37 protein-coding genes and 2 pseudogenes are annotated in these 44,883 nt (G+C 40.4%); 20 read left to right on the top strand and 19 right to left on the bottom strand.

Annotation, left to right across the window (positions count from 1 at the left end):
* Positions 1-58: 58 nt before the first annotated feature.
* Positions 59-337, bottom strand: a complete 279-nt coding sequence (purS, locus tag F8R90_RS14320; RefSeq protein WP_190894877.1) for a phosphoribosylformylglycinamidine synthase subunit PurS — start codon at positions 335-337, stop codon at positions 59-61.
* A gap of 144 nt (positions 338-481) precedes the next feature.
* On the opposite strand from purS, the gene F8R90_RS14325 reads away from it, so the two are divergent.
* A complete protein-coding gene (locus F8R90_RS14325) occupies positions 482-886 on the top strand; it encodes a Fur family transcriptional regulator (protein WP_196511314.1) in 405 nt (134 codons plus the stop codon).
* Positions 887-996: 110 nt separating this feature from the next.
* Here F8R90_RS14325 and F8R90_RS32890 read toward each other — a convergent pair whose 3' ends face one another.
* From F8R90_RS32890 to F8R90_RS32900, 3 genes are read right to left on the bottom strand one after another with little or no spacing between them, the layout of a single operon-like run.
* Entirely contained in the window at positions 997-1,251 is a 255-nt protein-coding gene (locus F8R90_RS32890) for a hypothetical protein (protein ID WP_230966317.1), read from the bottom strand.
* Complete coding sequence (locus F8R90_RS32895) at positions 1,211-1,531, bottom strand: hypothetical protein (RefSeq protein WP_230966318.1); 321 nt, start codon at positions 1,529-1,531, stop codon at positions 1,211-1,213. The genes F8R90_RS32890 and F8R90_RS32895 overlap by 41 nt, the downstream gene beginning before the upstream one ends.
* Positions 1,525-1,962 (bottom strand): NB-ARC domain-containing protein, encoded by a 438-nt coding sequence (locus F8R90_RS32900; RefSeq protein WP_230966319.1) that lies wholly within the window; start codon positions 1,960-1,962, stop codon positions 1,525-1,527. The genes F8R90_RS32895 and F8R90_RS32900 overlap by 7 nt, the downstream gene beginning before the upstream one ends.
* A 255-nt stretch (positions 1,963-2,217) precedes the next feature.
* Between F8R90_RS32900 and F8R90_RS14335 the strand changes: the two genes are divergently transcribed.
* Entirely contained in the window at positions 2,218-2,886 is a 669-nt protein-coding gene (locus tag F8R90_RS14335; RefSeq protein WP_196511315.1) for a peptidoglycan-binding protein, read from the top strand.
* Between the two features lie 187 nt (positions 2,887-3,073).
* On the opposite strand, the gene wecB is transcribed toward F8R90_RS14335, so the two are convergent.
* Both wecB and F8R90_RS14345 read right to left on the bottom strand, forming a co-directional pair.
* Complete coding sequence (gene wecB / locus F8R90_RS14340) at positions 3,074-4,204, bottom strand: non-hydrolyzing UDP-N-acetylglucosamine 2-epimerase (RefSeq protein ID WP_196511316.1); 1,131 nt, start codon at positions 4,202-4,204, stop codon at positions 3,074-3,076.
* A gap of 246 nt (positions 4,205-4,450) precedes the next feature.
* Entirely contained in the window at positions 4,451-4,825 is a 375-nt protein-coding gene (locus tag F8R90_RS14345) for a hypothetical protein (RefSeq protein WP_190894869.1), read from the bottom strand.
* A gap of 736 nt (positions 4,826-5,561) precedes the next feature.
* Here F8R90_RS14345 and F8R90_RS14350 point away from each other — a divergent pair.
* The 5 genes from F8R90_RS14350 to F8R90_RS14370 all read left to right on the top strand — a co-directional run bounded on the left by F8R90_RS14350 (position 5,562) and on the right by F8R90_RS14370 (position 10,443).
* The gene (locus F8R90_RS14350; RefSeq protein ID WP_190894868.1) at positions 5,562-6,836 is read left to right on the top strand and encodes a type IV pilus twitching motility protein PilT; all 1,275 of its coding nucleotides are present in this window, start codon (positions 5,562-5,564) and stop codon (positions 6,834-6,836) included.
* Between the two features lie 44 nt (positions 6,837-6,880).
* Complete coding sequence (locus F8R90_RS14355; RefSeq protein ID WP_230966320.1) at positions 6,881-7,102, top strand: hypothetical protein; 222 nt, start codon at positions 6,881-6,883, stop codon at positions 7,100-7,102.
* A 6-nt stretch (positions 7,103-7,108) separates the two neighbouring features.
* A complete protein-coding gene (locus F8R90_RS14360) occupies positions 7,109-7,855 on the top strand; it encodes a transposase (RefSeq protein ID WP_331000639.1) in 747 nt (248 codons plus the stop codon).
* Between the two features lie 246 nt (positions 7,856-8,101).
* On the top strand, positions 8,102-8,860 hold the full coding sequence (locus F8R90_RS14365) for a circadian clock KaiB family protein (protein WP_230966241.1): 759 nt from the start codon (positions 8,102-8,104) through the stop codon (positions 8,858-8,860).
* Positions 8,861-9,837: 977 nt separating this feature from the next.
* The gene (locus F8R90_RS14370; protein WP_196510737.1) at positions 9,838-10,443 is read left to right on the top strand and encodes a DUF4360 domain-containing protein; all 606 of its coding nucleotides are present in this window, start codon (positions 9,838-9,840) and stop codon (positions 10,441-10,443) included.
* A gap of 430 nt (positions 10,444-10,873) precedes the next feature.
* On the opposite strand, the gene F8R90_RS14375 is transcribed toward F8R90_RS14370, so the two are convergent.
* Positions 10,874-11,500 carry a CPP1-like family protein gene (locus tag F8R90_RS14375; RefSeq protein WP_190894865.1) on the bottom strand — a complete coding sequence of 209 codons (627 nt, stop codon included), beginning with the start codon at positions 11,498-11,500 and terminating at the stop codon, positions 10,874-10,876.
* A 576-nt stretch (positions 11,501-12,076) separates the two neighbouring features.
* On the opposite strand from F8R90_RS14375, the gene F8R90_RS14380 reads away from it, so the two are divergent.
* On the top strand, positions 12,077-12,796 hold the full coding sequence (locus F8R90_RS14380; protein WP_196510736.1) for a response regulator transcription factor: 720 nt from the start codon (positions 12,077-12,079) through the stop codon (positions 12,794-12,796).
* 638 nt (positions 12,797-13,434) lie between these two features.
* Here F8R90_RS14380 and F8R90_RS33450 read toward each other — a convergent pair.
* Together F8R90_RS33450 and F8R90_RS14385 are read right to left on the bottom strand one after the other, a co-directional pair.
* A complete protein-coding gene (locus tag F8R90_RS33450; protein WP_269141753.1) occupies positions 13,435-13,557 on the bottom strand; it encodes a hypothetical protein in 123 nt (40 codons plus the stop codon).
* A gap of 71 nt (positions 13,558-13,628) precedes the next feature.
* Positions 13,629-13,820 (bottom strand): annotated as a pseudogene (locus tag F8R90_RS14385) (DUF2811 domain-containing protein); the annotation flags it as partial.
* A 472-nt stretch (positions 13,821-14,292) separates the two neighbouring features.
* On the opposite strand from F8R90_RS14385, the gene F8R90_RS14390 reads away from it, so the two are divergent.
* Positions 14,293-15,564, top strand: a complete 1,272-nt coding sequence (locus tag F8R90_RS14390; RefSeq protein ID WP_196510734.1) for an MFS transporter — start codon at positions 14,293-14,295, stop codon at positions 15,562-15,564.
* 163 nt (positions 15,565-15,727) lie between these two features.
* Positions 15,728-16,063 carry a hypothetical protein gene (locus F8R90_RS14395; protein WP_196510733.1) on the top strand — a complete coding sequence of 112 codons (336 nt, stop codon included), beginning with the start codon at positions 15,728-15,730 and terminating at the stop codon, positions 16,061-16,063.
* A 106-nt stretch (positions 16,064-16,169) separates the two neighbouring features.
* On the opposite strand, the gene hisIE is transcribed toward F8R90_RS14395, so the two are convergent.
* Positions 16,170-16,820 carry a bifunctional phosphoribosyl-AMP cyclohydrolase/phosphoribosyl-ATP diphosphatase HisIE gene (gene hisIE / locus F8R90_RS14400; RefSeq protein WP_196510732.1) on the bottom strand — a complete coding sequence of 217 codons (651 nt, stop codon included), beginning with the start codon at positions 16,818-16,820 and terminating at the stop codon, positions 16,170-16,172.
* A gap of 93 nt (positions 16,821-16,913) precedes the next feature.
* A complete protein-coding gene (locus F8R90_RS14405) occupies positions 16,914-17,108 on the bottom strand; it encodes a ChaB family protein (protein WP_196510731.1) in 195 nt (64 codons plus the stop codon).
* A gap of 105 nt (positions 17,109-17,213) precedes the next feature.
* Here F8R90_RS14405 and hemL point away from each other — a divergent pair, with 105 nt between their 5' ends.
* A complete protein-coding gene (gene hemL / locus F8R90_RS14410; RefSeq protein WP_190894858.1) occupies positions 17,214-18,512 on the top strand; it encodes a glutamate-1-semialdehyde 2,1-aminomutase in 1,299 nt (432 codons plus the stop codon).
* A gap of 355 nt (positions 18,513-18,867) precedes the next feature.
* On the opposite strand, the gene F8R90_RS14415 is transcribed toward hemL, so the two are convergent.
* Positions 18,868-19,674: a fasciclin domain-containing protein gene (locus F8R90_RS14415; protein WP_190894857.1), complete on the bottom strand. Its 807-nt coding sequence runs from the start codon at positions 19,672-19,674 to the stop codon at positions 18,868-18,870.
* Positions 19,675-20,402: 728 nt separating this feature from the next.
* Between F8R90_RS14415 and F8R90_RS14420 the strand changes: the two genes are divergently transcribed.
* The 4 genes from F8R90_RS14420 (at position 20,403) to F8R90_RS14435 (ending at position 25,819) form a co-directional block, all read left to right on the top strand.
* A complete protein-coding gene (locus tag F8R90_RS14420) occupies positions 20,403-21,197 on the top strand; it encodes a glutathione S-transferase (RefSeq protein WP_196510730.1) in 795 nt (264 codons plus the stop codon).
* A gap of 67 nt (positions 21,198-21,264) precedes the next feature.
* Positions 21,265-22,995 carry a helicase HerA domain-containing protein gene (locus F8R90_RS14425; protein WP_196510751.1) on the top strand — a complete coding sequence of 577 codons (1,731 nt, stop codon included), beginning with the start codon at positions 21,265-21,267 and terminating at the stop codon, positions 22,993-22,995.
* Between the two features lie 682 nt (positions 22,996-23,677).
* A complete protein-coding gene (locus F8R90_RS14430) occupies positions 23,678-24,661 on the top strand; it encodes an RNA polymerase sigma factor, RpoD/SigA family (RefSeq protein WP_196510729.1) in 984 nt (327 codons plus the stop codon).
* Positions 24,662-25,117: 456 nt separating this feature from the next.
* On the top strand, positions 25,118-25,819 hold the full coding sequence (locus F8R90_RS14435; RefSeq protein WP_196510728.1) for a hypothetical protein: 702 nt from the start codon (positions 25,118-25,120) through the stop codon (positions 25,817-25,819).
* Between the two features lie 8 nt (positions 25,820-25,827).
* Here F8R90_RS14435 and cobO read toward each other — a convergent pair whose 3' ends face one another.
* Together cobO and F8R90_RS14445 are read right to left on the bottom strand one after the other, a co-directional pair.
* On the bottom strand, positions 25,828-26,505 hold the full coding sequence (gene cobO, locus F8R90_RS14440; RefSeq protein ID WP_196510727.1) for a cob(I)yrinic acid a,c-diamide adenosyltransferase: 678 nt from the start codon (positions 26,503-26,505) through the stop codon (positions 25,828-25,830).
* 387 nt (positions 26,506-26,892) lie between these two features.
* The gene (locus F8R90_RS14445) at positions 26,893-28,164 is read right to left on the bottom strand and encodes an IS1096 element passenger TnpR family protein (RefSeq protein WP_196510726.1); all 1,272 of its coding nucleotides are present in this window, start codon (positions 28,162-28,164) and stop codon (positions 26,893-26,895) included.
* 194 nt (positions 28,165-28,358) lie between these two features.
* Here F8R90_RS14445 and F8R90_RS14450 point away from each other — a divergent pair, with 194 nt between their 5' ends.
* The 3 genes from F8R90_RS14450 (at position 28,359) to F8R90_RS14460 (ending at position 35,598) form a co-directional block, all read left to right on the top strand.
* Complete coding sequence (locus F8R90_RS14450; RefSeq protein ID WP_196510725.1) at positions 28,359-28,895, top strand: nucleotidyltransferase family protein; 537 nt, start codon at positions 28,359-28,361, stop codon at positions 28,893-28,895.
* A 173-nt stretch (positions 28,896-29,068) separates the two neighbouring features.
* Positions 29,069-34,492 carry a trifunctional serine/threonine-protein kinase/ATP-binding protein/sensor histidine kinase gene (locus F8R90_RS14455; RefSeq protein ID WP_196510724.1) on the top strand — a complete coding sequence of 1,808 codons (5,424 nt, stop codon included), beginning with the start codon at positions 29,069-29,071 and terminating at the stop codon, positions 34,490-34,492.
* A 446-nt stretch (positions 34,493-34,938) separates the two neighbouring features.
* The gene (locus tag F8R90_RS14460; protein ID WP_196510723.1) at positions 34,939-35,598 is read left to right on the top strand and encodes a nuclear transport factor 2 family protein; all 660 of its coding nucleotides are present in this window, start codon (positions 34,939-34,941) and stop codon (positions 35,596-35,598) included.
* A 194-nt stretch (positions 35,599-35,792) separates the two neighbouring features.
* On the opposite strand, the gene F8R90_RS14465 is transcribed toward F8R90_RS14460, so the two are convergent.
* Positions 35,793-36,233, bottom strand: coding sequence for a (2Fe-2S) ferredoxin domain-containing protein (locus F8R90_RS14465; protein ID WP_196510722.1), 441 nt, complete (start codon positions 36,231-36,233; stop codon positions 35,793-35,795).
* Between the two features lie 199 nt (positions 36,234-36,432).
* Entirely contained in the window at positions 36,433-37,113 is a 681-nt protein-coding gene (locus tag F8R90_RS14470) for a GntR family transcriptional regulator (protein ID WP_196510721.1), read from the bottom strand.
* A 95-nt stretch (positions 37,114-37,208) separates the two neighbouring features.
* Between F8R90_RS14470 and F8R90_RS14475 the strand changes: the two genes are divergently transcribed.
* Positions 37,209-38,831: a 2-isopropylmalate synthase gene (locus F8R90_RS14475; RefSeq protein ID WP_196510750.1), complete on the top strand. Its 1,623-nt coding sequence runs from the start codon at positions 37,209-37,211 to the stop codon at positions 38,829-38,831.
* A gap of 18 nt (positions 38,832-38,849) precedes the next feature.
* On the opposite strand, the gene F8R90_RS14480 is transcribed toward F8R90_RS14475, so the two are convergent.
* On the bottom strand, positions 38,850-39,989 hold the full coding sequence (locus F8R90_RS14480; RefSeq protein ID WP_196510720.1) for a glycosyltransferase family 4 protein: 1,140 nt from the start codon (positions 39,987-39,989) through the stop codon (positions 38,850-38,852).
* A 209-nt stretch (positions 39,990-40,198) separates the two neighbouring features.
* Positions 40,199-41,368: a glycosyltransferase family 4 protein gene (locus F8R90_RS14485; protein ID WP_196510719.1), complete on the bottom strand. Its 1,170-nt coding sequence runs from the start codon at positions 41,366-41,368 to the stop codon at positions 40,199-40,201.
* Positions 41,369-41,887: 519 nt separating this feature from the next.
* On the opposite strand from F8R90_RS14485, the gene F8R90_RS14490 reads away from it, so the two are divergent.
* Positions 41,888-44,260: a hypothetical protein gene (locus tag F8R90_RS14490; RefSeq protein WP_196510718.1), complete on the top strand. Its 2,373-nt coding sequence runs from the start codon at positions 41,888-41,890 to the stop codon at positions 44,258-44,260.
* Between the two features lie 401 nt (positions 44,261-44,661).
* Here F8R90_RS14490 and F8R90_RS14495 read toward each other — a convergent pair.
* Positions 44,662-44,883 (bottom strand): annotated as a pseudogene (locus tag F8R90_RS14495) (NF041680 family putative transposase); the annotation flags it as partial.

The following is a 44,883-nucleotide window of genomic DNA, read 5'->3' on the forward strand; positions in this document are numbered from 1 at the left end:
GGGGCAGGGGGCAGGAGTTCTTAATCTTCCTCTGCCTTCTCTGCCCCATGACCAGTCCTTAAAAGACTCCCGTTTGGGTTTCGACCTCAATCAAATCAAAGCGGTAATTTTCAATTACAGGATTTGCTAACATTTGGTCACAAATGCGATCGAGGTCTTGACGCGCTTTCTTCTCATCAGACGAGGTAATGGTGAGTTCAATGTACTTGCCAATCCGCACCTGGTCAACGTTCTCGTATCCCAGTTGCTTAAGACCGGATTGTACAGCCACACCAGCGGGGTCTAAGACTGAAGGACGAAGGGTCACGAAAATTTTGGCTAGATACTTGGTTTGCACGGGCTTTTTCTAAATGCTGCGATCGCTATACTATAACTTTCTGTTCCAACTGAGTGAAAATAAGATTACGAAGCGGTTAAAGTTAATTGATCAATTAGCCCATCTAACAGCTTCAACTACAGTGGCATATTTAAATAATTGTCTATGAGAGCCATACGCACCCGCAGTCAAGAGCGTATTTTCAACCTACTGAAAACCATTAAAAAAGGCATTTCCGCCCAGGATATTTACGTAGAACTACGTAACTCTAATCAGAGCATGGGTTTAGCGACAGTTTACCGCTCCTTAGATGCCTTAAAACTCGAAGGCATAGTACAAGTGCGGAATTTGGCTAACGGTGAAGCCCTCTACAGCCTAGCACAGCAAGACAAACACCACCTTACTTGCTTGCAATGCGGTGTCTCAATTCCAATTAATCAATGCCCCGTTCATGACTTAGAAGACCAGTTAGAATCCAGCCATAAGTTTAAAGTTTTTTACCACACCCTAGAGTTTTTTGGGTTGTGCAGTCAATGCCAAGTAAATCAAGCTACTGGAATTAGTCAATAATTATACCAATTTTATGAGAGGAATAAAGCGTATTTTACTTCTGAATTCTGTTAGCGCAGCGGGGCGCAGCCCATTCCGACTCCTGAATTCTGCTGTAATAAATGCTTGATTCAAATAAAACTCAACCACCTAAATACGTCTGCAACTGTTAATTGCCAATTTTCCAAAACACTCAATACGGGTAAAATATCTTGTTTTTCTTTTAATTCTGGTAATTTATTGGGTTCAAAAATCATGATTGACTCATCAACAAAATCGAGCAACCAACCTAGCTTTGCTCCATTTTGAATAAATCCTGGGTAGCCGCTGCCACCATCTTTAGTGCTAGGGGATTGCCGCCATAGTGGTGGACGAGGTTTTGCCATTCGGTCTCTGACCCCATACAATACATATCCCTCTTTGCCGAAAGATACCCCGTCCATCATCTTGAGTCAGTCCACTTAAGGGCAATGATCGCACCATGCTCCGTTCGCCTTCCAGTATTGCTATTTCCTGTGGATTCTCGCGACTGGTCAGCAAGCAACAGCTTTGATGAGGCATTTCGCCCATCATTCTGAGCCATTGCCCATAGGCTTCATAGCCCGATCGCCACTGACCGGGTTGCTTACTGTGTAAAATGGTTTCAGCGTTATCTAAAATCAACAAACATCGCTGCGATCGCAAATACTCATCAATAAGATCAGCTTTTCATCCAGGGTGGCAGGAATGACGGGATCTTCTCCCTGAATGGGCATGAGAAATTTCAGCAGGTTCGACAGGAGTTCTTCTAACGGTGGCGCATTGGAGAGACTTCGCCACATGACAATCTCAAATTCCGCCTGCATTCCAAGTGCAGACTTTACAGCGATCGTACTTTTGCCAATTCCCCCGATGCCCAATAACCCGACAACGCGACATCCCTCAGCCATGATCCACTGCCATAGTTGCGCTAGTCCTGTCTCGCGTCCATAGAATACCGATGTATCAACAGCATTATCCCAGAGGACAATTCCTCTAACCCGTCCATGAGTAGAGCGTTCGCCTTTGGCATTGCGCTTTGTGCGATCGCGCTTGGGTTTCGTTGCATTAGAATCCATTGGCAACTATCAGGGTTATGGAGGGCAAAACAGATTTTTTCTCATGGGTACTGCACTATTTTCAAACTAATTAGTTAATTTACCCCATTATCCTGAAGAATATTTTTGGAAGTCCCTAATTTTATTTTTTCTTACTTCCGCTACCAGTAAAAACCTTTTTAAAGCACAGTGATATAAAATATACTAAGAATAAATACAGAGAAAATTGAAGTAATTCTCTGTGAGTACTCATTTTTTCATATAAAGGGGTGCATTATGGAATATCTTGCTTATTCTCACATGTTTATTGCTCAAGAAGAGGCATCGGGAAACACGAAATATAATCCGTCTAAATCTCAATTAAATGAGAAAAAACATCTGAAAATTTCTGACATAGTTATTACTAAAGAAGACACATCTGGAATAAGCAAACCTAAATTCAATTGGAAAAAACTTCTTAAATCTTCGGCTTGGTTAGCTTTAGCTGGTGTTGGTGTATTACTTATTGCTGCTGCTCAAATTCAAATGAGTTCGGCTGCATTTGTCAGGACTAACGGCAGTTGTTTGCGTATCCGTACAGGCCCAAGCACTAACTATTCGTATGTGGATTGTGTACCAAATGGCGCAACACTTCCAGCGATTGAAAGGTATGAAAACGGTTTTGCTAGGCTTTCTACGGGTAGATATGTTTTTGCCCGATGGGTTGGTGATAGACCTAACTACCCTCCTGTGACTAGACCAGGTGGCGTTGGTGGTTCAGTTATTCTTACCCCTGGTTCTAGAGGTCAGCTTGTAAGAGACGTTCAAACAGCTTTAGGTAATCTTAGAGTTGATGGAATTTATGGTCAAGAAACTGTTAACAGAGTCCGAAGCTTTCAAGCAAGTAAAGGTCTACTTGTAGATGGTGTGGTAGGGCCCGAAACTAGAGTAGCTCTGGGTATTTAGCCAAAAGCCACCCTTTGAAAATCTCGTTTCTAAGTTCTAGCTGTTTTCTTGTGGGATGGGGAGAAATCTAGGCAAAATGTCTATCCCACAAGATTATGAGAAAAGCTAAAAAAAGAAAAATCGGCAGAAAAGCCGATTTTATGCACCCTGAAAAAGAGAAATTTTGCATTTTGTTTAATCTAAGTTCCTAAGTTGATGTTTCTGATGAAAGACCCAGGTAATTTTGTACAATCTGCAAAATGCGTTCTGCTGCATGACCATCCCCAAAGGGATTAATTGCATTTGCCATTGCTTCATAAGCATCTGGATTACTCAGTAACTCAGCAGCATTTGCAAAAATGTTCTCACTCGTAGTGCCTACAAGTTTGGCTGTACCGGCTGCAACAGCCTCTGGTCTTTCGGTAGTATCTCTCAAAACCAGTACTGGTTTTCCCAAGCTGGGGGCTTCTTCTTGCAAACCACCAGAGTCAGTGAGCAAAAGATGCGATCGCCCAATTGCTCCCACCAATTCCCCATAATCTAGAGGATCTGTCAAGAAAATTCGGGGGTGATTCCCTAAAAGTTCCTGCAATGGAACTCGCACTGTCGGATTGCGGTGTAATGGTAGCAGCAAAGCTGTATCAGGAAACTTGTCTAATATCTGTAAAAAGCCTTGAGCGATCGCTAAGAGCGGTTCTCCCCAATTCTCCCGACGATGAACTGTTGCTAACATAACCCGATATGATTTCCAGTCTAAGCCTGGTATATCACAAACTGCTTCGGTTGCAGCTATATTCAACAGCGCATCAATTACGGTGTTACCCGTCATATGAATTTCACCCAAAACACCAGAACGGTGCAAGTTCTCCACAGCCCAAGGAGTCGGCGCAAAGTGCAACTGAGTAATTTGAGAAATCAACCGCCGATTAGCTTCTTCTGGGTAAGGATTGAAGATATCATCAGTTCTTAACCCCGCTTCTACATGACCAATAGGGATTTTTTGATAAAAAGCTGCCAAAGCTGCGGCAAAAGCGGTAGTAGTGTCTCCCTGCACCACAACTAAATCTGGCTTTTTCTCCTTGAATAATGCTTCTAACCCTTGTAGACTACGGCAGGTAATATCATTTAAAGATTGTTGAACCTGCATAATTTCCAAGTCATAATCTGCCTTGATGTTGAACAGGTGCATAACTTGCTCAACCATCTCCCGATGCTGTCCAGTTAGAATTACTTGCAACTCAAAACTTGAAGACTTTTGGAAGACCTGAATCACGGGAGCTAGTTTAATTGCTTCCGGACGAGTACCCAAGATAATGCAAACCCGTTTTTGATTAGTCATTTGTCATTAGTCATCTGTCATTTGCCAATGGTTATAGTCAATGGTCTATGGACAATAGTCAATAGTTGTCGATCAATCATCACACAAATCATAAATATTAAAGGATGAATCATACAAAAAGCATGAAAAAACCCGGCTTAACCGGGCAGACACACTGTTTGTCGTATTTACCTGCAATGACTAATAGCATGAAAAAACCCGGCTTAACCGGGCAGACGCACTGTTTGTCGTATTTACCTGTAATGACTACATTTTAATCTCACAAGTTAAAGGGCAAGCAGCGTAAACAGTAGACTGCATTTGGTCTGCCTCTCCATGAAGCCAGCTTAACCATTTGATTTCACTGGGATGAACTCCTTTAAGAGTTAGTACACCCGCAGCCAATACAACTGCCATGACATTAAACATTATTAAAGCGCCTGCTACTAGCAAAACAGCACTAACAGGCATTACAGATTGCAAAATAATCGACAACAGACATCCGACCGTAGCCATCAAGACAACTAGTGGAAAACCCACAACCAACAAGCATACTGCCAATGTAAAAGTCCATATTAAAAAGCTTTTAATCATCAACAAGGAGTAGGTCTTTCCTAGATTAGAGCTTTGAGCAGAAACCATGACTTTTCCTCCCAAAAATACACAGCAAATTTTAATTTTTCAGTCATATCTCGCTTTTGGCGAGTAAACTGAAATTTGTTTCTCAGTGAAATTCAGTATATAAAAACTAATTGGGAAAATGAGCATTTGTTTACTAAACTTTACAGTTAATTTTTTGTAATTGTGAATGTAAAGTCAAGTTTCTATCTATTAAAAAAACTTGGTTCCTACATCTATCTTCAGGCATATAACCTAAAAGATATCAGCTTTTAACCTTGATCCCCAGGACATTACTCCTATTCTACTTAACATTTCTTATAAAAATTAATAGTAGTTCTCATAATTTATAGATGGGCTGAATAAATGCTCTGCTAGCGTTTGTGCTGTTAATTGCTGGCAACTCATGTCCATGCCTGGGATAAATTTCTCATCTAAGGGCTTAAAATATTATATTTTATTATTTTGTAACATATAATACTGAATAAGCTATGTATTATTTCTGAGGTGTTTTGAGTCCTTGCGTGTGTTAAACCAGTTTAGATAGGTTAAATAATTTATCTAAATCTTCTGAGTAATGGAATCTTAGAGAAAAAAGATACAAACTGATGTGGATGAAATGGATTGACCGTGGTTCTAGAGTTTCAATCGCCTCCCATCACCGCTAGGGCTTGCACGCAAGCATTCTCCAAAAGTCATCGAAGCAAGTGACTTGACTTCTCGTTAATTCAACTTTATTAACTGCCAAATGTGAAGATATATGACAGAATCACAGTCTCCATTAAATTCTAACTCTGCTGCTGGACGTAACCTGCCACCAATGCCGCCACCACCGCCAACCTTTAGTACACAGCGGCAGATGACACAAACATTGGATATGTCAATGGATAGGAGCACTAACGCGCCTGTTGCAGGTCATCGTCCGGGTAGTCCACCGCCAATCCCTAGTTCAGTTCGCCCTCAAAACAGCAGTCCAGAACTCACTTTAGCGAAGTTAATTCGAGAAGCTTACGATCAGGGATATTCTGACTTGCACTTAGGTGTGGGTGAAGTACCCCGCTTCCGCAGTCGAGGAGAAATTCAATCAACGGATTATCCAGAAACAGATAAAGAAGCTTTTATGAATTGGTTGCGGGAGGTGATGAGTGAGGGGGAAATTCAGCGCTTTGAAGAACACTTAGAATTTGACGGAGCAACTCAATACGACTTTGCTCGCGTGCGGATTAATGTTTTTGGCTCCCTCAAAGGGGCTGCAATGGTGTTGCGGTTGATTCCGCTGAAAATTTTAACTATGGAACAGTTAAACTTACCCCCAGTTTTTCGGGATATTTGTCATCATCACAAAGGTTTAATTTTGGTGACTGGGCCCACTGGTTCTGGTAAGTCCACCACAATGGCAGCGATGGTTGACTACATCAATAAGGAGATGGCCAAGCATATCATCACCATTGAAGATCCAATAGAATTTGTCCATCAAAGCCGCAAGTCTTTAGTCAAACAGCGGGAAGTGGGAATGCATACACGGAAATTTGACAACGCTTTGAAAGCAGCTTTGCGGGAAGACCCAGATTTGATTCTGGTCGGTGAAATGCGGGATAAGGAAACAGTCAACACCGCTTTAAAAGCTGCTCAGACTGGTCACTTGGTCATGGGAACCCTGCACACCAATAGTGCTGTCAAAACCATTGAGCGGATTCTCAATCTCTACTCTGGTGACGAACAAGATGCAATGCGGGTAGCAGTTTCTGAGTCTTTAGTGGCAGTAATTGCCCAAGGTTTGTGTCGCACAACTGATGGGAAGCGGGCTGCTTTCCACGATGTGCTAATTAATACCGAGGCAATTAAAGAATGGATCAAAGACGGCAAGTATGATGAAATTGGCGAGTTGATGAAACAAGCTAGCTTTGACGGCATGATTACGATGAATCAGTCGTTGCTCAATCTCTATCAAGACGGTCGCATTACTGAAGAAACTGCTTTAGAAATGTCACCAACTCCTAACGAAATGGCGCAGTTTCTCCGAGGTAGAGTTTAAGATTGGGGATTAAGGATTGTCTCATTCCCAGTCTGAGACTATTGGTGACAACTAAAGAAAAAGGTAATGTTGTCAAGAGGTGCATTTCTAGGAAAAAAGTGATGTGGAAGGCACGGGTAGGAAATCCAGACCACAAGCGATCGCGAAATATGCCCGCAGTAGAAAACGAAGTGCTGGCAGCGCAGATGGAAGAGCTATTAACATTGAGAGTTTACAAGAAAAAAGCTGTTTACTCGCCGGAAAAATCTACGCCATTGTGGATTTAACAACCCATTTACCAGTACAAATTCGATTCGAGGAAAATCCATATTGTTCGGATGCTCCCGATGTGGGGTTGGTTACGCAGTCGTACACCAACAGCAACTTTATTGATCTTTGATAGAGGTTTTTATGATTTTACTGAGTTTGCGGCACTTGTTACTCAAGGTGTTGCTTGGATAACTCGACTAAAAAAAGCCAGCTACCGCGTCCAAAAAACCTTAAGTCATACGCCAAAACTTGTTGACCAAATCATTGAATTGGGGCACAAACGGGGACGGGCAAAGCCAATAGTTGTGCGTTTGATAGAAATCAAGTGCGGTAATACTTGGTATAAGTACATTACCAGTGTTACTTGCCCAATGGAGTTACCTCCCGATGTAATTGCTGACCTCTATAGTCGAAGATGGCAGATTGAAACTGCATTTTGTCTGGTGAAGCGGTTATTAGGACTTGCCTATTTGTGGACAGGTTCTCTTAATGGCATCAAGCTTCAAATCTGGGCTACTTGGTTGTTTTATGCTGTTTTACTTGATGTCGCTGATGCTGTAGCTGATGAACTTGCTATTGAAACTGACAAAATTTCCCTGGAAATGTTATTTCGCTCTTTTTACCACTTTCACTATGCTTACAATCACGGGCTTGCTACTGATCTGATTGCTTACCTTGTTTCTCCCAAAAATCGAGATTTGGGAATTGTTAAATATCAACCCAAATCCCGACAGCAACCCACTTTGAACTTATCTCCGCACCCCACTTGACATTTTGACGCTCACTTTAAGTTGTCACCAATAGTCTCAGACTGGGAATGCGAATTCAGAGGCTCCGCCTCCAATTTTAGCGGTAGCCGCCCAATTAAGATTGTTTCTAGTCAGAGACTAGAAACGAGATTTACATGTTTTTTAATAGGTTCGCAATTTTCTAGCTGATCCTGGTTGCGGTTATAGCTAAGGTAAAAGGTAAAAGAGAGAACTTTTACTTTTAGCTTCCTAGCCTCTGTGAATATCTTGACGACAAACAAACTATCTACACCCCAGTTGTTTAAAGGCATTGCGCTATTTACACCTGGAGGAGATTTAATTTATTGCATCGACCCTAGCAAGCAAGGTCGATGGCACTTGCATTTGTGCTCGGCTTTGCAAGAAATCCTAGATTTGCCAGAGCCGCCGCATTTTTTAGTGCCTTGTTATACTGCTACTATTGACAACTGGTTAGATCCACGCACTCAACAAGTGCGAACTTTTGCTGAAGCTTATCCAGCTGTAATTAGACATCAAGCTTTGCTTAATGCCATTTTTGGCACAGGGGAATTAGTATGGCAAGCTGCTCCCTGGCAAGAGGGGTTGTGCGATCGCATGGTGTTAACAACTTATCGTTCCTCATTTTCGCAGCTTTGGGAGGATCATGACTTAATTGTTCGTCTAGACCTTTCTGATCCTGTGCCAAAATACCACCAGCCAGTAATAGTACAAAAAAAGGAAGTAATCACTCAAGGCTATGTTCTGCGCTTGTTTGTTGCAGGACATAGCAGTACCACCGAACGCATTCTGCAAAATTTACACGAATTGTTGGAGCGATCGCTCGGACATCCTTATACTCTGAAAGTGATTGATGTTTTAACTCATCCAGAACAAGCAGAACTCAATCAGGTTTCTGCAACTCCCACCCTTGTCAAAGTTTGGCCGCACCCAATTCGGCGAATCGTTGGAGAGTTGGATCATGTAGAAAAGATTTTACAGATGTTAGCTGCTAAGGAAAAATTTTAAGTTTTATAACGATATCATCATAGAAAGTGCGTAGATGTCGCCCAACCCAGGCATCGCTTTAAGGTCAGCTAGGTACAGTTTGGTGCATCGTGGCAAATTTAGGGTTAAAAGTGAAACGCAGAGGTTTGAGGGGTGGCAATTGTTTTCGCTAGGAATAAAAGAAAGTCTGTAGTTGAGCTTAAGGACTTGACGGCTGTATAATCTTTCAAATATCCGCGCAGCTTATGTAGAATGGCTTTCAGATATTTTCGTCTAGCACAATTGCCACTCTTTATGTTAGAATTTTGCACCCCGCGCTATTAAACCTTAAAAACCAAATAAGGCAGGGTTTTCAGAGAGAAGCGATCGCAATCAACTAGAATCCTTATTAGAGATTGAAACTGGTGGCTCAAGTGATTCATCGTAAAAAATAGAAAATCGCAATCAACTAAAATCCCTATTAGGGATAACGATCGCATATCAGTTGTTCGGGTATGTCCACCGCGTTTAGCTGGTGGAATCAAAAGAGCTAAAATTGCTCATTCTGAGTCACTAAGGTCTGTAGAATAAGGCTTTCGCATTATTTACTATGTAGATATACTGCATAAACAGTATAGTATCGTTGCGTTTTTACCTGATGACCCTCCTTTAGATTTACTTTATAAATAGCCTCTTAGCAATACCTGGATTTCTCGCAAGTGGAAAATCCAGGCATAGTAAGTCATGTAAAAAGTTAAAGGTGAATTTCACCTGACGAGGGTAACTTAGTTTACTGGAGTTCGAAAATGATTAATAACCAAGAAATACCAAGTAGAGTTCAAAAATACTGAATGCAAGACATTATTACTCAGTAAATATACTTTGTATTTGAATCTTACAGTTATTCTTCTACAGGATTGTTTCCCCTTTATCTTTTATGAATAGCCTCAGAGATTTCCGAAATTGGTCGCATCCAATTTGGATTTAATACTATTGAAAATACTCAAGACAGGTGAGTGATGAATAATCAAAACTTCAAGAAAACATCTAACAACTTTATAAAAGCTTTTCTGGCTGCGGCTACACTGATGACGGCTTCTATCGGCCCTGCTTTTGCTAACGACAAAGTTGAAATTTTAGGTGCAGAATATGGTGGTAACGGTTGCCCTGAAGGATCTGCTAGTGTGGGTGTGAGTCCCGATGGCCAAGAGCTAAGTATTCTATTTGATAAGTTTATAGCTCTGGGGAATAAGACAGCAGAAAGACGCAAAAGCTGTAACTTGAGCATTCCGATTCAAGTACCTCAAGGCTTTCAAATTTCCCTCTACGATGCTGATTATCGGGGCTATGTTGCTCCCGCCACAATTGGCAGACTAAGAGCAGAGTACTTTTTTGCTGGTCAACGTGGCCCTGTTTTTTCTAGGACATTTAACGGCGAAAGAGACTACAACGTTCGAGATCAATTAGTGACTGTGGCTGATGTCTGGTCACGCTGTGGCGACAGTGTAAATATGCGGGTGAATGCTGCGATGACCGCCAATGGTCAAGGGATGGCGACTGTTGACTCCTTTGACCTCGCCCACCGTGGTTTGGTTTATCACATCAAATATCGCAAGTGTATTTAGGTCTTTTTAAAGCAAGGAGCAACCAAACTCTTAGCTTTGGAAGGGTGTACCTGAACCGGGACAACACTAACTATTAAGTCCCGAAATAAACCTCCTCTGTTTAAATTCTGCTCTGGGCGCAGGCCAGAGCAGTTTTACTTTTTAGCTATCTTGGTATAAAAATCTTCATCGGTACGTTTAAAACTAGGTCGCTGTATCAAGCTGTTGATATCTTGTCGAAAATACTATTTTCTTTGTTAACTAACCTGCGGAATATGGATTTAGGTTTCAACTTTAGGGTTTTCAGCCAACATTTTTATAATCTAATCAGCATTCAGGTTGAAAATTAAAATAGGAGTCAGAAAAGGTATTCTGACTCCTGATTTTATTATTTAAGAAGAACACACATAAACCACGTCTTCTTTATAGAAACTTGCTTACCAGTAGCAATTTAGCGTAGAAAGCTACTAACCAACCACAGCAATATAAACGTCACTACAGTAGAGAACTGATTGGTTCCCAGACTGGCAAATGATATTTGTGGTAATAGCCAGCTAGCAACTAGTCCCCCAGCGATTAAGCCAATTATTAAACTGACCAGGGTGAACAAAACTGCTCTGCCAAATTTGCCTTCCTTACGATTGAGAAAGTAAATACTGGTGCCTACCCCAACTACCAATGCTAACTGCAAAACCTGATCGCCTCCCTCTGGATAAAACAGGCTAATAGAACTCAAACCAAGAAACCAAGCTCCTGGTAAGAGTATATCCGCAGGCGTTGGCTGATCCAGCATGCGTTGCAGCCATGCAGGTGACTGCTCGCGAGGGGTTGGACTTTCTTTTGGAGGCGATTGCACGCGCAATTCGGGAAACCTGATACGCTCAGGGACTTTAATTTTACCTTCCTGGCGCATCCGTAAGCGATCCATTAAAATCGCATCGTAAGCTGCTTCAATTACTTCTAAATGCTTGGCATCGCCACTATGTTGCTCGAATAGGCGATTACGAGCATCCTGAATTTCATCGAAGCTAGCCTCTTCTGATACCCCAAGTTTTTCGTAGGGATTTTGATCGCTCATGGGAGTTTGTTACTTCAGCCTCAGTCAGCGGCAGTCTTTTGTCGAAGAAAAAACAGCTTTAGGTTTTATTTTGATCGAAACTAAAGTCTCGACCTATTTTATGCCCTACCAGGATAGTAGCACGGGTTAGTTTGATCGACTTTGTAATTTCAACTATAGTCACTTTAACATATCACCATAACTCCGTGTATACCCTCATGTCGTTGCCTAATTCTGGCTCTAATCTAGAATTTGAACGGAGAGTACCTAAAACACATAGTTTTTATGAAGAAATCAACTTTTCTGTTTCAAATTTGGCAACTTACTGTGCCCTAATAGAGTTTTTTTTAATTATACTGAATAATCGCTTGTGGTATATAACCGCATATCGATTTAAAATTGAAACGTTTTAAGTTACCACCTAACTGGGATCAAGAACGTGTCTTGGTGTCAAGAACCTGATTAGAGTATTTATTTTTGAATGATCAGGATTCTCATACCGTAGCCATGTAGATTCTTAGTTAGTCCTAAAGTGGCAACTGCGTTTTTACGCAACCCTCTTGTTAATCTTACGAATTTTTGTGCAAAGTAATGGTCATGGCTCCTGCCAAGATTCTTGTAGTAGACGACGACCCTGCGGTTCGGAATTTAATCCAACGCTTTCTGATTAAGCAGAACTATCAGGTAGAGGCTGCCGAAGATGGAAAGACAGCCTTAACTCTATTTGAGCAATTTAACCCCGATTTGGTGATTCTAGATGTGAATTTACCAGATATCACTGGGTTTAACCTCTGCCAAGAGATGCAAAGTCGTAATGGTGTGTTTGTTCTGATGTTGACTAGCCGTGCTGACGAAGCTGACAAAATTCGCGGCTTTGCTAAAGGTGCTGACGACTATCTCACCAAGCCTTTTGGGCTAGGAGAGTTAGAAGTCAGAGTCGGAGCTATTTTGAGGCGTCAACGAGTGATAACTACTGCCGAGCAAAAACGCTTGGTATTTGAAAAGCTTATGATTGACCCAGTGCGACGGGAGGTGGCACTTAATAACCAAGCAGTACCTTTAACTGCTCTGGAGTTTGACTTGTTGCATTTTTTAGCCAGTCATCCAGGTCGAGTTTGGCGGCGTGCGGAGCTAATCCAAGAGGTATGGGACTATGAATATGTCGGCGATCAACGGGTTGTAGATGTCCATATCGGCCAAATTCGCAAGAAGATTGAAATTGATGCTAGTCAGCCAGCATTAATTCAAACTGTACGTGGTGTTGGGTATAAGTTTGAATCTCCTGCTCATCCCCAGCAATTGGAAGCTAAATCCTGAGTCAACAGTCTAGAGTTTTTTAACTCTTGACTGTTGACTCTTGGGGGAGAAATTAGTGAATTTCTTTGGCTTCGGTAAAAGACAAATTTTAGACAATCAAAATAGATAGATATTCCTCAAATACAGACCAGGCAATTATTTGAGATATTTATTTATCTGTTTGAGACAGTGGGCAGGAAGGAGAGTCCACTGGAAAATATTTCTTTGCATCTGACTGTTTTGGTAGATATAACGGTGCTGAGGTTGGAGTTAATAGAGGCGCACAGCTATCATTGGTGTCAATTTAATGTAAAAGTTATGTCCCGCAAGGAACCTCAGTTCCTTGCTAATAACAAAAGCCATCTCTTGATGACTAAATATACCCAAAAATCTTTAATCTACTTCAGTAGACTTTAGCTGTTAGCCTTGAACTTTAGTTCTAGGCGGGTGAGGAAGCCAACAGTTAAGCTATTTCTGACACCAATGACAGCTATGCGCCCCTACGAACGTGTTTGTATCCAAAATAAAACCGCTATACAACAAGTACTAACGGTCAACTAATATATTCAAGTCTTGCCTCAATTTTAAATCTTGCGCTATTACCAACTAGTAGTTTTGGCAACAGGAGAAACTATTGGAACCTCTTTAAGGATCAGAATCTACTGATCTTTTTTGTTGTAATATTGCCCCAACATGGCCGATCGCTTTGGATCAAAATCCCATTTATGGGGCACGGTTTGACGTGCCCCTATTAGGGCATGAGCCAGAATAACGCCGTTCATACCAGTACCTATGGGGTGTCTAGTAGATTAGCTGTTGCGGGTGAATCGATGCTGGGCATTTCTACTGTGGAGTGGTGGAACAAAGTTTCCAGATAGACTCGAGCAGCACGGCGATCGCTATCTCCATTTTGGAGTAAAAACAATGATAGCGCCGCCGTCAATACTCTGTTTTCATCCCAATCAGGATGGGTTTCTAAGTAGTTTTTTAAGGATTCGTGGAGTGTTTCGGGAATTTCAGTAAAGATGCTAACCGTTGCTTTCATGAGATTTTCCTCCTATGAGGATAATCAAGAGGGACAAGTTGCTTGCGGTAAAGCGGCTTAAGGCTACCTCACACGCTCTTTCGCTATCCCGTCAATCTACGCTTACATCTGGTGGTAATATATTTTACACATTTGATGCCAACGGTTGAACGGATTACAAAAGCAAGCCGAATCATTGTGCGCCAAGAGGGGGTGGGTTTGTCAATGCTGCGAAATGTTAAAAACGATTGTATAAAAAATAAACACGAACGAAATAATCAGCATTAGAACCGATTTTTCGTTACTTTACTTTACAAAAACTCAGCCCTTGAAGTTCCTTAGCACTGTTAATTAACAATCCCCAGTAAGACGGCAACAGCCTATTGACTCGTAGAGCACCTGTGGAAAACTGCTAAAATCCCTGTGGAAACCCTGTGGAATGAGTGAGGAAAATAGCAGCCAATGATAAGAATTACAAAAATGTCACCAAACTATGACATTTAAACTAATGAAATTAGCTTCTCAATCTCAGTTATCATCGTGGCTGCCCTCGATACATCGCCAGGTATGGATTTTCGCAATTGGTAGATTTCTGTCGGAAGTTGGCACCGGCTGTACCCTGTTTTACGCTCCGATCTTTTTTGTAAATCAAGTTGGTTTATCTGCAACCAGTGTTGGGGTAGCCTTGGGTAGCGCTTCGATTTCCGGCATTGTAGGGCGGATTGTAGGTGGTTCTTTGGCTGATTCTGGACACTGGGGACGTCGCCGCACTTTGTTGCTAGCGACGGCGATTTCAGCAATTGCTTCTCTAGTGTTAGCTGCAACCAATAATTTTACTATTTTGGTAATCGGTAGCTTGATTAGCGGTTTAGGGATAGGTTTCTATTGGCCGGCTGCTGAAGCTGTTGTTGCTGACGCTAGCCAAATTGACAATCGCCGCGAAACTTTTGCGATCGCTCGACTAGCTGATAATCTTGGGTTAGCGATCGGAATTGTGCTCGCTGGGTTTTTGATCGCGATAATTGGGAGTTATCGATGGCTATTTGTCATTGATGCCATCTCTTTTTTAGTATTTTTTGGGGTTGTCTATGTGGGAATTAGTGAAACCGAACAACAGCAGATAGGGAAATCTGAAAAGATAGAACTTTTTACTTCTTGGATTGCAGTATTAAGCGATCGCCGTTTCCTGGTGTATATAGCAGTTAATATATTCTTCACAATCTATATTTCTCAAATCCACAGCACCCTGCCGCTTTACTTCAAAAACTTTGTTATAAAAAGTACTATCGAAGGATTTGCTCAAACTACGATTAGTGTTCTATTTGCTTGGCATCTGGTGTTCGCCATCATCTGTCAGTTGCCTGTTACCAGTGTCTTAAAACGCTGCTCACACACACTCGCGCTCACTGTTTCCGCCATTCTTTGGGCAATTGGTTTTGGCCTGATTTGGGTAAGCGGCACTGCCCCATCTCATCATCTAGTTTGGGCAATATTGGCATTAGGAGTATTTGCTATGGCGATTGTTTCCTACAACCCATCTGCTGCCTCTTTAGTCACTGAGTTAGCCCCGGAAAATCAACGCGGCGTTTATTTTTCCATTAACGCTTTGTGCTGGGCTGTTGGCTCTTTTATTGGTCATCCCTTGGGTGGATGGGCATTAGATCATCCGCAAATTATTACCAATAGTTTCTGGCTATGCTTCATCTTGAGTGTGGCGATCGCTGTGGCAATTTTACAGTATCTCAATCGAATTTTGGCCGAGTAATCACCAAAATGGTATTATGCTCATGTTTAGCGATTTTATAGGGAGTTAAATCATAGTGGTACGTTGATACAACAAACGGACAAATCATTTAAATCGCTGCGATCAGGCTAAAAGTCCGATAAATTTTGATTTTTTGTTTGTTGTCATGGTGTCATAATCTACTATGAATATTCCTGCTTCGTATATCGAAAAAATTGGTGCTATCTATCCCAATATCTCTGTTGAGCATCTTGACTTTAATCAAGATGGAATGGTTAACGATGTGGTGATTGTTAATCATGAGATTGTATGTCGTTTTGCCAAAGATGACTGGGGAAAACAGGTACTTTCCCATGAAGCTAAGGTATTAGAAGTGGTGCAAAAATATGTTGAACTGCGAGTTCCCCACTTTGAACACCTGGGAGAAGGCTTTGCTAGCTATAGATTTATTAAAGGTGAACCACTATCTCGTAACACCTTGCTGAAGCTGAGTGATGCATCACAAGAGCATATCATCTAGAAAAAACGGCACACTTGCACACTTGTTTAATTTTAGAGACTGGCGAAGTTAGGGAAAAAGTTTTGTATTTACTTCCCCGACTCGCTCATTTATTTGCCTATATTATTTACTGACGACGTTCTTGCAACTTGCGATACACCGATTTCAAATCAACTTGATGGTGAGCTAAGGCAACCAAAGTATGATATAACAAATCAGCAACTTCACCTGCGATCGCATCTGCTTCATCATCCTTGAAGGCCATTACCACCTCAGCAGTTTCCTCACCAATCTTTTTCAAAATTTTGTTATCACCACCTGCGAACAATTTACAGGTATAAGAACTTTCAGTAGGATTATCGCGGCGATCGCATATTATTTGAAATAATTGCGACAATGTATCCCCTGGCGGTGGGGCAATTTTCCCTTCTATTTGGTGAAAGCAGCTGCGTTCTCCAGTATGGCAGGCAACATCTCCTAATTGTTCTACCCCTATGAGCAGCGCATCACTATCACAGTCATAACGGATACTTTGCACTTTTTGAATATGCCCAGAAGTTGCTCCTTTGTGCCACAATTCTTGCCGGGAACGGCTCCAAAACCAAGTTTCTTCAGTTTCCAAAGTCTTTTGTAACGACTCTTGATTCATCCACGCCATCATCAGGATAGTTCCATCCAAATAATCTTGGACAATTGCAGGCACCAGACCCCGTTCATCGTAGCGAATTTTCTCAACAGGGATGGTGTAATGCAGTGAGCGCGAATCGTTAGAAGACATACCAGCTAGTTTGCTCTAATGAGAATAATTTATGGATTCACGATACCATTCTGAATAGAGCAACTGGCATGTTTTTTTATTGCACTATCTTATCTAGCTCTCAACAAGAGTATTTCGTTCCATAGCAGACTGCATCTTTACAGCACTTAACGCGACTTTGTGAGCTTTTGAGGCTTCACCATACCAATGAATTGCCGAGTTAAAAGCTGCTCGGTAAAGATCCTGGTATGCTTCAGATAATCGAGTTTGAATATCTAGAGGCAAGTCTTTATTCGACTTGTATAACATATTGTTATTTTTTGGTTCAGCTATTTATATAGGATAGAAATTCTAAGCAGTTTTTGACCCTATCCTAAGATAGAGCTTTTTATTGCCCACTGTTAGGAGAGAACCTTGGTAAATACCACAATTAAAACAACAAAATCACAAGAAGTCTTCGCCGCTGCTCAAAACCTCATGCCAGGAGGAGTCAGTTCTCCTGTTCGTGCCTTTAAATCTGTGGGCGGACAACCCATCGTTTTTGATCGTGTTAAGGGCGCATATATTTGGGATATAGACGGCAACCAATACATAGACTATGTAGGTACTTGGGGCCCAGCTATTTGCGGTCATGCTCATCCAGAAGTAATTGCAGCGTTGCATGAAGCTTTAGAAAAAGGTACCAGTTTCGGTGCTCCCTCAGTCCTAGAAAATGTTTTGGCAGAAATGGTCATCGATGCCGTTCCTAGCATCGAAATGGTCAGATTTGTCAACTCTGGAACTGAAGCCTGTATGGGAGTTTTGCGACTAATGCGGGCTTTTACAAAACGAGACAAAATCATCAAGTTTGAAGGGTGCTACCACGGACACGCCGATACTTTTCTAGTGAAGGCAGGTTCTGGTGTTGCGACACTTGGCTTGCCAGACTCACCAGGAGTTCCGAAAGCGGCAACTAGCACCACTCTAACCGCGCCTTTCAATGACCTAGAATCTGTCAAAGCGTTGTTTGAAGAAAACCGTGACGAGATTGCTGGCGTTATTCTTGAGCCAGTTGTTGGTAATGCTGGATTTATTGCACCTGACGCGGGTTTCCTAGAAGGATTACGGGAACTAACTCATGAGCATGGAGCGTTATTGGTATTTGATGAAGTGATGACAGGCTTCCGTATTGCTTACGGTGGCGCTCAAGAAAAATTTGGCGTTACTCCCGATTTAACAACCTTGGGTAAGGTGATTGGTGGTGGTTTGCCAGTAGGAGCTTATGGCGGTCGTCGAGATATTATGTCAATGGTTGCTCCGGCCGGCCCCGTATATCAAGCTGGGACTCTTTCTGGTAATCCTTTGGCGATGACTGCTGGTATTAAAACTTTAGAATTGTTGCAAAAGCCAGGTACTTACGACTATCTTGAGCGGATTACTAAAAAGCTAGCAGATGGTTTGCTGCAAATTGCTAAAGAAACTGGTCATGCAGCTTGTGGCGGTCAAATCAGCGCGATGTTTGGTTTATTCTTTACCTCTGGCCCAGTTCATAACTACGAAGATGCGAAAAAGTCTGATACAGCTAAATTCGGACGCTTCCATCGGGGTATGTTAGAGCGTGGTATTTACTTAGCACCCTCTCAATTTGAAGCTGGGTTTACCTCTTTTGCTCACACCGAAGAAGACATTGAGCAGACTTTAGCGGTTGCACGGGATGTAATGTCTAGTCTGTAATGCAAACCTAGTCAAAGTAGGGGAGCAAATGCATCGCGGTGAGTCTAGCACTGTAGAAGCACAGTAATGCTCATACGTGTCAACTTAAGTTAAAACTCCTTTAAAACCTTGTTCCCAGTCGGAGACTGGGAACGAGATAAAAGCTTTTAGACTAGCTTTCACGTTAAGTTGACACCAATGCCTTGAAGACAGATATGGTTTGTCAAACCACTCATATTTGCTCTTGCGTGTCAATGAGTAAGTCATGCAATGTTCTTACAAAAAAACCGTCCAAAACTAGCATCTGAACGGAATTTTTTCGTATTAATATTTAATGCCAACCTAGTCTTCTACAGGTTGCACTGATACCGAAAAACTACAAATCAGGAGGTAAAATAACCTGATCAATTGCGTGGATTACACCGTTGCTGCCTGTGATATCTGCCTGAGTAACTTTAGCATCATTGACAGTTACACCAGTAGCAGGATCAACTTTAACGTTGATTGCGCCGCCTTCAAGGCTTTTAACTTCACCAGATTTCAAATCAGTGGACAATACCTTACCAGACACTACATGGTAAGTTAAAATCTTGAGCAATACTTCTTTGTTGTCTGGTTTTAACAATTCTTGCAAAGCATCTTGTGGCAACTTAGCAAAAGCTGCATCAGTGGGTGCAAAAATAGTTAAGTTATCTTTGCCTTGCAAAGCCCCAGTCAACCCTGCTGCCTTTAAAGCCTTAGTTAAGGTGGTAAAAGAAGCATTTGACTCTGCCAACGCTAACAAGTTTTTACCTTGATTGTCAGTTGCCCCTGGCCCTGGTGGAGTTGTAGTAGGTGTCTCAGTGGGTTGAGTTTCTGGGGTACTACGTGGGGTGCGGGGTGTTGGTTCACTAGGTGTAGCACTACCGCCCCGGTTATAAGGAGGCTCGTTGAAAATACTTGGTCTGGGATTTGTTTTACCACTTTGCTGCGCTACTTGTTGGCGTTTGGTATTGCCTTTTTCTATTGGGGAAGCGTTTGCTTCAAGCCGTTGACCCTGATTATAAGGGGCTTCGTTGAAAATACTGGGGTTAGGATTTAGTGCGGATTTCGCATCAGATGGTAAGGTAATGAGAAGGTTGAAACTAGTAAATCCTGCTATGCCTGCCAACGTGGTCAGCAATTTGCTGTAATTTGTCTTCATAAATTTTGTTTGTCTTTTTTGTCCACACATTACATAAAGATTTATAACATTTTGCTATGCACAAAATCTAACCGAAGAGGGAAGTAACATTATTCCTCCGAAGAGTTTGTGTTGACGAGGTTAAATATATAACCCCGACTAACGCTTAACAGATGAAATATACTTAGCATACATTTCATGTAAATTGAGCAGATTTTCTCCATCACACCAAAAGGAGTTAAAAAGTCTCACTTGGTATATCGTAAATTCTAAGAAAGTGGAAAAATCTCACATTTACAAGTTATGAATTATGACAAGCTTTGTTACAGAGTTTACCCAAGGTAAGCTTTTATACGAATTTATATATGACTTAATAGTTGCTAAAAAACCTGAGTTATATATGTGACAGGGCTACGGTGCCAAAATCCTCATTAATTGACTCAGTAAAAGTACATAAATTAAGTACTTAAATATCTTAAGTAGGCTAACCAGTTACGGAAATTAAAGTAACTGCTGAAGACTAAGACTTAGGGGTTCAATTGTTTTATGTATACCCAATTAAATTATTTAATTATTTGATAACTCAGAAAATAATATTTTTTCAATCGAGAATTTTTCTATAAACTCAGGTATAAGTTCAATCCTAATGTCAATTAGATAGATAATAAGCAACTAATGTTAAGAAAAATTACTTTAACTAAAGATACAATTGTAAAGTTAAGAAGTTGACCAGTTATAAGGTAGACAACATGTTGGAATTATACCAATGGGAACTATCTCAATACTCAGAGAAAGTGCGCCTAATTCTAGATTTTAAAGGACTAGATTACCGCAAAATAGAGGTTACGCCTGGTATTGGGCAAGTAGAACTGTTCCGGCTGACTGGTCAGAAACAAGTCCCAGTATTAAAGGATCGGAATAAGTATATTGCGGATTCTACGGAAATAGCTAAGTATTTAGACTTAGAATATCCCGATCGCCCGATAATACCGCAAGACCCTAAAAAACGGGGTTTAACTTTATTAATAGAAGAATGGGCTGATGAGTCCATAGGTATCAAAGGTCGCAAAGCACTATTTGCAGCCATAAGTCAAGATCAAAATTTCCGCAAGTCTTTATTACCCACCTCAACACCAGATATATTTAAAAGTCTGGTTGAAGGAGTACCTGCTGACTTACTGACAGTGATGGGTTTTGGCGTAGGTTATAGTCCAGATGTGATAAAGTCAGCGATCGCATCCTTAAAACAAGACTTGGAAGCGGTAACGTTATTATTGGCAGATAGTCCTTATTTAACAGGAGATGAGCCGACTTTAGCTGACTTGGCAGTGGCTGGCTTATCGATATTGCTCAAGTTCCCATCTGGCCCCTATCTGGATTTACCAGCTTCTATTAGAGGTAAAGGATTGCCAATCTTTGCAGAGAATATAGATTATGAACCATTCTTTAGCTGGCGCGATCGCCTTTATGCTCAATTCCGTAAACCATTAATCAGTACCACTCCACCAACGGGAAGTGCGCCAACTTCAATTCAGATTGACTAAGTAATGGGGCATTAGGCATTGGGCATGGGGGAAAATAACTAATGACTAATGACTAATGACTAATAAAATGAATTCGGGACAGCCATTAGGTTCGGTTATTCAAGGTTCTCTAACTGAAGGTTTAGAAGTACGATTGCATCCTGACATTTCTGTGGAAGATATGCGGGTAGGTAAGTTCCTCGTTGTGCAAGGGATGCGATCGCGTTTTTTTTGTATGCTGACAGATGTAGCATTGGGAGCTGCTAATGCCCGAATTATTGCAAATCCCCCCAGTTGGGAAGACACTTTTTTACGAGATGTTTTAGCCGGAAGTGGTACATACGGTACTATCAACCTCGCACCGATGTTGATGTTCACTCCTGAATCGGAAGAATCTTTCTCCCCCACAAATGGCAAATCCACAAACCCCTTCCTCCCATCGGTGACGGGCTTGGCTTCATTTGTGCCCCAAACCAGTACTACGATGGAATTGTTGCCTGTTAAAACTATTCCTAGCCACTTTAGTCAAGTTTACGAAGCAAGTGTTGACGATTTTCGCCGGGTATTTGGTTGGGAAGATGACCCCCAGAGGCGCAATTTTTCTATCGGCAAACCTTTGGACATGGATGTGCCCGTTTGCATCGATTTAAATCGCTTCGTGGAACGGAGTAATGGGGTTTTTGGGAAATCTGGTACTGGAAAATCCTTTCTAACACGGTTACTTTTAGCTGGTGTTATCCGTAAAAATGCGGCAGTAAACTTGATTTTTGATATGCACTCTGAGTATGGCTGGGAAGCTGTTGCAGAAGGGAAGAACGTAAATACAGTTAAGGGTTTAAAGCAACTATTCCCCAGCAAGGTAGAAGTTTACACCCTCGACCCGGAATCGACAAAGCGCCGGGGTGTGCGTGATGCTCAAGAACTCTATCTGAGTTACGAGCAAATTGAAGTTGAAGATATTAAGTTATGTAGTCGAGATTTAGGACTCTCTGACGCAGCCCTGGATAACGCCAATATTCTATATAGCGAGTTTGGCAAATCTTGGATTGTCCAGTTGCTGAATATGACTAATGAAGAAATCGAGATGTTTTGCGACGAGAAGCGCGGACACAAAGGCTCGATTATGGCATTGCAGCGCAAACTCCTGCGGATGGATAGCTTGAAGTACATGCGAGCGGTTTGCCCTCAGAATTATATTAGTAAAATTGTCCAGTGCCTGGAATCTGGGAAGAATGTTGTGATAGAATTTGGTTCCCAGTCTAATATGCTCTCTTATATGTTGGTGACGAATATGATCACCCGACGTATTCACGAGCATTACGTCAAGAAAGCAGATAAATTCCTGCAAAGCAAAAACCCGAGCGATCGCCCGACGCCATTGATGATTACCATTGAAGAAGCGCACCGTTTCCTTGACCCGGCTATCGTCCAAAGCACTATCTTTGGGACTATTGCCCGTGAACTGCGGAAGTACTTTGTCACACTTTTGGTAGTTGATCAACGTCCATCAGGAATAGATAATGAAGTTATGTCCCAGATCGGGACTCGCATTACCGCTTTGCTTAATGACGAAAAAGACATTGACGCGATTTTTACGGGTGTATCTGGTGGTAGCGGACTGCGATCGGTATTGGCAAAGTTAGACTCTAAGCAACAGGCTTTAATTTTGGGTCATGCTGTTCCGATGCCAGTAGTAGTGCGTACCCGTCCTTACGATGCAACTTTTTACGAAGAAATTGGTGAACCAGCCTGGGAAGAAAAACCTGACGCAGAAGTATTTGCCGCTGCTGAACTCGCCAAAGCTGACCTTGGATTTTAGATTGTCATTTGTCAGTTGTCCTACCCTGCGGGAAGCCGCTGGTGCGTCTATGTCCTTTGCAAATGAACAATGCTTCTCTACGAACGCGAACAGCGTGTCGGACACAGAGATTGCGCCAACGACTTACCTCGGTTTTGCTCGGCACGAGTCACTCAGTACAAATGACAAATGACCAATGACCAATGACTAATGCCCAATTCGTAACATCCCTCCATCCTCACAGCAAATTTAGTTCGGTTATCCGGCTAGTTTTTGGCAACAGAAGAGGAGTTTTTAGCGTCACTATAGATATAGTCAGTAATTTCAAGGAAGTTTAATTTTTTTTGCAAACGGGCAACTTTGAATTATAATTAGAAGCTTTATCTTAAGATACTTTACTATCTGCCTGATTTATCGTACTATAAAGCTAAGTGGAACTCATACCGACTTCGGATTTTCAGCCACTGTCAGTAACTGCCTAAAGAAGAATTCTCAAAAACAACCAGCGTGCTTATATAAAGATTGAAAATTTAGGAAAGGTAGGGGAACCTATCATTGGGGGCTTACCGTCTGGACAACGGCTGCATCAATTGATAATTACTTTTGATAGCTTCCGATATTTTGTGATAGATTTACTACCTTTCCCTAACCATTTTAGTAAGAAAATATACTTTGTGTTTACGGAGTAGAGGAAAACGCACCAATGCCTACTGTCAACACCCAAACGGAAAACCTCAATACCAAATTCACGGCTGATATGGTGCGAACCTATCTGCGGGAAATTGGTCGTGTACCACTGTTAACCCGTGAACAAGAGATTGTCTATGGGAAGCAGGTACAACAAATGATGAAGTTCATCGACGCCAAAGAAGCTTTGGCGAAGCAATTGCACCGCGAACCGAATATGTCAGAGTGGGCTGATCATGTTCAACAATCGGAAACCGAGGTGCAACAAACGGTGGCGCAAGGTAAACGGGCAAAGCAAAAAATGATCGAAGCGAATTTACGCTTGGTTGTTGCTATTGCTAAAAAGTACCAAAAGCGGAATATGGAATTTCTGGATTTAATCCAGGAAGGAACACTAGGATTAGAGCGGGGTGTTGAGAAATTTGACCCAATGAGGGGTTATAAGTTCTCAACTTACGCTTACTGGTGGATTCGCCAAGCGATTACCCGAGCGATCGCTCAACAAGGTCGCACCATCCGGTTACCGATCCATATCACTGAGAAATTGAATAAAATCAAGAAAGTGCAGCGCGAATTGGCTCAAACCTTGGGGCGATCGCCCACTCCAGCGGAAATTGCCAAAGAACTGGAATTAGAACCTGCTCAGATCCGCGAGTACCTGAACATGGCGCGTCAACCAGTGTCTTTGGATGTTAAAGTTGGCGATAACCAGGATACTGAGTTGCAAGAAATGCTCGAAGATAGCGGCCCATCGCCAGAGTATTACACCAACCAGGAATTTTTACGCCAAGACTTGAACAACCTGCTAGCAGAGCTAACTCCACAACAGCGAGAAGTTTTAGCCCTACGCTTTGGTTTAGAAGATGGTAACGAAATGTCATTGGCGAAAGTTGGTGAGAGATTGAATCTCAGCCGTGAACGCGTCCGCCAGTTAGAACATCAAGCTTTGGCTCATCTGCGTCGCCGTCGTGCCAATGTTAAAGAATACGTTGCTAGCTAAAACGAGAGACGCAAAATGCCGCGTCTCTAAACCACCTTGGTGATGCGCCTCCTGAATTCAGGGGGCGATTTTTTTATGCTGATAACCAGGGAAAATATTTAGATTTCACATTTCACACTGTATTTATACGGTGATGCATCTGAGAAAATAGTGTCAGTAATTTTTATTTATTAAAAAGTAAAAAACAAAATGCCAAAAAACGATGTTAATTGAGAACCTTTAATTTCTGATTAACCTCACCCAATGGGATGAATCTATTGGATGAAGAATAAAGACTCTAACTGATGGTAATCTAAGATTGTTGAACTAAATTAAATAAAAACTTTAGTTTTTGACAGTTTTCTTTTTTGGACAATAGTAATATAAGTCGTTAACAAAGTCTTTGACAATTAAGACTTGGTTATGATTTAAGTAAGTTCTAGAGAACTTAGTTATTTTTTTAACAGGAGAAGTAGGGTGCTTAACAACCTTCATCAGTTCTTATCTCCCCGTCAGTGGGGAATTTCCCTCGCGGGCTTAGGCTTACTTCTCGGTTTGGGCTGTATAGCCAAGCAAACTCAAGTAGTATCAGTTACAGATTCTCCATTATCATCGGCTCAGATTCAGAAAACCTCCGAAAACTCTCTTTTGTCGCAGCTAAGAAGAGTTAGAGAGCAGAGAAGTCAACTGAATGCAGCTTCTGGAGATAGAGGGCTTTTTGTCCATAAGAGCGGAAAAACATTACCTACAACCACAGCGTTGGTTCCAAGTTCTCAGGGAGCTACAAAAGGGACAGAAGTTTTACCAAAAGCAGTTTTTCCTGTAAAAGATGGGGTTTACCTCTATGGTCAATCCCCAAAATCTAACCAGCTTGGTCAAGGTTACATCATATTTCAAAAGCAGCAGAATAAGGTAACGGGTGCATTGTATATGCCCCAATCAGAGTTTAATTGTTTTCAGGGTACACTCAACCCATCAGGAGAGTTGGCGATGACGGTTAATACTTCGTCAAATGAAGCCAGTTCTGCTCAGTCGAATCAGGTAGCTGCAAGCAATAGATTGCCTCAAGTCGGTGAAGATGAGTTAAACTCTTATGCTTACTCGGTGGCTTTGCAAGACTTTCATCGCTTAAATTCCATCACTGCTAGCGATCGCCGCACGTTGCAAATGTGCAAATAATCTTCAAGTTAATACTCAATTCCTGGTTGCGCTTTAACGCCTTGATCGCGGAAAGGGTGCTTAACTAGGGTCATTTCCGTTACGAGGTCAGCACGCTCAATTAAAGCAGCTGGTGCGCCTCTACCTGTCAGAATAACGTGCTTATTAGCTGGTTTTTGCGCCAAACCTGCTAAAACATCATCCACTTCTAAGTAAGACATTTTGAGGGCAATATTGATTTCATCCAACAACACCAGATGAAAGTCTGGGTTGCGGATGTATTCTAATGATTTCTCCCACGCGGCGCTAGCTTTATCAAGATCGCGATCGCGGTCTTGAGTTTCCCAGGTGAAGCCTTCGCCCATTGCGTGAAATTCTATCTGGTCTTCCCAATAACTGAAAACCCTTTTTTCTGAAGGTTCCCAGCTACCTTTGATAAATTGGATGATCGCAACTTTATACCCGTGACCAAGCGATCGTAACACCATCCCCAAAGCCGCAGTAGTTTTACCTTTACCATTACCAGTATTTACAATAATTAATCCTTTTTCTGGTACAGCTTGTGCTATGCGTTGATCCTGTACTTCCTTACGCCGCTGCATCTTTTTGCGATACTGTTCATCAGTCAGAGATGAAGACATTACTTCATCAATCAAGCGTCCAATCTCTTGGTCTTGGTTTAAATCTTGTGGTGTATCGTTTTTCATCAACCTTGTGTGCAAATAACTGTTAAAACTTTCGAGAATGAACTGAAATTAAGTTTATTATCCAATTTTACCTAAATTACATAATTCGATATGTCCAGTAAGATTTTACGGGAAAATATTGATACCGTGTTAGCTGTTTTTCACATCATTGTCAGATAACTAAGTAAAACTCTATGATATACAAACTCAGCTTATAATTTGAGTTCAATATTGATATTTTAAATAATTTAATAGGTTTATTAAATCACTTTACTGATAAAATTCTGTCTTTTACTTCGACAGCTCAGTTGGGTAAAATAAAAATTATTATCTTATCACTTATTTAGAAAGTGACATTAATTTTACTAGGGGTACTTTTATATAAATCGAGTTACTAAAACAGTATAATTACTCTCCCTCATCATCATCTGATTCATCATCTTCACTCCAATACTGTTGAGGTGCATTTCCGTGAACTTCTAAAATCTTTGGTTTTTTGATTTTATTATCAGGCGGATTAATTGCTTCTAACTGTACATCAAATTTCCAGCTGTCACCAAAATCATAAAGATAGGTCATTTTAGCACCTAGTTCTAAAGACAAGTCACCAATCTGCACTTGGTCTGCAAATGGGGGGATTTCCATATAGGGATGACCTATTTTGATTGTGCGACCAAAACGGTCTTTATAACTAAACTCATATAAGTGGTCATAGTCAAAATCAAAAGCATCGAGAATTGTCTCTGCTAGCCAGCATAGTGGTTTTTTTGCTGGTACGGCAATGCTTCTCCAAGCTTGAAAAATAGACACTTTAAAAATATAAATACCATTAGTGAAGCCTTGTTTTGGAACGAATAAATTATGCTCCCACTCTGGAAAAAATGGTTGTAAATGTGGCTGCAATTTTCCAAAATTCACATTTACATCATCTTGTAATTCTCCTCGTATCCCTAGCGGAAATAGTAGTTGCAAAAGAGCATCACCAAAGGGCAAGCGTTGTAAACTAGTAATGCGCCACCCTTTGCCTTCTTGTGGTTTCCCTTGCTTGATTGATATCAATCCAAATAACTCTAATAGAGCAACATTATGCAGACCAGGGTCATAACTAATATTGTGTTGGTCTTCATATTTAGGAAACTTTAAACATTTATCTGGAACGCGGGGCCAAAGTTGAATACATCTAAATAAATTACCGAATGAGTCTTGATGCTCACCCAAAATTTCGTTATTTCCCCAAATTAACCAGGCTTCTAATAAGTTGAAATAGCGTTCTGTTGAGTTGAGATTTGACCATGATTCTAAGGTAGCTGCGTCTAATACTAAAATTTGCTTCTTACCTTGGGATCTAATTTGGGCTATCCCAGAACTGCGTAATAACAAATATAGTCCATTAATGTAGGGGTATGATTTCTGTACAGGGCGTTTGAGTTTAATTTCAATTGGGTGACTTAACCGAGAATTAACTTCCGATAGTACTTTAAGTGGTAAAAGGTTATTAACACTACTAACTTCCACTCCATTTGGTTGCAAGAAATCTATCAAAGTTTGAAAATCATGCAGAATCGTACCGGGTTGATTTTCATCAATGCTAAGTTCTTGTAGAAGTTTTTGTTGTGACTCTGTTAGAGAAGGCAGTTCAGGATTGAGTGTGCGTTCTAGTCGTGCGAATAAATCTTCCATAGATAAAAATTCTAAATTCTAAATTCACCATTTACCCTTCCGTAAAATCCTGTTCTCTTTATACTATGACTTCAGCAGTTACCCTAAAAATATTGACCTGCCAAGTGTCATAGCAGGACTATCAACACCGTAAGCTTAATGAAATGTGAATAATAATATTTTCACCTTCTACTTGACAATTTCAGGAATTTGATATGAATAGTAACACTCGTCTACAGATGATTTTAACTGATACACGTATTAATACAGTATTACCTGCGATCGCTCAACTAAATTTACCTAACTGGTGGTTAGCCGGGGGTGCAGTCCGAAACACAGTTTGGTCTTCAATTTTTGGTAATGAGTGTGGGTTAGGTATTAAAGATTTTGATATTGCATTCTTTGATATAGAGGGAAACCGTTCTCAGGAACTAGCAGCAAAGGCGACTCTTACAGAACAATTTCCTCATGACCAGTTTGATGTCAAAAATCAAGCCAGTTTTGCTCGTTGGCGGCTTGGTAGCAGATCCTACACTAGTACAGAGGATGGCATCACAGATTGGCTGCACACTGCTACTGCTGTGGGAGTTCGGCTAGATACACAAGGCCAATGGCAATTTTTTACTCCTTATGGGTTAGATGACTTATTTGATGGCATTATTCGACCTACGCCAGCACATACTCATAACCTAGATGCTCACAATAAGGCTTCTGGGTTTTTACAGAAGTGTCCTTATCTGCGGTTAGCGTAAAAGTTACAGTCGGGCTGTAGACATTGGTTTTTGTTACAAGGTTAATTTATAACCCTTAGATACGGGAGCTCAATGTTAATAATTTTCTACGTACTGGGAATAATTAAAATAGAGCCCCTTTGATGACAAGACAAGGGGTGATGCTAATTTTGTAACTTGATAGTCAAAAATCAATGCCAAATCGTACTGGATACCAAATCAACTCGACTCTCCATGAAGGAATCCAAACAATTATTTATCAAACACAAACCCCAAAGACGCAACAGCGAGTTATCCTCAAGTTGCTTAAAAATGAATACCCAACCCTCGAAGCCTTTACTCGCCTTAAAAATGAGTATCAAATTCAGCAAACTTTAGACCATCCCAATATAGTTAAAGCAATTAGTTTGGAAACCTTTGATAATCGTGTAGGACTGTTGTTAGAAGACTTTGGTGGTCAATCTTTAGATCAACTTCTACAGACAGAAAATTTTGACTTAATCAAGCATTTAAACATTGTTATTCAACTGACAAAAGCTCTAGGTTATTTGCATAAGCACCAGATTATTCATAAAGATATCAAACCTAGTAACATTATCATTAACTCCCAGACAGGTATTGTTAAACTCACTGACTTTGGTATAGCCTCCCGCCTCAATAAAGAAAATCCTCAGTTTACTAACCCTAACTGCGTTGAAGGCACACTTGCCTATATGTCTCCTGAACAAACTGGGAGAATGAATCGCATTATCGATTATCGCACTGACTTTTATTCTCTTGGTGTGACTTTGTATGAAATGCTCACTAAGAAAACACCATTTTTTAGCCAAGACACCCTAGAAATAGTTTATAGTCACATTGCTGTTCAACCAATAAAACCGCAGACATTAAATCCAAAAATTCCTGCCGTCGTCTCAGAAATTGTCATGAAGCTGATGGCGAAAAATGCGGAAGACAGATATCAAAGTTCCACAGGATTATTAGCAGACTTAGAATTATGTCTCAACCAGTTAGAAACTAAGGGTACAATTAATGATTTTGTTCCAGGTCGTTTAGATATCTTAAGCCAGTTATTAATCCCACAAAAATTATATGGTCGTGAAGAACAAGTTAATGAACTCTTAGCTGCATTTGAGCGCGTTACATCTGGAACTAGTGAAATGATGCTAGTCTCTGGTTATTCTGGTATTGGCAAATCAGTTCTAGTCAACGAAGTTAATAAACCCATTACTCGCAGACAAGGTTACTTTATTTCTGGTAAATTTGATCAATTAAAGCGAAATATCCCTTATGCTTCTTTAATTCAAGCTTTTGCTTATTTAATGCGGTATTTGCTGACTGAAAATAATGAAAAAATAGAAACATGGCGGAATAAAATTCTATCAGCTTTAGGAACAAATGGAAAAGTTATTACTGAGGTAATTCCAGAAGTAGAGCTAATCATTGGTACACAGCCTGAAATTGCCCAAATTGGTGCAACGGAATCACAAAATCGCTTCAACCATGTTTTTAAAGAATTTATCCAAGTTTTTACCCAAAAAGAACATCCTTTAGTCATCTTTTTAGATGATTTACAATGGGCAGATTCAGCTACCTTGAATTTAATTCAACTGCTCATAACTGATACAGACAGCAAATATCTGTTATTTATTGGGGCATATAGAGATAATGAAGTTAGTCCGGCACATCCTTTAATCCAAAAAATAGAAGAAATTAAAAAGAGTGGCACGGTTGTCAATAATATTGTCTTGCAACCTTTAAATTTAGGGAATGTGACTCAATTAGTTGCAGAAACTCTACAGGACACAGAAGTTAATTATGATTCCGAAAACAGAGTATTTGATAATCAAATTATCAAACTAGCTGAATTAATTTCTAATAAAACAGGCGGCAACCCATTTTTTATAACACAACTAATTCAAGCACTTCATCAAGAAAAACTTTTAACATTTGATTTCATTAATGCTAAATGGCAATGGAGCTTAGAGGATATCCAATCAATCGGAATTACCGATAAAAATGTAGTTGAACTGGTTGCAAGTCGAGTTCAAAAGCTACCAAAGCTCACCCAAGATGTTTTAAAACTAGCGGCTTGCGTGGGTGACAGATTTAGCTTGGATGTTTTATCAATAGTCAATGAAAAATCGGCTTCTTTGACGGCAAATGATTTACACTCGGCTTTGCAAGCAGGATTAATTCTGCCTTTAAGTGAGGCTTACCGCATTCCTTTGGTTTTTAATCAAGAAGAAGCGGTCAATTTAAATTTCGACACTTCACGGGTGGGTTACAAGTTCTTGCATGACAGAGTACAACAAGCAGCATATTCGTTGATTCCAGAAGAACTAAAGAAATCTACTCACCTGAAAATTGGACAATTGCTTCTACAAAATATACCTAAAGAGGAAATAGAAGCTAATATTTTTGATATTGTCAATCAGTTGAATGTAGGTATTGTTAACCTGATAGAGCAATCTGAGAAAACTGATTTGGCACAATTAAATTTAATTGCAGGGCGAAAAGCTAAAGCTTCTACAGCTTACGAAGCTGCTCTTAAGTACTTCACAAATGGGATAGAACTTTTAAATATAGACGCTTGGCAAACTGAATATACCTTAACCATAGGTTTATATGAAGGAGCCGCAGAGGCAGCCTATCTGGGCGGTAATTTTGAGCAGATGCAACAATGGGCTGAGGTGGCGCAGCAAGAAGCCAAAATCCTTTTAGATAAAGTTAAAGTCTATGAAGTACAGATTATCGCTTCTATTATTCAAAGCAAACAACTAGAAGCCATCAAAATAGCAGTATCAATTCTACAATTGTTAGGAATAAATTTTCCAGATGAACCGACATCATCTGATTTTCAGCAGGGGATGGATGAAATCGCTGCTTCTTTGAAAGGGAAAGCCATTGCAGATTTAATTAACTTACCATTAATGACCGACCCTAACAAGATTGCAGCTATGAGAATCTTAATGGGGGTTCTCCCTGCGGCTTTTCAAACTGCTCCTGCAATGATGCCAATTATTGTCTGTAAAATGGTCAATTTGTCCTTAAAGCATGGCAATACGGCTGTATCTGCCTATGGTTATAGTCTTTATGGATTAATTCTTTGTGGAGTTCAAGGAGAAATTGATTCTGGCTATGAATTTGGTAAGTTGGCTTCAAGTCTAGTGTCACAATTTGATTCTCAAGAACTCAAGGCTAAGATTCTGACGGTTGTCAGCGCTCATGTTATGCATTGGAAAGAGCATGTTAGGGAAACACTAACATCATCAATGGCAGGATATTCTAGTGGACTAGAAACCGGAGATTTAGAATATGCTGGCTATTGTGCTTACATTTATCCCTACCATTCATTTTGGCTGGGTAAGGAACTTTGGGTTCTGGAAAAAGAACTGGTAGCTTACTGTGAATCACTGAAAAAAATTAACCAACAAGTAGCTTTAACTTGGAACTCAGTATATTTACAAACAGTTTTAAACTTGAAAGGGAATTTTGAAATTGCGGACTGTTTAATTGGAGAAGCCTACGACGAGCAAACTATGCTGCCAATTCATCAGCAAGTAAATGATCTCTACACAATTAATCATTTATTTGTTAATAAACTAATGCTTTCTTACATATTTGGAGAGTATTTTAAAGCTGTAGAAAACGCTGCGATCGCAGAAAAATCTTTAGGTGGTGTTACAGGGTTGTTTGTTGTTCCACTGTTCTATTTTTATGATTCTTTAGCCCATTTGGCAATATATCATACTGCTAAAGAGTCTGAGCAGCAAGCTATTCTGGAAAAAGTCCAAGCTAATCAGCAAAAGATGGAACTCTGGGCTAATCATGCTCCAACGAATCACTTACATAGATTTTATCTCGTGGAGGCAGAACGTTATCAGGTTTTGGGTCAAAAGCTTGAAGCAATGGACTACTATGAAAACTCTATTGCAAAATCTCAAGAAAATGGTTTTCTCCAAGAGGAAGCTTTAGCCTATGAGTTAGCAGGAAAATTTTATCAATCTTTAGGTAAAGAGTTAATTCATCAAACTTATATAACTAAAGCTTATTATGCCTATATTCGTTGGGGTGCGATCGCTAAAGTTAAATACTTAGAATCAAAGTATGTTTTTCTAGTAGGACAAACTAATACGATAGAAACTACTACTTCAAAAATAGATACAATTCACCTTACCACTACCACGACTACTAATAGCAGCTTGAGTGATTTTTTGGATTTTAATGCATTCATCAAGTTTTCGCAAGCGATTACCAATGAAATTATTTTAGAAAATTTGTTGAGCAAGCTAATCAAAATTTTACTAGAAAATGCTGCTGCACAAAAAGCAGTACTACTTCTACTTAAAGATAATCAACTATATATCGAAGCTTCTGGAAATCTTGCTGACAATGTAGTGACAGTTTTACGCTCTATTCCTGTTGAAACCTATCAGGATTTACCGCTCTCTGTAATTAATTACGTTTTTCGAACTCAGCAATATCTTGTATTAAATGATGCAGTAGCTACAGAACCTTTTAACCTTGATACTTATATTCAGGAATCTAAAATAAAATCAATCTTTTGCTTGCCCATTATTTACCAATCACAGCTTACAGGTATTATTTATTTAGAAAATCAGATATCATCAGGAGCTTTTGTCCCAGAAAGGGTAGAGGTATTAAAAGTCTTGGTTTCTCAAATGGCTATTGCCATACAAAATGCCCGATTGTACACAAGAGAACAAGACAAATCTAGAGAATTAGAACAGTTAATAAAAGATTTTCAAGAGGCACAACTACAACTTATCCAAAGTGAAAAAATGTCTTCTTTGGGTAATTTAGTAGCAGGTGTAGCACACGAAATAAACAATCCGGTTGCTTTTATTACAGGTAGTATATTCCAAGCAAAAGATACTGTTAAAGATTTAATAGGGCATCTGCAACTGTACCGAGAAAAGTTCCCAAATCCTGGTGCTGAAATTGAAGAAAAAGCCGAAGAAATAGATATAGATTTCCTGCTAGAAGATTTACCAAAAATGATTGATGGTATGACAGTAGGGACACAGCGCATTCGTAATATTAGTACTTCCCTTCGTACTTTTTCAAGGGCTGATACTACCTCTAAAGTATTAGCTAATATCCATGAAGGTATTGATAGTACTTTATTGATTTTACAGCATCGGCTAAAGGCTGATCATAATCGTCCGGCAATTCAAATCATTAAGCAGTACGAAAATATCCCACTAGTCAAATGTTATTTAGGACAATTGAATCAGGTGTTTATGAATGTTATTGCAAATGCAATTGATGCTTTAGAAGAAGCAAATATTGGTCGTAGTTTTATAGAAATTCAAGACAATCACCCTAATACTATTACTATCTTAACTAAGATAGATGAAGATAATAATCTGATAATTAAGATTCAAGATAATGCTAAGGGGATGTCAGAAGAGGTTAAAGCCTGTATCTTTGAAAATTTATTTACTACTAAATGTGTAGGAAAAGGTACAGGATTAGGATTATCTATTAGTCGCCAAATTATAGTAGAAAATCACGGTGGAAGTTTGATTTGTGAATCAGTGTTGGGACAAGGAACAGAATTTATAATTTCTATTCCCGTTTTGGGAGAATAATTTCTCACGCTAGAGACCCATTAGCAAAGCTATATCCGCAGATACGCAACTTTTCAAATAAGTCGTGTATTTCTCATATCACGAATGTTTAAATATTGCTATAGTAACTCTATTTTAGTTGGAAAAAATTGTCAAGCAAAGGTTATTTACTTTTTCATAAAACTATGCAGATGATAACTTTATTACTTAATCAAATCAACACAAATGCAGTGATAATTAATACCCAGAATTTCATCATTTATCTGTTATAAATAATTACATACATCAAATCTTGTACTATTTTTCTTGTTTACTAGTAAATTAATTTACTAGCTGATATCAAAGTAAGCTCTCGCTAAATTCCCAAGGATTTTAGCCAAGTTTTTATGAGCTAACAAGTCCAGCAAAAACTTGAGTTTACAGCAAGTACAAGATACGAAAATTGTAAAAATTAAGGTGGTCATCCTGTGGAAAAGAGAAGAGAAAGTGGGCGAATAGTTCCAAAGGCTATCTCGTTTTTGTTAAATCGTATAACTTTGATTGTGCTTGCAGTCACTCTTGTGCTGTTTATTGGAGGTAAGTTTGAACTAGCAAGTGCATCTCAACCTAACGCAGAATTAGAAATTCAAAAATTAACATCTTGTTACGCGTTAGGAACTGATGCTATTGGTAGAGGAAATCTCCTAGAGGGAAAGAATATTTATCGGGATTGTTTTACTCAAGATTCAGTCCTCACTGCCATTTTTCCTGATGGGGCGAGTGAAACACGTTTTGGAACAGATTCTTGGGCAGATTTTGTCTATTCAGTATTCCAAGGAAATGGTTATACAGCTACCCAACACTTGATAGGTACGATAAACATTTCAGTTCAAAATAATCAAGCAACGATGACCTCTTACCTCCATGCAACTCACAAACGTTCGGAAACCAGCATTGATGTTGCTAATGGTACTTATGAAGATGAAGTTATCAATAAAAATCGGCGCTGGAAAATTCGTAAACGTACTCTCAAACTCATCGATTTCTTGAATCTTAGTTCTCCAACTACTGCTTCCTCAAGCACTAATGCCCGAAGCACTAATTCCTCAAGTACTTTGGTAATACCAAATATACCTCGCTTAAAGTAGTAATCGTTTAGAGATGAGATTTGGATAAGTATTCTTCATTTCTCTTGTGGGAAAAAGCTAAGGGGTGAATATTTTAATTCACCCCTTTTTGCTTTGCCACTTAACCGAACTATTGTGTAATAAAAAACATAGTTTTGTATTCAAAAATTTCGTGAAATAAATATCCTAATCTCAGCGTTAGTAAAGCTGCAAAATCAATCTTTATTCTGTTTGATGCGTGAGTAAAGAAGTTCGCGTAGGCGTAGCCCGTCGTAGACATCGCTCCGAGGATTTACAATTAAGCATGGACTATTACCGCTACTTCCATTACTTACAATAACGACAGTAATGCCGGATTTTGGACAAACTCCTAAACAACTGGTGCTAGCGACCCGAAATTCCCCCCATAATCCCTCAAATTTTAAACGTGATTTTAACCAATTCTCTAAGTCTTCGGAAGCCGTTGAGCCTGATTGCTCGTTTGCACATTGTGAACACACAAGCACCAAACCAGACTCCCATCGGGGAGAAACACTGGGAATAGAAGTGTCTAAAGGGCGAGAATTTATTAAGGGTGATGGTTGCTGAGGAGTGGATGCAAAACTCTTGAAGATACGTTGGAGCAATCTCTTAATACGCTGGATCAGTTTTTTCATGGATGACCACCTATTTCTCTGAACAACGTGAGCTGAATAAAAAGACCTCTCCCTGGTTTTACAATGTAAAACCGTCCCTTTCCGAGTCGGAGAGGGATAGACTTGAACTTTAGTTCAAGGTAGGGAGAGGTTTGTTGAACAGGATAGTGGTAATTTCCGGTTTAATCTGTTCTGCTAGATCATCTCGTTCCAACAAGAATCAGCGTTTCTGAGCAATTTGCTGCAAGTATGCAATTAGCTGTTCTCCTGCGGTGTCAATATGTCGTTTCAGTAACCTGATAGCAGCTTTTGTATCCTGCTTTTGACAAGCATCTAGGAGTTGATAGTGTTCTTTTTGCGATCGCTCTTGGTAATCCATCTGCGCTAATTGTACGCGAACATAGCGATCGCAATTCACGTGTAAAGTTTTAATCATTGTCAGCAACCGGGGACGTTCAGCAGTGGTGTACAGCGTTGCGTGAAATTCCCAGTTGAGTTTTGCCAACACACCTGCATCAGTTGCTTGATCTGTCGCTTCTAAAATCACAGCAGCTTTTTCTATATCTGTTTCCCTGAACTTGGGTATTGCCAACTGCATCGCTTTCACTTCTAAAGCGCTGCGAATTTCACAAATTTCTTGCGCCTCTTGTGCTGTCAACACCGATACGATCGCACCACGATTTAAATGCAGTGTCACTAATCCTTCTGCTTCTAACTGCTTGAGGGCTTCGCGCACGGGAATGCGGCTAACGCCAAACTGAGTGGCGATTTCATCCTGTCTCAGAGATTGTCCTTCCTGAAAAATGCCGCCCAGAATCGCTTCCCGCAAAGCATCGGCAATTAAATCTGGGGTACTGCGTTGTTGTTGCAGCACATTCGCTGCTAGGTCATTTAAGTTCATATTGAATATTGTATACAAAATCCAAAAGATTGTATACAATATCCAAAGTCAGCTTTTTAAACATCCCTTCAATACCACGGGAGACAGTTATGAGCATCGCATCTCAACCAGACCGAGTTATCATCTTCGACACCACCCTACGGGATGGTGAACAGTCACCGGGCGCAACCCTCAATGTAGAAGAGAAATTAGCGATCGCTCATCAACTAGCTCTCCTTGGTGTCGATGTGATTGAAGCCGGTTTTGCTGTTGCTAGTCCGGGAGATTTTCAAGCTGTTAAAAGCATTGCTGAACAAGTTGGAATACCTGGTGGGCCAATCATTTGCAGTTTAGCTAGAGCCATTCGCCAGGATATTCACGCAGCCGCCGAAGCTTTGAAGGGAGCGGCTTGTCCCAGAATCCACACAATGATTTCTACCTCCGATATTCACCTGCAATATCAGTTGAAAAAATCTCGTAGCGAAGTATTAGCGATCGCATCAGAAATGATTGCCTATGCTAAGTCGTTTGTAGACGATGTAGAATTTTCACCAATGGATGCCAGCCGCACTGAACCAGAGTTTCTGTATGAAGTTTTGGAGGCAGCGATCGCAGCAGGTGCAACTACAATTAATATTCCTGATACCGTTGGTTACTGCACACCCAAGGAAATCGGAACTCTGATTCAGGGAATTCGAGAACATGTTTCCAATATCGATGGGGTGATTCTTTCCATTCACACCCAAAATGATTTGGGTTTGGCGACAGCTAACGCTTTGGCAGCAATTGAATATGGCGTGCGTCAAGTGGAGTGTACCATTAATGGCATTGGGGAACGAGCAGGCAATGCAGCCTTAGAAGAGATTGTCATGGCGTTGCAGGTTCGCAAACCCTTTTTCAATCCTTACTTTGGTCGTCCGGTTGATGCCGATACACCCCTGACTAATATCAAGACTCAGGAGATTTACAAAACTTCATCCTTGGTTTCCCAATTAACTGGGATGCTGATTCAACCCAATAAGGCGATCGTGGGAGCAAACGCTTTCGCCCATGAATCTGGTATTCACCAAGATGGGATCATCAAGCACCGCCAGACTTATGAAATTATGGAAGCTGCTGCGATCGGTTTGCCAGAAAATCGCATTGTTTTGGGCAAGCACTCTGGACGAAATGCTTTCCGTACAAGGCTCAAGGAATTGGGGTTTGAATTGAACGAGGCGGACTTGAATAAAGCCTTCAATCGGTTCAAAGAAGTGGCCGATAAGAAAAAAGAAATCTCAGATTGGGATTTAGAAGCGCTCGTTCGAGATGAAACGCAGATTCAAGTAGAAAGTGGCTTCCAAATCGAACACGTCCAAGTAATTTGTGGTGACTGCACTTGCCCAACTGCAACCATTACAATTGTCACTCCTGAGGGCAAAATTCTCACAGATGCGAGTGTAGGCACAGGCCCGGTGGATGCGGTGTATCAAGCAATCAATCAATTGGTGCAGATTCCCAATCAACTGATTGAATTTTCTGTCCAATCTGTGACTGGAGGAATTGATGCACTGGGAACAGTCACAGTTCGTTTGAAGCATCAAGAGCGGATATTCTCTGGACAAGCATCTGATACTGATATTGTAGTAGCCGCAGCTTACGCTCATCTAAATGCCCTGAATCGTCTCTATCGTTACTTGCAAACCCAAACTGAGAGATCCCATTTGCATGAGACAGACTCTGCTGTTGTATCTAGGTAGATTAGATTAATCAGGTAATTATAATCTGTCGGATAGTAGTTGGGCAATTTGTTGATTAATAATTGCAATATCAAAACGCCGACTAGCGGTAGCCCTGGCATTATTGGCTATAGTTGCAGTTATTTCCATCTCCTGAAGACAGGTGATAATTACTTGTGCAAGTTCCTGGGGTTCTCCTGGTGTCACTAAAAAACCATTAAGTCCATGTTCTACTAATTCCATTACACCTCCAGCTTTTGCTGCAACTACAGGTTTTCCACATAGCATCGCCTCTACAATCACTCTACCAAAGGGTTCTGGGGAAGTAGAGGTATGTGCCACCAAGTCACAAGCTGCCATTAACTGGGGAATATCAGAACGAAATCCTAAAAATTTAACGCGGTTTTCTAGTCCCAGTTCAGAAACTTGTTGGTGTAACTTTTGGACGTAATCTTGTTCGCCGAACAGTGCATCACCCACTAGAATTGCTATCACCTCTGGTGGACATTTGGCAAGGGCATCAATTAAAACATGCTGCCCTTTCCAAGGTGCAAGACGACTAAAGTGTCCGACTACAAATTTTCCTTCTAACCCTAACTGTTGCTGTAATTTATTGATGTCAGACTCATCAGGTTGATAAATTTTTGGATCAAAGCCGTTATAGACAACTTCAACTATATTTCGGTCTCCTCCCGCTTGTAAAAAGGCGGTTTTACTAGCTTGTGAATTAGCAATTACTAATGAGGCAAAACGATTAGCTAGGTTAATAGCAACATGAAGATTAGTTTGACTAAAATGTTCTGTGGAAAGAATATCATGTAAATGATAAACCAGAGGGCGACGGCTGAAAAAACTTGCTAATGCTCCTACAACTAATGCTTTTTGGGTATTGGCATAGATTAAATCGTATTCACGGGCTTTTTTAACTACCTTAGTAATCAAAGGTGCAAGTTGTCCTAGACTCTTGAATCCTTGTAGCAAACTGCTTTCTTTGCGAACTTGGATTGCTTGAGTTGCAAGAACTTCTACTGGGATATTATTTTGCTGTAATAAAGTTCTAAAAGACCCATCTGCAAATAAACCTACCAAAGCGCGATCGCCATAAGGTTTAGCAATATCTATTAAACATAATTCGGCACCCCCTGGTTTACCGCTTTGGTCTAAGAAAAGAATTCTCATAAAACCTCTACTTTAGCTAATTTTGGCCCGCGTAGTGCCCCTAATATTTATTGCAATCTGACTTTTCACGGCATCTGGAAAACCTCACTTCTATTTCTCTCTCCTTTTAGGAGACTTTGAATTTTCCTCCTTACCGCGTCGGTAAGGGGGTTAGGTTTTTGGTGGACTTTTCCACATAACTTAAAAAGTCAGCTATTACAATCACTTCTTTAAGCTAATAAAATTTTCCGTACTTGTTGGGCGATTTGATTCCAATCATAGTGTGTAGTAGCGTACTGGCGACAGGCTTCTCGTGAAGGTATGGGGATATTTCCCAAAAGCACTTGCTCTAATTTTTCAGCAATGGCTGAGGCTTCGGTCGAAGTAGTAATTAAATCGGGTGAGAATTCTGATAAAATTTCTGGCATTCCCCCAACTGGAGTACATAAAACAGGAGTACCACAGGCTAGAGACTCGATTATTACTAATCCAAATCCTTCAAAAGATTGACTAGGCATAATAGTCAATTCAGCAGCTTGATAAGCTATAGGTAATTGCTCATCAGGTAGAAAACCTAAAAATTTAACATTGTCATCTAGTCCTAACTCTGTAGCCTGTTGTTGTAGTGCAGATTGGATGTGACCACGACCTGCGATCGCTAGCCAAACATCTGGTATTCTGGGCTTAATTATAGCCAGTGCTTGCAATAATTTATCAACTCCGGTTCGATGTACTAAGCGGCGGGATGTAAATATTATCCGGCGATTACTAGGCCAGCCTAACTTTGTACAAGCCTCCTGGGGTGATAAATTTGGCTGAAACCAGTTAATATCAACTCCACCAGGAATAATATTAATTTTGCTCCACGGTACTTGATATTTATCATGTAGAATTTTACCAAATGCTTTGCTCAAAACAATGAAGCGATCGCAGCGATTATAAGTATTTTTTTCTATTAGCCAGTGCTTGATCAAAAGACTGAGATTTTTATTAACTACCTCTTGCTGACTCTCAGAAGCCCAAGGCCCATGAAAGTTAAAAGTAACTGGTACTCCCTTTGGTAAAATATCTAAAATAGGAAAGCTATATAATGCAAAGTGCAGATTAATAGCATCTGGTTTGCTTATTCTTGTTTTCTGGAAATTAGTGCGAATTGACCATAATCTTTGCCAAATAGCACTATCAACAGAAGCCAAATTAGTCAGCTTAATTGGCGAATTTATTTCCGCCTCTGGTAGACCGACTCCACATAATTCAACCTGGTCTTGATTTGCTGCTAATTTATGAGTTAGTTCATAAATATACCTTTCTAGTCCACCGGGACTTTTGGGAAACCAGCCCAATCCAAGGGTGAGAATAGATGCAGACGATGAAGCAAAGTTTTCTGATTTATTTCCCATTGATGTATTTCCTATAAATATATTAAAACAGGCGCACAGTCGTGCGCGTCTACATCTGTATACAAACCGAAATCACTAAAATTTTCAAATATACATTATCAATAAGAGCTTTTGTATAGAACACCAATTTATAAACTATTTATATGTCAACGTCAACAAGGAATTGAAACTGTATTTTTAGTAACCAAACAACACCTAACTAGACATATATGATACCTGCCAATCAAGAAAGTTGAATGCTATATAGGGAGAGAGAAAAGCTGATAAAAAGTAATAAATTCAGAATTATTTTGTATTAATTTTTACCATAGCTAGTAAATAATAGGTAAATATTAATACCTTAAATGTATTAGTTGAAATTTCAAATAATCAGGTCAGTTTTATAAAGCTTATGTAAAACTTGCTATTAAATGTGATGTCTATGGATAGCCTGTATCTTAGCCAATTCAAAATAGTTATATTTTTTGCGGATTACCGAAAAAATGATTGTATATAAATAATTAAAAGCTTAAAAAATATATGAAAAATAAATTACTGACGCAGTTAATAAAACTCCGTCACCGACTCAACCAGCACCTCAAAACAATATTTAAGATTAGATATATACAAAAAAGTAAAACTTTCAACTTTTTACTCAGTCTGACTGTTGGAGTAATTGTTACTACTCTTGGAATTACAACAGACTGGGCGACAACTGGAACACGCACGCTTATCTACAAAACATCGTCGATAAGTAATACTATTGCCAGTGAAAGTCCGATACAAAACAATACTGAAACACCCACACTTACACACAAAGAAATCTCGATAAGTAATACTATTGCCAGTGAAAGTCCGATACAACACAATACGGGAACATCCACATCTACCTATAAAACATCGTGGATAGGTAACACGATTGGCAGTGGAAATTTGCGGGTACAAAACAATATTGAGGCAATGTATATTGCCCCTAATGGCACAGTTTATACTAACAGCCATTGGGATGAGGCGGGAATGGAAGCAGCTATCTATAAGGATGGTAAGGTTATTGGTGCTATTGGGGATACTCACGGCTGGAGTCGTGGAGGTGGCAAAGCTGTAACAGTAAATAGTAAATATATTTACATTGCCATGACTCAGGGATCGAAGGGCAAAACCAATGAAGATTACCCAGCAGAAGGAACAACTTGGCATTGCGTTAGACGCTATGATTTGTCGGGAAAACCTGCACCGTTTCCTGAAGGGCGTGGCTGGGATAAAAGTATGTTAATTACCAGTACTAAAGGTGAAGTCACTGGATTAGCAACTGTGGGAAGCGAGTTGTATGTGAGTGATTTTGCTACCAACCAGATTCGTGTCTATGATACTGATACGATGAAGGAACTACGCAGCTTTACCTTTGCTAATCCCGGAGCAATAACTATTGATCCACAAAAAAATCTGTGGATTATTCAAAGCAAAAATGGTAGTAAGCCTGCCAAGATTCTTCATTATTCGCCGAGTGGAAAGCAATTACCCCAACAGATTGCAGATATTGTTGAACCAACTGCGATCGCAATTAATCATCAAGGTAAGCTGTTAGTGGCAGAAAATGGGCCGCGTCAGCAAATGTTGATTTATGACATCAAAGATAAGCCGACGCAGGTGGGTAGTTTTGGTGCGAAAGGCGGTATCTATGCAGGAGTTCCTGGTGAAGTTCAAGATTTAAAACTTTATGGACTTACCGGAGTTGGTACAGATGCTTCAGGCAATATCTATATAAATAGTAATGGTTTCAACAAATCAGGAACAGATTTGCGGAAATTTTCGCCATCGGGAAAACTAATGTGGCGATCGCTAGGATTGATATTCGTCGATAATGCAGATGCCGATCCTAAAACTGATGGTGCAGATGTATTCACCAAACAAGAACACTATCTAATGGATTACAGTAAGCCTGCTGGTAAGCAATGGACTTACAAAGCCTACACCTTAAATGCTTTCAAATATCCTCAAGATCCCCGTCTGCATACATCGCCAGATGGAACCTTTGTTCGCCGCATCCAAGGGAAGCCGTTTTTGTTCCTCACAGATATGTATAACAGCTTCCTGCAAATATATCGTTTTAATCCAGGCACAGATGGTAAAGTAGCTATACCAGCAGGAATGTTTGTCGGTAGCAATGGCGCTGATAAACCATTTATCACCGGAAATTGGCCACCGTATCAACCAGAAAAAGGGGAATGGATCTGGCGCGATCGCAACGGTAATGGCAAATTTGAAAAGAACGAATATGATACCAGCAAAGATTATCCTTATATCGGCGGCTGGTGGGTAGACAGCAAAGGAGATGTTTGGAAAGCTTTACGAACAGAAGATGGCATTCGCCACTATCCTTTACAGGGAATAGATCCTAAAGGCAACCCCATCTACAGCTATAGTTCGATGGAAAAGCAAACTACTCCCAACATATTTAACGACTTGCGGCGGATCGAATATTTCCCCGAAACAGATAGTATGTATTTGTCAGGCTTTACAGTAGCTCACCCTGCATTCGGTGACGATGCTGGAGTTGCTGGATCTGAGATTGCCCGTTTTGACAATTGGAGTAAAGGAAATCGTACTCCTCGTTGGCGGATTGTAATTCCTTACGACACCACCGGCAAACGCGAAGTGTCCACGGCGGCTATGAGTGTGGCGGGAGATTATGTATTTGCCGTGACAGTTAAAACCGCCGAGGTATATGTCTACAATGCCAAGACGGGAGCACAAGTACAACAGTTAAAACCAGGCCCAGAAGTTGGCGGCGAAAGTGGCTGGATTGATATACCTTACGGTATCCGCGCTTTTCGTCGTTCAAATGGTGAGTATTTGGTATTTGTGGAAGAAAATTGGAAAGGAAAAGTGATTATGTATGAGCTGGCGAGGTGAGTATTTACAGCAGGGCAATAATATTTGGTAATTAAATTCAACTATAGCGGTTCCCACTCATATGCGGTACGATATTACATCGCAAGGTGTAGCTAGTGGCAGCAGTAATTCTGTTGCGTAACTTAAGTTTTTGGTAAAAGTTATTCACAGCGGGATACGGTATGGGTTCGAGTACCGAGGCCCCTTCGCTGACTACATTCATGACCCGAACAGCGTATTCATGACGAAAAAGCTGGCTTGATTCGCTTCTGGAAAGTAACTCCCTAGTTAGGGCTGTAAAGATTATTCCAATAAGGAAAGAATTATGGTAGTTCCTCCTGGAGTTTAGACTAGGCAACAAGAAAAGACTCAGCAACGCTGAGTTGAAAAGAAACAGACTTCAGAGATGAAAATCTACACTACTAAGCAGATTCTGATTGCTCTTTGCGGGGCTTGGTTGTAGTTTTTTTAACTATGGGGTAGCGAATTCTACGTTTACGTGGTTGATCCGTCTTCCAGCCTGGAGACTTTCCGCGAGATTTGGGTGGTTGGGCTGGAGTACCAATCACCGCAAAAACTCCACCCATAGCTTGAGCAACTCTTCCAGGGGTTAATTTTTCGAGAGGCTTCTGCCAAGGTAGAGG

It is taken from the genome of Nostoc sp. NZL, assembly GCF_015714705.1.
Taxonomy (GTDB): Bacteria; Cyanobacteriota; Cyanobacteriia; order Cyanobacteriales; family Nostocaceae; genus Nostoc; species Nostoc foliaceum_A.

Excerpts from the sequence above, each read along its gene's own strand:
- F8R90_RS14325 (WP_196511314.1), top strand. The coding sequence starts at position 482 with ATGAGAGCCATACGCACCCGCAGTCAAGAGCGTATTTTCAACCTACTG.
- F8R90_RS32890 (WP_230966317.1), bottom strand. The coding sequence starts at position 1,251 with ATGGCAAAACCTCGTCCACCACTATGGCGGCAATCCCCTAGCACTAAA.
- F8R90_RS32900 (WP_230966319.1), bottom strand. The coding sequence starts at position 1,962 with ATGGATTCTAATGCAACGAAACCCAAGCGCGATCGCACAAAGCGCAAT.
- F8R90_RS14335 (WP_196511315.1), top strand. The coding sequence starts at position 2,218 with ATGGAATATCTTGCTTATTCTCACATGTTTATTGCTCAAGAAGAGGCA.
- wecB (WP_196511316.1), bottom strand. The coding sequence starts at position 4,204 with ATGACTAATCAAAAACGGGTTTGCATTATCTTGGGTACTCGTCCGGAA.
- F8R90_RS14345 (WP_190894869.1), bottom strand. The coding sequence starts at position 4,825 with ATGGTTTCTGCTCAAAGCTCTAATCTAGGAAAGACCTACTCCTTGTTG.
- F8R90_RS14350 (WP_190894868.1), top strand. The coding sequence starts at position 5,562 with ATGACAGAATCACAGTCTCCATTAAATTCTAACTCTGCTGCTGGACGT.
- F8R90_RS14370 (WP_196510737.1), top strand. The coding sequence starts at position 9,838 with ATGAATAATCAAAACTTCAAGAAAACATCTAACAACTTTATAAAAGCT.
- F8R90_RS14375 (WP_190894865.1), bottom strand. The coding sequence starts at position 11,500 with ATGAGCGATCAAAATCCCTACGAAAAACTTGGGGTATCAGAAGAGGCT.
- F8R90_RS14380 (WP_196510736.1), top strand. The coding sequence starts at position 12,077 with ATGGCTCCTGCCAAGATTCTTGTAGTAGACGACGACCCTGCGGTTCGG.
- F8R90_RS33450 (WP_269141753.1), bottom strand. The coding sequence starts at position 13,557 with ATGAACGGCGTTATTCTGGCTCATGCCCTAATAGGGGCACGTCAAACC.
- F8R90_RS14390 (WP_196510734.1), top strand. The coding sequence starts at position 14,293 with ATGACATTTAAACTAATGAAATTAGCTTCTCAATCTCAGTTATCATCG.
- F8R90_RS14395 (WP_196510733.1), top strand. The coding sequence starts at position 15,728 with ATGAATATTCCTGCTTCGTATATCGAAAAAATTGGTGCTATCTATCCC.
- hisIE (WP_196510732.1), bottom strand. The coding sequence starts at position 16,820 with ATGTCTTCTAACGATTCGCGCTCACTGCATTACACCATCCCTGTTGAG.
- F8R90_RS14405 (WP_196510731.1), bottom strand. The coding sequence starts at position 17,108 with ATGTTATACAAGTCGAATAAAGACTTGCCTCTAGATATTCAAACTCGA.
- F8R90_RS14415 (WP_190894857.1), bottom strand. The coding sequence starts at position 19,674 with ATGAAGACAAATTACAGCAAATTGCTGACCACGTTGGCAGGCATAGCA.
- F8R90_RS14420 (WP_196510730.1), top strand. The coding sequence starts at position 20,403 with ATGTTGGAATTATACCAATGGGAACTATCTCAATACTCAGAGAAAGTG.
- F8R90_RS14425 (WP_196510751.1), top strand. The coding sequence starts at position 21,265 with ATGAATTCGGGACAGCCATTAGGTTCGGTTATTCAAGGTTCTCTAACT.
- F8R90_RS14430 (WP_196510729.1), top strand. The coding sequence starts at position 23,678 with ATGCCTACTGTCAACACCCAAACGGAAAACCTCAATACCAAATTCACG.
- cobO (WP_196510727.1), bottom strand. The coding sequence starts at position 26,505 with ATGAAAAACGATACACCACAAGATTTAAACCAAGACCAAGAGATTGGA.
- F8R90_RS14445 (WP_196510726.1), bottom strand. The coding sequence starts at position 28,164 with ATGGAAGATTTATTCGCACGACTAGAACGCACACTCAATCCTGAACTG.
- F8R90_RS14450 (WP_196510725.1), top strand. The coding sequence starts at position 28,359 with ATGAATAGTAACACTCGTCTACAGATGATTTTAACTGATACACGTATT.
- F8R90_RS14455 (WP_196510724.1), top strand. The coding sequence starts at position 29,069 with ATGCCAAATCGTACTGGATACCAAATCAACTCGACTCTCCATGAAGGA.
- F8R90_RS14465 (WP_196510722.1), bottom strand. The coding sequence starts at position 36,233 with ATGAAAAAACTGATCCAGCGTATTAAGAGATTGCTCCAACGTATCTTC.
- F8R90_RS14470 (WP_196510721.1), bottom strand. The coding sequence starts at position 37,113 with ATGAACTTAAATGACCTAGCAGCGAATGTGCTGCAACAACAACGCAGT.
- F8R90_RS14480 (WP_196510720.1), bottom strand. The coding sequence starts at position 39,989 with ATGAGAATTCTTTTCTTAGACCAAAGCGGTAAACCAGGGGGTGCCGAA.
- F8R90_RS14485 (WP_196510719.1), bottom strand. The coding sequence starts at position 41,368 with ATGGGAAATAAATCAGAAAACTTTGCTTCATCGTCTGCATCTATTCTC.
- F8R90_RS14490 (WP_196510718.1), top strand. The coding sequence starts at position 41,888 with ATGAAAAATAAATTACTGACGCAGTTAATAAAACTCCGTCACCGACTC.